This window comes from Alphaproteobacteria bacterium (assembly GCA_030739735.1).
Classification (GTDB): domain Bacteria; phylum Pseudomonadota; class Alphaproteobacteria; order UBA7887; family UBA7887; genus UBA7887.
The window spans coordinates 1-44,713 of record JASLYQ010000023.1 but is presented as its reverse complement, the minus strand read 5'-3'; the positions used below and the strand labels follow the sequence as shown (position 1 = coordinate 44,713).

Here is a 44,713-nt window from a genome sequence, read left to right as displayed (position 1 = left end):
AGGTGGTGGTTTGGAAATGCTCAACAATTTGTGCTGGTTTAATACCAAGCGCCTGTGATGGAAAATATATGGAATGGCACCCACGCGGTACCCGAAACGTTCCATATAGACGACGTTAGCCATAAGCTCTTGAAATAATGGGGCGAGTGAGCGGTCTCGAACCGCCGGCCTCCTGAGTCACAGTCAGGCGCTCTAACCAACTGAGCTACACTCGCCGTCGGGCCGGCTTGTAGGCGGTTCGTGGCCGAGCGTCAAGGGTGGCGGGAGGAGCCTGCCCTGCCTATTCGTTAGGCCAAATGATTAAAATCTAAGCAGCCTGAAAGCCGCTTTCCCCTGCGCCGCCGCACGATCCGCAAGGAATTACCGAATCTTATGCTTTGGCACGGTCCGTGCTTCTGGCACAATAGATTGCACTTCCGCAGTCGGCCCTGCAGGGTACCACACACGAACTAAACGGATCCAGCCAAGATGAAAAAAATAGAAGCCATCATAAAGCCCTTCAAGCTTGACGAGGTGAAGGAAGCGCTGCACGAGATGGGTCTGCAGGGCATCACCGTCACCGAAGCCAAGGGTTTCGGGCGCCAGAAGGGACATACTGAACTTTACCGCGGCGCCGAGTACGTGGTCGACTTCCTGCCCAAGATCAAGATCGAGATAGTCGCCGACGACGGTTTGATCGAGCGCGCTATCGAGGCCATTCAGAAAGCCGCCCATACTGGTCGCATTGGCGATGGCAAGATCTTCGTCAGCACCGTTGAGGAAGCTATTCGCATTCGCACCGGAGAGACTGGCACCGAAGCAATATAAGCACGCAAACGCACGCGGCGGCAGCACGCGCGACCGATCGCTCGCTCGCCCCGCGCTACGACCCCCGAGCCACGACATCACAGCAAGGCAGATATAGCTCATGTCCGACGTCAAAAAAATTCTCGAGATGATCAAGGAAAACGAGGTCGCCTACATCGACTGGCGCTTCACCGACCCCCGCGGCAAGTGGCAGCACACCTCACAGCCCACCTCCGCAGTCGATGAGGACCTGTTCGAGGACGGCATTATGTTCGACGGCTCCTCAATCGCCGGTTGGCGCGCGATTAACGAATCGGACATGATGCTGAAGCCCGATCCGGGATCTGCTGTACTCGACCCCTTCACCGCCCAGCCGACCATGATCGTCGTCTGCGACGTGCTGACGCCAACCACGGGCCAACCCTATGAACGCGACCCGCGCTCGACGGCCGCCAAGGCGGAAGCCTTCCTCAAGTCCTCAGGCATCGGCGATACCGCCTATTTTGGGCCGGAAGCCGAGTTCTTCGTTTTTGATGACGTGCGCTGGAAGGTCTCGCAGAACCACACCATGTACAGCGTCAACGAGGAGGAAGGCCCTTACAACACAGGATCCGACTTGGAAGGTGGCAATATGGGACACCGGCCCGCCGCCAAGGGTGGTTACTTCCCGGTACCGCCGGTCGACTCCATGCAAGATCTACGCTCCGAGATGGTCAGCGCCATGATGGAGATGGGCCTTGACATGGAGAAGCACCATCACGAGGTGGCGCCCAGCCAGAACGAACTCGGCATCAAGTTTGCGCCCTTAGTGCAATGCGCCGATGAACTGCAGATTTACAAGTACTGCGTTCATCAGGTCGCTCATGCCTACGGTAAGACCGCGACCTTCATGCCTAAGCCTGTGGTCGACGACAATGGCTCGGGCATGCACTGCCACCAGTCGATTTGGAAGGACGGCTCGCCCCTCTTTGCCGGCTCCGGCTATGCTGACCTCTCCGAGGCAGCGCTGCACTACATCGGCGGCATCGTCAAGCATGCCAAGGCACTCAACGCCTTCACCAACCCAACCACTAATAGCTACAAACGTCTGGTGCCGGGCTTCGAGGCGCCGGTGCTGCTAGCTTATTCGGCGCTTAACCGCTCAGCCGCTTGCCGCATCCCCTTCGCCACCAGCCCCAAGGGCAAACGTGTCGAGGTGCGCTTTCCGGACCCGGCAGCGAACCCCTATCTCGCGTTCGCGGCGATGCTGATGGCAGGCATTGACGGCATCCGCAACCGGATCGACCCGGGTGATGCTATGGACAAGGACCTCTACGACTTGCCGCCGGAAGAGTTGGAGGGGGTGCCGACGGTATGCGGCAGCCTGCGCGAGGCGCTCGATGTGCTCGAAGCGGATAACGAGTTTCTGACGGCCGGCGACGTTTTCAGCACCAGCCAGATCGAGGGCTACCTCGACCTCAAGCGCGAGGAGGTGCAGGCCTTCGAAATGTCGCCGCACCCAATCGAGTTCGACCTCTACTACTCGGTCTGACGCCGGCTGACGGCACAGCGACGCGGCCCGCCGCCTCAACCGGCGGTGCGGTGCGTTGTCATATGCTGGCGCGGCGAATGCTACTATTACTTCACCATGATCCGTGATCAGGGGTTGAGATAGCTATGCGTGTATGGACATGCGGTATCCATTTAATCGCGTTCTTGCCTCCCTTGATGTACTGCTTCGCTTTGCCACCTCGTTGATTGTAGAAAGCCACCACTCGCTCAGCGGGGCGGGACAGGTTGGTGACGACGAAGGCTGCTCTGGCTAGCCGGTCGGGCTTGGCGATGAGCAGGATCGCTTTTCGCCCCTTTCTTTGATGTTTTGCACCAGCGCCGTTGCATCATTTATCCCGGCAAGATGACTGCAGCGGGGACCTTTTGCATCGGCTGCATCGGCATACTGATTACTGCCGATATGGATGCCGCTATCCCGGCTGTGGCTCTCAGGTAAATCGGCATCTCAGTACCCTAATAAGACTGCTTTGTGACAGCCGTCACTCCTCCATCACGCCTTTTGGCATATCTGCTGGTTGGTCAAAACAACACGGCGCCGCACAGGGTGGTGTCGGAGCGTAGAGAGGAGCGTACCATGCCAATTGGATTTGGTGTTGGACATGTACGTCGCCGAAGGGTGCCGATCGTCGACATTCCCGGCATGTCTCGCGCCATCGCGTCCAACGCACCCGGCACCTCTGTGGCCAAGAACCAACCCAGGCACAACGCCGGCCGACGGAACAGCGACGCGGCGCACCTTCTCAACCGGCGGGGTGATGCATTATCATATGCCTGGCGCGGCGAATGCAACTATACTTCACCACGATTCGTGATCAGGGATTGAGATAGCTATGCGTGTATGGATATACAGCGCAGCAATGAGCGCGGTCTTTCTTGCCAGCGTGCTCGGAACGCCGGCATTGGCCCAAACCATCGGATCGGTGATCGAGCTCAACCGCGACGCCTACGGCACGCCGCCTGGCGGCCAGACCGCCCGTCTCGACCTTGGTGGCAGTGTCGTCTCCGACGAGCTGGTGCAGACACTGGCTGAGGCCTCGACGCGTATTCGCTTCCTTGACGAAAGCGATCTTCGGGTTGGCCAGAGCTCGATGATCGTGCTCGATCGTCTGATCTACGACCCCGACCAAGGCACGGGCGAGTTCGTGCTTGGCATCGCCGTTGGTACCATGCGTTTCATCAGCGGCGACCTGCCGCCGGAGCAGGTGCTGATCGAGACCCCGGTTGCCATGATAGGCATTCGCGGCACCGACTTCGTGGTAACCGTAACGGAGAGCGGGCGCACCGCCGTTGCTGTGTTTGAAGGCCAGGTGATCATTGCGCCATTTGGCGGCGAACCGGTGCTGGCAAGCCCCGGTCAGACGGCTGTGGTCGGCCCCACAAGCAGCGAGGCGGTTGTCCAGGCAGGCCTGGTCGTGCCGCTGGATCCTGGCCTCGGCAAGATCCCTGACGAAAGCGAGATAGCTGATGGCGTAGTGGTCGAGGGCGGCGACGGCCATTTGGCACGCGATACGGCCGTGCCGGTGATACCAACCCCGCGGCCGAGTGCCATCGTACTACCGCCACCGCCACCGCCACCGCCACCGGCACAAGCTCACGCACCACCGCCACCGCCAGCTCGCAGCTTTTCTAAATCTTACTAACGAATATGTACCGCCTTGGGGCGATTGCACTACATGTTGTTTTGAAACGTTCGCCGTGTACCATATGATTGGTGTCATCGGATACGCCTAAACGGGGCAGCGAGACCAGAATGCCAGATCTTTTCGACGCGGCGGGCAAAACCACGGGCGACTATACAGCCAGCGACATCGAGGTTCTCGAAGGGCTCGAGCCCGTCCGCCGTCGGCCCAGCATGTTTATCGGCGGCACCGACGAGGGTGCCATGCATCACCTTGTCGCGGAATTGCTCGACAATGCCATGGACGAGGCGGTGGCGGGTCAGGCAAGCACCATCGACCTTGAGCTTGCGGCCGACGGAACGGTCACGGTGCGCGATAACGGCCGCGGCATCCCGGTCGACGTGCACCCCAAGTTCAAAAAGAAGTCGGCATTGGAAGTGATCCTCACCACACTGCATTCGGGCGGCAAGTTTTCCGGCAAGTCCTATGAGACAGCGGGCGGGCTGCACGGCGTCGGACTATCGGTGGTCAACGCTCTCGCCGAGACCCTGACAATCGAGGTGGCGCGCGACCGCAACCTGTGGCGCCAGAGCTATTGTCGGGGCGAGCCGCAAGGCAAGCTGGAAAAGATCGGCGCGATTCAGAACCGACGCGGCACCAGCATCAGCTTCCGGCCCGACACCACCATTTTCACCGAGCAGGCCCGCTTTCGCCCTGCCAATCTATACCGCATGGCACGCTCCAAGGCCTACCTCTTCCGCGGCGTCAAGATGAGCTGGCGCTGCGCCCCCCAGCTTCTCGGCAGTGGCGACGACATTCCTGAAAAGACCGTACTGCATTTCCCAGGCGGCCTCGCGGACTATCTCGCCGGCACGCTCAACGGCGGCGCCACAGTAACTGCCCTGCCCTTCGTCGGTGAGGCCAAGCTCGCCGGCGGAAAGGGGCGCATCGAATGGGCCATCGCCTGGCCAAGCGACGGCGGTAGCGCCTTCCTCTCAAGTTACTGCAACACCGTACCGACGCCGTTGGGCGGCAGCCACGAGCAGAGCCTGCGGAGCGCCTTGGGCAAAGGCATGCGCGCTTATGGTGAGCTGGCGCGCAACCGCCGCGCAGCACAGATCACCGCCGACGACGTGATGGCCGAGGCTTGCGGGCTCTTGTCGCTGTTCATAGCTGCCCCTCAGTTCCAGGGACAGACAAAGGAAAAGCTGGCATCGCCGGAAGTGGCAAAGCTTTTGGAGACCACGCTCAAGGACCATTTCGAGCATTGGCTGGCGAGCGACCCAGAGGCCGCCAACGCCCTGCTCACCCATGTGCTGGCCAGGGTCGACGAGCGCCTCAAGCGACGCCAGGACAAGGAGGTCGCGCGGCAATCCGCCACCCGCAAGCTGCGCCTCCCAGGCAAGCTCTCCGACTGTACGCGCAGCGGTGCGGTGGGCACCGAGGTCTTCCTCGTTGAGGGCGATTCCGCCGGCGGCTCGGCCAAGCAGGCGCGCAATCGCGAGACCCAGGCAATCCTGGCCTTACGCGGCAAGATCCTCAATGTCGCCTCCGCCTCGGCCGATAAACTGCGCAGTAACAAGGAACTCAACGACCTGATCCAGGCACTCGGCTGTAGCACCGGCGATTCCTATCGCGAGGACCGCCTGCGCTACGAGCGCGTCATTATCATGACCGACGCCGATGTCGATGGAGCCCATATTGCCTCGCTGCTGATGACATTCTTTTTCCGCCTCATGCCGGATCTGGTGCGCGGCGGCCATCTGTTCCTTGCCCAGCCCCCGCTCTACCGCCTCACCCATGGCGCGCAGACGGTCTATGCCCACGACGACGCCGATCGCGAGCGGCTGCTGGCCAGCGAGTTCAAGGCGAACTCAAAGGTCGAGGTCAGTCGCTTCAAGGGCTTGGGCGAAATGCCGCCGGCACAGCTCAAGACCACCACCATGGCACCGGCCACCCGCACCCTGCTGCGCATCAACATCGACGAAGAGGAGGAACGACCAACGGCGCGCCGGGTCGACGAACTGATGGGCCGAAATCCAGAAAAGCGCATGCAATTCATTCAAGAGCACGCCGCCTTGGTGGACGATCGGGATCTGGACATTTGAGCGCACGCACAATCATCGTTCTGACCCTGACGGCGCTGCTGGCTAGCGCCTGTGCGCTCGGTGACAAACGCATCTACAACCACAAGGTCTTCCGCCCGAATGCGACGAGCTATCTCATCGCCGGCGGCACGGACAGCCGCGCCGTGCCCACCTTTATTGTCGGCAATCCCTTCGGCATCGCCCCGGCGACTCTGGCCAACGTAGTCTCATCCTCACTGCAAAGCGCCTTTCCGGGCCGCGACGTAACCTTCGCGACACGACGCACGACTGGCCTGCGCGACGACGTCTTCATGGTCGTCGCCTTCGATCCACCGAAGACTGCATCTGCGCAACGCATCTGCCGTAGCCGGGGACGCATTTCCTCCATCACGGTCGGTGAGAGTATTCGCACTCTGATGGCGTTCTGTCTTGCCGGCACGCCCCTTGTCAGTATCGAGAGCAAGGTCGCCCGCGGTAGTGGCACCGGCGACAAGACCTTCGTTCTGCTGCTGCGCGACATGGCCCGGCGCATGTTCTAGGCAAAAACGAGATTTGATTGCTGGGCACGGCTTACGCGCTCACCTACCGGTCCCCACCTAGGACCCAAGCCCGATTTTTCTGAGGGAATTATTTGCACCATCGATATGGTTCAAGAGATTGCCGAACGTGGCATTGGCGACCGCACTGATGGCTTAGACAATGGCGTCGCCGCTGGGATCTTCTGACAAGCTATCAACAAAAAGACTCATCGATCTTCAGCTGCTGCACCGAGAAGTACTTGAGGTGGTGAGGCAGAAAAACCGGTGCCGAAATTGCCAATGACCAACGCAACGCCAAGCGCGTACAGGCCTTCAAGAAATTCACTGGCGCTATCAATTTGATTCAGTTTCATGCTTTTGGTGATCTGAAGTTCGAGCAGGTGTCGCGCAAAGGCAAGCTTACCGCCTTTAACCAACAACTCGCTCAAGATGCTACCGGCACACCTGGGTCTCACCTCCGATAATCTTCCTGCCTTTGGTATTGAGGTATTATTGTTAGTCGGATAACAATTAACTCTTATCTTTGTTGGTCTGTAGTCCCTATTTCAACTGGCTCTGTCTCCTTACCGTCGCGTGCATCTCTACGTCGCAAGGCCATAGGGATCGTACCCTTCTGCCGTGACCTGATACAGGGCAGTGTCAATCTTACGGATCAGCCCATTGGTATGGTTGTCACCGCCAGGATAGATGCTGATAACGATGCGGATCGCGGTCTCATTACGGTGGCCATCGATGTCGAAGGACTGGACGATGCTTTATAGAATACAGCCCTCCAGAATACATACCGCGTCGATATTCTATACACTGGACATGACGACAGCGAACTTATCAGAGTTCAAGCGCGCCAGCATTTCGCTAGCGCGCAATAACGCCGGCAACCATGGCGACCATAGTGTCCGCCTTCAAAAAGTCTGTGATAGTGATGCCTAAAACTGATCTAAGTAGCGCAATCTGAACCGCCCAAACTGCAGCATGACAAAGCAAGCCAGAACATAGGATGATGTTCTGTTGATCGGAATTTATGTTGATTTTCCTGCGCTAAAACATGATATTCTAGCTTGGAATGTAAATAGCGTTCTAAACGCCCCGGACCAAGCGGTCCAACCGCTAGACAGAAAAGCATCAAACAGCGTACATGGATTTTAAATCCCTCGGCCTCGGCCAGGAAACATTGCGAGCCGTCGAAGACGCCGGCTACCAGCGCCCCACCCCAATACAAGAGAAAGCGATCCCGGTTATTTTGCAGGGTCGCGATGTTCTGGGGTGCGCACAAACCGGCACCGGAAAGACAGCATCTTTCACATTGCCAATGATCGATATTCTCAGCACTGTCCGAGCACGCACTCGCATGCCGCGCTCGCTAATCCTCACGCCAACGCGTGAGTTGGCGATCCAGATCTCAGAGAATTTCAATGTTTATGGCAAGTATCACAAGCTATCTATGGCCTTGCTGATCGGCGGCATATCGATGGGCGATCAGCAGCGTGCGCTCGAGCGTGGCGTCGATGTTCTGATCGCCACGCCCGGTAGATTAATCGACCTGTTCGAACGCGGTAACGTCCTGCTGACCGGCATCAAGGTATTGGTGATCGACGAAGCCGACCGCATGCTTGATATGGGCTTCATCCCGGATGTGGAGCGCATCGTTAGCCTGCTGCAGCCGATCCGTCAGACCTTGATGTTCTCGGCCACTATGCCGAAGGAAATCCGTCGTCTGGCGGATAAATTTCTAGTGTCGCCGAAGGAGATTACCGTCGCACCGCCCGCCTCGCCCCCGGACATGGTCGATCAGTTTCTAGTCATGAGTACGGTACGCGACAAACGCAAGGCATTGTGCTTACTGATAGAAAGGCAGCCGGTCGAGAATGCACTAATCTTCTGTAATCTAAAGAAGGAGGTGGACGAGCTTTCGCGCTCGCTCAAGCGGCACCGCCTGTCTGCGGCAGGTTTGCATGGCGACATGGCGCAAACATCGCGCATGGAGACTTTGGCGGCGTTCAAGGAGGGAGCCATCACCCTGCTGGTGGCGACCGATGTCGCGAGCCGCGGACTTGACATCGCCGGCCTCAGTCACGTCTTCAATTACGACGTGCCCATTCACCCGGAAGACTATGTTCATCGCATCGGTCGCACGGGACGGGCAGGCCGCACCGGACGTGCCTTTACAATCGGCACGCCGCGTGACGCCAAGTTTCTCAAGGCAATCACTGATCTAATTGGCCACGAAATCCCGCAAGGGACGCTCGAGGCTCCGGTCGCCCCCGCCGCCAAGCCACAGGTAGACGGTGAGGTGGAAGAGAAGACGAAGGCAAAATCGAAAACCGCAGTGGAACCTGAAGAGAAGACGAAGGAAAAGCCCGAAGTCGCAGTGGAAGCGCCGACGGCAACAGCTAAAGAACGTAGGCCCGGTCGCAGCAACCGGAGTAAGAGCAAGGCAGCGGTGAAGCCGAAGAAGGACGCCCCGGTCACCGGCATGGGCGATCACGTACCCGCGTTCATGCTGAGACCGGCGCGCACAGCTAGTTGAACGAAGATCCGCCATGCAGACTATTTTTATCAATATCAAGTGTGAACTCGGCAAGGCCTATGCGGTCGCCGATAGCCTCGTGCAGAATCTCGACGAGGTTTCCGAGGTCTATTCCACCTCGGGCCAGTACGACCTGCTGATCAAGGCCTACCTAGCAGATAACAGTGACATCGGGCACTTCATCAACGAGCGTATTCATAGCGTCAATGGCGTTTCGGATACCTTCACCACCATTACCTTCAAGGCTTTTACCTGACGTCGGGCTCGCCGCAGGGTAGACTGCGGCCATGGCACAACACTTCGATCTCGTCGTCCGCGGCGGCACGGTAGTCACCAACGTCAGTCACGGCCATGCCGATATCGGTATCGTCGGCAGCCGCATAGTAGAAATCAGCAATCTCGGCGACGCCAAGGCTGAGCACACAATCGACGCACGCGGGCTGCATGTGCTGCCCGGCATCATCGACAGCCAGGTCCATTTCCGCGAACCCGGCCTTGAGCATAAAGAGAACCTGGCCAGTGGCACCGCGGCAGCGGCGCTTGGCGGCGTCTGCACGATCTTCGAGATGCCCAACACCTTCCCGGCCACCACAACGGCTGAGACCTTGGCAGACAAGCTGGCTCGCGCCGACGGTAGATCGTGGACAGATTACGCTTTTTTCATCGGTGCTTGTAAGGAGAATATTGAAAAGTTACCTGAGCTAGAGAAGCTACCCGGATGCTGCGGCGTTAAGATCTTCATGGGCTCCTCCACCGGCAGCCTGCTAGTCGCCGACGACGAGACACTGGAGTGCGTCCTGCGCTCGGGTAGCCGTCGGGTTGCCGTCCACGCCGAGGATGAGACCCGGCTCAGAGAGCGCCGCACCCTTGCTGAAAGCGGTGACGATCCGGCCCTGCATCCGCAGTGGCGGGATGTCGAGACCGCGCGCCTGGCGACCGAGCGCTTGTTACGCCTGGCGGAAGAGACGCGCCGGCCCGTGCACGTGCTTCATGTCACCACAGCGGAGGAAATGGCGATGCTGCGCAGGCGTCCCGATTGGGTAAGTGTGGAGTGCACGCCGCAACACCTCACCCTTGAGGCTCCTACCTGCTACGCCGAACTCGGCAGCTTAGCCCAGATGAACCCGCCGATCCGCGAGGCGCGCCACCGCGAGGCTCTGTGGCAGGGTTTGGCAGACGGCGTCGTAAATGTGATCGGCTCTGACCACGCGCCCCATAGCCGCGAAGAGAAGGCAAAACCCTATCCCAAAAGCCCGTCAGGCATGCCGGGAGTGCAAACCATGCTGCCGCTCATGCTCGACCATGTTGCAGCCGGCCACCTTAGCCTTAACCGCTTGGTGGATCTGCTTTGCAGCGCTCCGGCCCGCCTTTATCGCACCCATGGCAAGGGCGCCATCCTTCCCGGCAACGACGCCGACCTGACCTTGGTCGACCTCAAGGCGCAGCGCCACATCGAAAACAACTGGTTGGCGAGCAAATGCGGCTGGAGCCCGTTCGAAGGCCGCGCACTGACCGGCTGGCCAATGGCAACGATCATCCGCGGCCGTGAGGTAATGCGCGACGGCGAGCTTTTGGGAGACCCGTCGGGTGCGGCGGTGCGTTTCGACGCTTGAAGGCACAGGCGGCGGTCGCTACTTGGAGGCTATGATGCGGCATATGTTCTGGCTTGCTCTGATTTTGTTCGCCGCCACACCTGCGGCAGGACAGACTTTCAAGATTCCCGAAGGCTTTCAGCACGAGGTCGTGCGAGAGACAGATGCGGCGGGCGAGCATATCGCTGTGCTGCGGGTCATGCCCGAGCCCGGTGCCTTCTCACAGCTCAGCAGTATTGAGATGCGCCCGCTCTCGGAGAATATTGCCTATCCAGCCGACTGGCTCGACGGGCGCATGACCGCGTTTCTTAACGATACGGAAGTGGCCGATGTAGAGAGCGTTCTCAATGCGCCGGACAGCCCCCTTGCGGATCCCGCCTTCGAACCCCTCACCGAGATTCTGCAGGCGGCGATGGACCATCTCCATCGCCTTGGTCAGGCGCCGCTCAAGTACTGCGACGTTCAACGCCGCGGCGAGAACGCGGTCGGTGTCTATGATGAGTTGGCATGCCGTTTTACGATCGGGCCGCTCGGGTGGTACTTAGTGCTTCGGCTCCAAGAGCTTGACGGCGTCTGGTACTACACGCGCATCGCCACGATGAATAAAAAGCGCCTACGCCATCTCGTCGCCATCGCCAACTCCTTTCACGTCGAGTAGGAAAGCTTCATGTCCAGCCAGCCGCAGCCCGAGCTCGCCGCCCGCCTCTCCGACCACGCGAGCAGCTTCGATTGGGCCGACCCCTTCCGCCTCGACGACCAGCTCGATGAGGATGAGCGCCTGATCCGCGAGACCGCACACAACTTCGCCCAAGATCGGCTGATGCCAGGGATTGTTGAGGCCAACCGCAGCGAGAGCTTCGACCGTCACATCATGGAGGAGATGGGTAAGCTAGGCTTGCTCGGCGCGACCATCGAGGGCTATAGCTGCGCCGGTGCCAGCACGGTCGCCTATGGCCTCATCGCGCGGGAGGTCGAGCGCGTCGACTCTGCGTATCGTAGCTGCCTCTCGGTGCAGTCGAGCCTGGTCATGTGGCCGATCTCTGCGTATGGCACCGAGGAACAAAAGCAGCGCTGGCTGCCGGGCATGGCTGCCGGCAAGCTGATCGGGTGCTTCGGGCTGACCGAGCCCGACCATGGCTCCGACCCGGGCGGCATGACCACCCGCGCACGCGCCGTTGACGGCGGCTTCCGTCTCACTGGCTCGAAGACCTGGATCAGCAACAGCTCGATCGCCGATGTGCTTCTGGTCTGGGCCAAGGATGAGAGCGGTAAGATCCGCGGCTTCGTCGTCGAGCGCGGTGCTGAAGGCCTCTCGACGCCGAAACTCGAAGGCAAGTTCTCGCTACGGGCCTCGCCGACCGGGATGATCTTGCTCGATGACGTGTTCGTGCCGGAGGAGAACATCTTCCCCGAGATCCGTGGCCTTGCCGGACCATTCGGCTGCCTCAACAATGCGCGCCTAGGGATCGCATGGGGCAGCATGGGCGCGGCAGAATTCTGCTGGCATGCGGCGCGCACCTACACTCTGGAGCGCACCCAGTTCGGCCGGCCGCTTGCAGCAACCCAGCTGGTGCAAAAAAAGCTTGCCGACATGCAAACCGAGATCGCGCTCGGTTTGCAGGCCGCGCTACGAGTTAGCCGCCTCAAGGACCAAGGCAAGGTGGCGCCGGAGATGATCTCAATCATCAAGCGCAACAATTGCGGCAAGGCCCTCGATATCGCCCGCGTCGCCCGCGACATGCACGGGGCCAACGGCATCGCTGACGAGTACCACGTCATCCGCCACGCCATGAACCTGGAGGCGGTCAACACCTACGAGGGCACGCACGATATCCACGCCCTCATTCTGGGGCGTGCGCAGACCGAAATTCAGGCCTTCAAGTAGAGCGTCAGCCGGCCATCGTCAGACCGCCGGAAACACTGAGCACCTGGCCAGTGACGAAACCAGCGTCGTCGCTGGCAAAGAAGCATATGGCGCCTGGCAAGTCGTTGGGCTGGCCTAACCGCCCCATGGGGATAGCGCGACGCAAGGCCTCTTGTAATTTCTCCGGGTTGCGCGAACCGGCGGCAACTTCGGCAAGCAGGTTGGTCTCCGTCGGTCCCGGGCAGACCACATTGACCGTTACCCCATGCCGGGCGTGCTCGCGCGCGAGTGTTTTGGACAACCCCAGCATGCCCGCCTTGCAGGCGGCATAGACGGCTTCTCCGGAGGAGCCGACGCGGGCCGCGTCTGAGGCCACAGAAACGATGCGTCCATAGCCGCGCTCTACCATGCCGGGTAGGGTCACATGGATCATGTTAAGCACGCCAACCAGATTGATCGCGATAAGTTTCTGCCAATCCTCCGGCTCTGTCGCCACGAACGGCTTGAAGAGATCCCAGCCGGCATTGTTCACGAGGACATCGACCGGGCCGAACTCAGCCTCGACCGCGGTCACGGACGCGGCGACACCATCATAGTCGGTGATATCGCAGGCGTAGGCCTTGCTGCCGGGAGCCGTGCCCGAGACTGTCGCCGCTGCGCCGCCTTCTCGGTCTAATACCGCAACCTTGGCACCTTCATCGGTAAAACGCCGCACCGTCGCACCACCGATACCACCACCGCCGCCCGTGACGATAACCACACGATCTTCGAGTCCGCGCATACTGTCCTCCCATAGCAATAGGGCTGAGACTATAGCCTCGGTCAATTCACAAGCCAGCGCAAAACCGCCCGGCTGAGACCGTCTATAGTCAACAAAAGCGAGATTATCGAAAAATTATGGTGCGAGTTGGCTGCGATATTCGTTTCGGCCAACAGCACAAGAGCGCAGCAGAGTGAGCGGCAGAAGAAAGCTCAAGGAGCGGGAGACCCGCTTAGTTTTGGTTGTGATTGATGTAGTCGGTCCAGAATTTTATCTGTCTTGGGTTGTCATACCGTTACCCTTCACTTTCCGGCAATCATTTTTATGATTGCGGAGTAGTCGAGGCCACCATTGCCGGCAGCGCTGAAGATACCGTAAAGGGCTGCTGCCTCGGCGCCCAATGACGTGGCAGTACCGCTGGCGTTAGCCGCCTGTTGGGCAAGCCGCAGATCCTTCAGCATCATGTCCGTTGCAAAACCCGGCACAAAATTCCTATTCGACGCGGCCGTCTCGACGATTCCAGCTACCGGCAGGTGGTTGAGCATAGCCCAACAACTCCCGGACGCATTCGACGAGATATCGAACAGGGTTTGTGCCTCTAGGCCAAGCGATTTAGCCAACGTGAAGGCCTCGCAGAGGGCTATCATGGAGATACCGAGGATCATGTTGTTACAAATCTTTGCCACCTGGCCGTTGCCGCTAGGACCGGCATGGACGATCGTGCGTCCCATCTTGGCCAATACCGGCTCGGCCTTTGTGAAAGCCTCCGCCGCGCCACCGACCATGAAGGTGAGTGCTGCCACCGAAGCGCCGGCAACGCCGCCGGAAACCGGCGCATCCAGCATGGAGAGACCGGCCGCATCAGCCGCCGCCGCGATCTCGCGCGCGCTCTCGACATCGATCGTCGAGCAATCGATTAGCACGGTACCCGGCGCCGCCGCAGCTATCACTCCACCATCGCCGCAATAGACCTCGCGCACTTGGGTGCCGGCCGGTAGCATGGTGATGACCATCTCGGCGCCCTCAACCGCAGCAGCCGGCGACTCGACAGCTACGGCACCATCGACGACGATTGCAGCGACCGCTTTGGACGCAACGTCGAAGACCATCACCGCATCGCCAGCATTGAGCAGGTTGCGCACCATAGGTCCACCCATGTTTCCCACACCGATAAAACCGATCTGCATGCGGTCCTCCCTTAGTCGAATGTCAGATCGCGCTCACCGAGCGGCGCGAAATAGGCATCTACAGTCTCATCACCGACAGCATCGAGGCTTGCCGGCCGCCACGCCGGCGCCTTGTCCTTGTCGATCAACACTGCACGCACGCCTTCGCAAAAGTCGTGGTCAGCCATGAAGCGCTGGCAGAGCCGGTATTCCATCACCATGTTGGCATCGAATTCCAGACCTGCAGCCTCTGTCAGCTGGCGATGAGCCACTTTGAGACTGAGCGGCGCGACATGGCGTAGCGTCGCTGCCGTCTTCTCGGCCCATTCGCCACCCTCAGCGTCGAGCGCCGCCAGGATAGCCTCCACGCTGCCACCGGCAAAGCAGCGATCGATCTGCGCCTGCCGTTCACGCATCGGTGGCGATCCTGGATCCTCGGCATAAGTATCGAGCAACGTCTCGATCGGTGCCGAGTTGATGGCGTCGACCAGTTTTGCCAAATTACCATCCGAGACATAATGCGTCGCAGCTCCGACATAAAGGCAGTCAGCAGCTCGCGCTCGGGCGCCGCTCAGCGCCATGTAAAGGCCAGATTTTCCCGGAAACCGTGCCAGAGCATAGCCGCCCCCGACATCGGGAAAAAAGCCAATAGCCATCTCGGGCATCGCCAGCACCGTGCGATCGGTGGCGATGCGGTAGCGACCATGGATCGAGAGCCCTACACCGCCGCCCATGGTGATGCCGTCGAGGATCGCCAGATAGGGCTTCGGATAGGTGCGGATAATACGGTTGAGGCGATATTCCTCGCGGAAGAAGTTGGCGCTCAAACCCGTGCCCACCTCGCCGGCCAGGATGCGCTTGGCGATACCGACAACGTCGCCACCAGCGCAGAAGGCGTGCTCGCCGGCGCCACTGATCACTACCTCGCGCACGGCATCGTCGCCCGCCCAGTCGTGCAGCCGGGCAGTGATCTCCAACACCATGGCGTGGTTCAGAGCGTTCAGCGCCTTGGGACGATTGAGGGTGATGCTAGCACGGTCACCTTTTACAGCGAACAGAACTTCTGGCTCACTCATGAGAGTGCATTTCCGCGCAGAAGCTCGCGAGCGATGATCACGCGCATGATCTCATTGGTTCCTTCCAATATCTGATGGACCCGCAGGTCGCGCAGGATGCGCTCGATCGGGTAATCCCGCAAATAGCCATAACCACCGTGTAACTGCAGCGCCGCATTGCAAACGTCGAAGCCAGCGTCCGTCGCGAAGCGCTTGGCCATGGCGCAATGCAACGTCGCGTCCGGCGCCGCGGCATCGAGCTTGGCCGCCGCCCGCCAGATCATCAGGCGCGCCGCCTCCAACTCGGTCGCCATGTCGGCAAGCTTGAATCGTAGGGCCTGGAACTCGGCCAGCTTCTGGCCGAACTGCTCGCGCATCTGCATATGATCGCGCGTCGCCTCAAGCGCCGCACGAGCGCCGCCGAGTGAGCATGCACCGATATTGATGCGACCGCCGTCGAGACCTTTCATGGCGATCTTGAAGCCGTCGCCTTCGATACCGATGCGGTTCGCAACGGGCACGCGGCAGCCCTCGAAGATCACCGCCGCGGTGGGCTGGGAATGCCAGCCTAGCTTCTTCTCCTGGGCGCCGAAGGAAAGCCCGGGCGTATCCTTCTCGACCACCAGACAGCTTATACCACCAGGACCTCCATCGCCCGTGCGCACCATGCAAACATAGATATCGGAAGCGCCGCTGCCGGAGATGAAGGCCTTGGCGCCGTCGAGCACGTAATCGCCCCCATCGCGGTGCGCGCGGGTGCGCAATGCGGCGGCATCGGAGCCCGCGCCAGGCTCGCTCAGGCAATAGCTCGCGAACAGGTCCATCGCGGTGAGCCCGGGCAGCCAGCGGGCGCGCTGGTCATCGTCGCCGAAGCTATCGATCATCCACGAGGCCATGTTGTGGATCGAGATATAGGCCGCGGTTGAGGGACAAGCAGAAGAGAGCTCTTCAAGCACCACAGCCGTATCAACGCGCCCGAGCCCCGTCCCACCATGCGCCGGATCGCAGTAAAGGCCGGCGAAGCCGAGCGCCGCGGCCTCGCGCAATACCGCGACCGGAAAGATATTATTTTCGTCCCAGGCCGCGGCCTCGGGCGCCATGCGCTCGACGGCAAAGCTACGTGCGGCCTCGCGAAACGCCGCCTGTTCCTCACTCAGATCGAAATCCACGTCGAGTCCTCCCGAATCCCTTATCTGGTGCGGGCGTGCGCCTGTCAACACAGGAGGATTTTCAGCGACGCGCGCGTGCATTACACTCTCGTCTCTACAAGGGAGCCTACCATGCCCGGACCCCGCCTACCCGCCTACCTTGGCCGCTACCCCAATACACGCCTGCGCCGCAACCGGCGCGACGATTGGAGTCGCCGGCTGGTCTCGCAGACCCGCCTCAGCATCGACGATCTGATCTGGCCGGTCTTCGTGCATGAACTGGACAGCCCGGCACCGGTGCCCTCGATGCCAGGTGTCGAGCGGCTATCCGTGGCCGGCCTAGTCGAAGCGGCTGGCGAGGCCGCTGCGATCGGCATTTCGGCATTGGCCATCTTTCCGGTGATCAACCTCGCGCTAAAGACCGACGAGGCGGAGGAGGCCTACAATCCGGACAATCTGATCTGCCGAGCGGTGCGCGCCGTGGCCAAGGCGGTACCAGATATCGGTATTGTCTGTGACGTGGCGCTCGACCCTTTCACCTCACATGGACAAGACGGTCTGGTGCGCGACGGCTATGTGGTCAACGATAAGAGCATTGAAGTGCTGGTCAAGCAGTCGTTGGCGCAGGCAGCAGCCGGCTGTAACGTCATCGCGCCGTCGGACATGATGGACGGACGTGTTGGCGCGATCCGGGCAGCGCTAGACGCGGCAGGCCACGACAACGTCCGCATTATGGCTTATGCGGCAAAATACGCTTCTGGCTTTTACGGCCCCTTCAGGGATGCCGTCGGCTCATCCACCAGTCTCGGCAAGGGCGATAAGCGCACCTATCAGCTCGACCCGGCCAACAGCGACGAGGCACTGCGCGAGGTCGCCCTCGATATCGCCGAGGGCGCGGACATGGTGATGGTCAAGCCCGGCATGCCTTATCTCGACATCGTACATCGTGTCAAAGAAGCCTTCAGCCTGCCCACCTACGCCTATCAGGTGTCAGGCGAATACGCGATGCTCGAAGGCGCCGGCATCCAGGGGTGGGTCGACGGCGAGCGCGTGATGATGGAAAGCCTCGTTGCTTTCAAGCGCGCTGGCGCTGACGGAATTCTCACCTATTTTGCCCTACGCGCAGCGAAGCAGCTCAAGGCAGGTTAGCCAGAAATAGTCCCACATAGCGATCGTCCCAGGTCACGGGCCTGCCGCCGCCGTGGAATTTCACATGCCGTCGGCGCTCAGCATGAACAGGTCATCCTCGACATGAACGACCAGCGTCGGCGAAGCCGTGGCGCAAGATGAAGAAGCCATCGTCGAAGGCGCACACACTTCAGGCATCGCACCACCGACCGCTATTCGCCGCTGAGCCGCACGCTCTCGCCCATCGCATCATGATGCTCCCGACACAGCCGAAAATAGCGCCTATGTGTCGGCAACGATTGACGGCGGCGAGCTAGCTGCGGAGAATGCTTAACGGCGACGCGAGACGCCATATAAAAATGGAGTGAGGACAATGATTCGCTTCGAGGCGTTTGACGGGCCGTTCGGCGTAGCGGTGTATGGAGTGGATGTGGCGGCGGGAATCGATGATGCGACCTTTCGCCAGCTAGCCGAGGCGCTCTACGAGAACCGCGTCATCGTGCTCAAGGGCCAGGACTGCGCCAAGGAGGCCTATCTCGCGTTCGGTCGCCAGTGGGGAACTCCGATCACACATGTGGTCAATACCGCGCGCATGCCGGACTATCCCGAGATGATGGCGCTCGGCAATACCGCGGACTGGGCCGCAGACGACATCAACCGCAATGCCGCCGCCTTCTGGCACACCGACCAATCCTACGACGCCAATATCGCCACCGCGACCATGCTTTATGCGCGCAAGGTGCCCGATGTCGGCGGTCAAACTCGCGTGGCCGACATGAAGGCAGCCTATGATGACCTCGACGCGGAGACGCGTGCGCGTATCGACGATCTTGTCGCCATGCATTTCTACGGCGCCACCTCAGGCCAGGATAGCGAGATCGGCATCGCTCGGTTAAACGAGCGCCAGGCAGAGAAAGTACCGCCGGTGCCGCACCACCTGGTGCGCAAGCATGCGGTGACCGGCGAGAAAGCGCTCTACGCGGTAGCCGGCACGGCCTACGCCATCGAGGGCATGGCGGACGATGAAGCGCTAGCGCTGATCAGCGAGTTGAAAGCGCATGTGTTGCAGGACAAGTACATCTATCAGCATGCCTACGAGGTTGGCGATATCGCCATGTGGGACACGCAGATGACGCTGCACTCGGCAACGCCCATCGGCCGGCCCGACGGCCCCGGCAGCGAGCGTCTGGTTTGGCGTATCAGCGTCTGCGGCAAGCCACCCGTCTTTCAATAGACGAAGACGACCCCGCTACCTGAGGAGAATGCCATGCGCGGCCTGATGATGGATACGCCGTTGATGATCTCGTCGCTGCTCCGCCACGCGGCGATCAATCACGCAGACCGTGAGGTTGTCAGCCGCCTGACCGACGGCACCATCCACCGTACCAATTACGACGAGATCTACGCCCGCACCCAGCGCCTAGCCAACGCCTTGCAGCGCCTGGGTGTGAAGACGGGTGACCGCGTCGCAACCATCGCCTGGAACACCCATCGCCACTTTGAGATCTATTTCGGCGTACCCGGCATCGGTGCCGTTTGCCACACCATCAACCCGCGACTTTTCGGCGAGCAGATCGTCTATATCGCCAACCATGCCGAAGACAGCGTGCTGTTCCTCGATTTGACCTTCGTGCCGCTGGTCGAGGGCATCGCGACTGAGTTCACCTCCATCAAGACTTTCATATTGATGTGCAACGAAGATGAGATGCCCGAGACGAGCCTGCCAGGCGCGCTCTGTTACGAGACCCTGTTGGCGGTCGAGGAGCCGGGCTTCGCCTGGCCCGACTTCGACGAGAACACGGCATCCTCGCTCTGCTACACCTCCGGCACCACGGGCAATCCGAAAGGCGTACTCTACAGTCACCGCTCGACTGTGCTGCATACGCTGTGTGCGCTCGGCGCCGAGACGCTGGCGATCCGGAATCGCGATTGCATGCTCGCCATCGTACCCATGTTCCATGCCAATTGCTGGGGCACACCCTATGCCTGCGCCGCAGCAGGAGCCAAGGTCGTCTATCCGGGTCCCTTCATGGATGGTGATAAGCTGCATGCGCTGATCGAGGCCGAAGGCGTCACTATCGCTCTTGGCGTGCCCACCGTCTGGCTCGGGCTAATCAACTACATGAAGGCAACAAATACACGTATCGATACAGTTCGGCGCACGGTGATCGGCGGCACCGCGATCCCGGAAAGCATGCTGCGCACCCTGGAGGAGGATTATGGTGTCGAGGTGCTGCACGCCTGGGGCATGACCGAGACCAGCCCGCTCGGCTCAGTCGGCAGCCTGCGCGCCGGCGAGGACGATCTGCCAGCAGCCGAGCGCCGCGCTATCAAGCTCAAGCAGGGCCGTGCTATCTACGGCGTCGAGATGCGCGTGGTCGACGAGGACGGCTTGGAGCTTGGGCGCGACGGTGAGACCTCGGGACAACTCATGGTGCGTGGCCCGTGGATCGCCAAGGGCTATCTCAAAGGCGAAGGCGGCGAGATGATGGATGACGACGGCTGGTTCCCGACCGGCGATATCGCCACCCTCGATGTGGTCGGGCGCATGCAAATCACCGACCGCGCCAAGGATGTCATCAAGTCGGGCGGCGAGTGGATCTCCTCGATCGAGCTAGAAAACGAGGCCATGGGCCACGAGGGCGTGGCCGAAGCCGCCGTCATCGGCCTGCCGCATCCCAAGTGGGACGAGCGCCCGCTGCTGGTAGTGGTACGCGCGGGCGGCTCGCCGGTCAGTGCGGAGGACCTGATGGGCTACCTCGCCGACAGGGTTGCCAAGTGGTGGCTGCCGGACGAGGTCGTCTTTGCCGACGAACTGCCCCACACGCCGACCGGCAAGGTGCTGAAAACGCGCCTGCGCGAGCTTTACGCTAACCACGTGCTGGCCAGCGTGCGCGAGAGTGCCTGAGGCTGTAGGCTTTACTTGTTCAGATGGTCGCCGGGTGCCTTATGGTTGGCCCAGGCGAGCGTCACGGCAAAAGCGCTGAAGGCGACGAGTATCAAGATGAGATAGAGAGCCTCGGTGGAATCCATGTTCTTCCCTCCTTGTCGCGAGTCACCTCGACACTGCAGGGGTAAGGATTTCGGTCCTTAACCTGGATTAATGCCATACACTCGTCCTGGGGAGCGGCTGTCGGTGAAATTGATCCCGAACCGCAATCGCGCGTATCACCTTGGGTCCTTTTCGCTCGAGCGCCTGGCGCGCGCCTCTTCCCGAGGCCGAGGATAAAGGGGTGAGGCCGCACCGGCGCATTATCACACAACACCTGCCGATGGCCCGCGCGGCACTGCCGTAGCGGCAGGATGCCCGGGCTTGGCCGGGCCGGATGATCGCGAATAAGCGAGCTCGGCACGGCACTGCCGGCGACAAACTCGGTGTTGGAGGGTTAAGCCGCGAGCTTGCTGTCGTCGTGGAAGCGGGCGCCTATCGCGGCCATATCGCGCAGTAGCTTGGGTGGGGTGAAGCGAGGGCCATGGGCTTGGGCGAGACGGTCACAGGCGGTGGCAAAATCGGCCACACCCATCATGTCGATCAGCGATAGCGTACCACCGGTATGGGCCGGAAAGCCCCAGCCTAGGATAGACCCAATATCACCGTCTGCAGCGTCGGTCAGCACACCCTCCTCGAGACAGCGCGCAGTCTCGATGGCCTGGACATAAAGCAGACGCTCCTTCACCTCCTCCACATCGGGCTGTTCGGCAGCGAGCGGGAACGCCTCGGCCAGACCGAACCAGAGGCGCTTACCGTCGTCTTTCTGGTACTCGTAAAAGCCGCCGCCCGCCTTCCGTCCCATGCGCACGTACCGGGAGACCATAACCTCCATAACCTCTTCGCCAACGGACGGTTTATAGGCGTCTCCCAAATCGGCTTTTGTTTGTACTGCAACCTTATACATAAGCTCGATAGAAACCTCGTCACTGACGGCAAGTGGACCGACCGGCATGCCGACCATGCGCCCTGCGTTCTCGATCAGGGTTGGGGATATACCTTCGGCTAACATTGCCATGCCTTCACGAGCATATGTGCCGAAGACGCGGCTTGTGTAGAAGCCGCGGCTGTCGTTGACCACGATGGGGGTCTTGCGGATGCGCTGCACATAGTCCATGGCGCGCGCCAGGGTCGCATCACTGGTCGCCTCACCGCGTATGATCTCGACTAGCGGCATCCTGTCCACTGGCGAGAAGAAATGCAGGCCAATAAAGTTGGCCGGGCGGGTGCTAGCCTCAGCAAGACCCGTGATCGGTAGCGTCGAGGTATTGGAGGCAAAGATGGCATCCTCGGCAATCACCGCCTCGGTTTTGGCCGTGACGTCGGCCTTGATGGCACGGTTTTCAAATACCGCTTCCACGACCAGGTCACAGCCGGCAAGGTCGGCAAAATCGGTGGCCGGATGGATACGCGCCAATACTGCATCGCGCGCGTCGGCGCTCATGCGCCCGCCCTCAACACGCTTGTCGAGCAGACCCTGGCTATAGCTCTTGCCGCGCGCGACAAGGTCCAAATCGGTGTCCAGCAGCACCACTTCCAACCCGGCCACGGCCGAGGTGTGGGCAATTCCAGCGCCCATCATGCCAGCTCCGAGTATGCCGACCCTGCTGTAGCTCTGTCTCTCAACATCTTGAGGCCGGTTGCGGAGCTTATTAGCATTGCCCATGGCAAAGAACAGTGAGCGGATCATATTCTTTGCGACCGGCCCGCAGACGAGCTTGGTGAACCAGCGCGCCTCGGCCTTCAGGCCCGTATCGATATCGACCAACAGGCCTTCGTAGACGCTAGACATGATGGCCTGCACAGCAGGAAAGTTGCCACGTGACTTGTCATGCGCCATGGCGCTACCAGCGACGAAAGTCTCCATGGCGCCGGGACCCCAGACGGCGCCGCCGGGAATACGATAGCCCTTGCGGTCCCACGGATTGATGGCCTCGGGCTCACTGTCTAACCAGGCACGGGCGGCGCTCATCAGTTCGTCCGCCGGCACCACGTCATCGAGAATGCCGGCCTTGAGCGCCGTTTCGGCATCGAGATTGCGGCCCTGCACCAGAAGCGGCATGGCCGCGCGGGCACCGATCAGGCGCGGCAGGCGCTGAGTGCCCCCGGCTCCCGGCAACAGCCCGACAGTCACTTCCGGCTGGCCGAACTTGGCCTTGGGATTTGCGGCAGCAATGCGACGATGGCAGGCAAGCGCAATCTCAAGCCCGCCCCCGACAGCGGTGCCAGGCAGAGCCGCGACGACCGGCTTACCGCCGGTCTCGAGCTTGCGCAGCAGTAGCTGGATGGCCCGCACGCGCTCAAACATCTCGGCCGCATCGTCGGCCTGTAACATCGAGCCGAGATCGGCACCGGCGAGAAAGTCGAGCTTGGCCGATGTGATGATGATACCCGTTACCGCCTCGTCGCCCAACGCGCGATCCACAGCCTCAGCAAAGGCCGCCAAGGATTTGTCGTTGATCACGTTCATGGTGCGTGCGCCCATGTTCCAGGAAATGACCGCAACGCCGTCGGCGCTCTCGTAGTCGATCATGTCAGATGCGCTGGATGATGGTTGCGGTACCCATGCCAGCGCCGACGCAAAGCGTGGCCAGCCCGGCTTCCTGGTCGCGCCGCTCGAGCTCGTCGAGCAAGGTGCCGAGGATCATGGCGCCGGTGGCGCCGAGCGGATGGCCCATGGCGATAGCACCACCGTTGACGTTCATCTTATCCTGTGGAACATCGAGCGTCTGCATGAAGCGCAGAACCACGGCGGCGAAGGCCTCGTTGAGCTCGTAGAGGTCGATGTCCTCCGGGGTCATACCAGCTCGCTTAAGCGCCTTCTCGGCCGCCGCGCTGGGCCCGGTGAGCATGATAGTCGGCTCCGAGCCAATCGAAGAGAAGGCGCGGATACGCGCGCGCGCTTTAAGGCCGAGCTTGTCACCGATCTCCTTGTTGCCGACGAGCACCGCCGCGGCGCCATCGACGATGCCGGACGAGTTGCCGGCGTGATGCACATGGGTAATACGCTCAACTTCCGGATAGCGCTGGATGGCAACGCCATCGAAGCCGTAATTCTCGCCTTGATCCTTGAACGAGGGATCGAGCGAAGCCAGGCTCTGCATCGTGGTCTGGGGCCGCATGTATTCGTCGTAATCGAGCACAGTGAGACCATTCTGATCGGTCACCGGCACCACACTGCCCTCGAAATAGCCTGCATCCCACGCAGCCTTGGCGCGTCTTTGGGATTCGACCGCATAGGCGTCGACGTCGTCGCGGCTGAAGCCGTACTTGGTGGCCACGAGGTCGGCCGAGACGCCTTGCGGCACAAAATAGGTCTTGAAGGCCACTTCCGGATCGGCCATCCAGGCACCGCCACCCGAGAACATAGGCACGCGCGACATGGATTCGACGCCGCCGCCAATGGAGAGATCGGATTGGCCGCTCATCACCTGGCCAGCCGCCATGTTGACGGCTTCGAGGCCCGAGGCGCAAAAGCGGTTTATCTGCACGCCCGAGACGCTTTCGTCGTAATCCGCATGCAGCGCAGCGACGCGAGCGATATCGGCCCCCTGCTCCCCCACCGGCTCGACCACGCCGAGCACGATGTCGTCGACCTCGGCCGTGTCGAGATCGTTGCGGTCGCGGATCCAGGTTAGCGCCTGGGCGGCGAGTCGGATCGGCGTCACCTCGTGCAGGCTGCCGTCCTTCTTGCCCTTGCCGCGCGGAGTGCGAACGGCGTCGTAGATATAGGCGTCGGTCATGTCGTGATCTCCCCTTGGGGCTTTACAGCGAGCGGCCGATAAGCTCGCGCATGATCTCGTTGGTGCCGCCGTAGATGCGGGCAATACGGGCGTCGGCCCAGGCACGGGCGATGGGATACTCCCACATATAGCCATAGCCGCCGTGCAATTGCAGGCAGATATCGAGCACGCGGTTCTCCATCTCCGTGGTCCACAGCTTGGCCATGGCCGCGGTGGTGGGGTCGAGCCCGCCGTTCATGTGCTTTTCCAGGCACTGTTCGACGAAGGCGCGGCCGATGGTCACCTCAGTCTTGACATCGGCGAGGCGGAAGCGCGTGTTCTGAAAATCGCCGATGGCCTTGCCGAAGGCCTTGCGGCCCTTGACGTATTCGATGGTCCAGTCGAGCCCGGCCTCAGCGTGAGCGACGGCGCCGAGCGCGATGATCAAACGCTCCTGCGGCAAGTCGGACATAAGATATTCGAAGCCCCTGCCCTCCTCGCCGAGTAGGTTGGTCTTGGGCACCCGCACATTGTCGAAGAAGAGCTCGGAGGTGTCCTGCGCCTTCAAGCCGATCTTCTCGAGATTGCGACCGCGGCTGAAGCCTTCGCGCTCGCGCTCGACCAGCACTAGACTAGTGCCGTGGGCGCCTTGGCTCGGATCGGTCTTGGCGACGACGATGATCACGTCCGCCTGCTGGCCGTTGGTGATGAAGGTCTTGGCGCCGTTAACCACGAGGTGGTTGCCATCTTCGATAGCGCTGGTGCGCACGCCCTGCAGGTCGGAGCCCGTCCCGGGCTCGGTCATGGCGATGGCACCGACGGCCTCACCGCTCACAAGCTTGGGCAACCACTCCTGTTTTTGTTCGTCGGAGCCATAGTGGAGAATGTATGGCGTGACGATATCCGAGTGCACACCGACGCCGGGCCCCGAGGCATTGGCCTTCGCCAGCTCCTCCAGCACCACGGCAGAATAGGAGAAATCAGCGCCGGGGCCACCATATTCCTCTGGCACGGCGCAGCAGAGCAACCCCGCCGCGCCCATCTTGTGCCACAAGTCGCGGTCGATCTCGCCAGCCTTCTCCCAGTTGTCGTGATACGGGGTGATCTCGCGCGCGATAAAGCGCTTCACCTGGTCGCGAAAGGCCTCGTGTTCGGCCGTGTATACGCCACCATCAGCCATCGCCTCACTCCACGCTAGGTCATCAGGGCCCTAACCTTGACTCACGCGCGCTGCGCGTCAAGGATTCCGGACCGCAAACGGAGGGCAACGACGATGGCGATCTACGAGCTGCGCACTTACACCCTGCAAGTCGGCAAGCTGGCCGAAGCAGTGGAAGTCTACCAGAGCCTCGGCTGGCCGGCTATCGAGCCCTATCAGGATAAGCTGGTGGGATACTTCACGGGCGATATCGGCGCGCTCAACCAGATCATCCACGTCTGGAAGTTCGACGACGATGCCGACCGCCGCGCTTTCTGGGCCAAGATCTACGACGACGAGGCCTTCATGACCTTCGCCCGCAGCTTTCGCCCCCTCATCCAAACCCAAGAGAACAAGCTCATGCTGGCGGCACCGTGGGGGCCGCATCCGTAGGGAGCTTTATCGCTGACGAGAAAGGGCGGTCGGCACCCTGAGTCGACGGTTGCCCTCAAAACGGATCCGCTACCGACTTCACCGTCATCAACTTCGCGCAAGTCGTGTAGCGCAAGTATGCGTGTTGATTGTCGTCCAATTCCGGGAAGAGAAACTTATTTAAGCAATGAGATTTTACGTAGACAGAGCGATCTTCCGAGAGGTCGCCAGCGACCAAGGCCCATATTATGTGGATGAGTGAATACATACTGGGAAGCCAGTAGCCGTTTACCGCAAGGCGAAGCGGCACGAGGTTCCGCTCGGTCAGGTCATTGCGATAGCCAAACGGCAAATTCTATCGATTGTATCGCCTCACCGTGATGCCACCAATCCTGGCCCCACTTTCGCATCGACAGCGCCGGCCCCGTTGGCTTAAGATTCCTCAGTTGGGCGCTCTCACAGAAAATGGGGCAGAGACATGTTCGAGAACCTTCAGTTCAATATGGCGGGCGGGCTGGATCTGCCGTTGCCGCGCATGGCGCGGGTGCGCCAGCTTTTTGACGATCACGCGCTGCCGGACGTGGCCGCGGCGGTCACGGCGGAACTTGACAAGCCGGGGGTGGGCGAGAGCATCAAGCCTGGCGCCAGCATAGCCGTCGGGGTTGGGAGCCGCGGGGTAAACAATATTCAGACCGCGGTGAAAGCGCTCGTTGCGGGCCTCAAGGCGCGCGGCGCCGAGCCCTTCATCTTCCCGGCCATGGGCAGCCACGGGGGCGGAACCCTCGAAGGCCAGCGCAGCGTTCTCGCTGGTTACGGCATTACCGAGGACGAGGTAGGCGCGCCGATACGCTGCACCATGGACACTGTCGTCCTCGGCACACTCAAGAACGGCACTGAAGTGCACATGGACCGCTACGCCAGCGAGGCCGACGGCGTTGTCGTGATCAATCGCATTAAGCCCCACACCAGCTATCGCGCCGCGATCGAGAGCGGCATCACCAAGATGCTCACCATCGGCATGGGCAAGATCAACGGCGCCACGGCGCTGCACGGCGGCAACAGCATGAGCGATTTCGGCACCGTGCTGCCGGCCGCGGCCCAAGTCATCATAGACAATAGACCCTTCCTCTTCGGCATCGGTATGGTCGAGGATGCCTATGACGCGACCGCCATCGTCGAGGGCCTGTCGGCAGTCTCCTTGTTCGACCGCGAGGCCGAGCTGCAAGCAAAGGCAAAGTCGCTGATGGGCCGCATCCAGATCGACGATATCGACGTGCTGGTCATCGACGAGATCGGCAAGGAGATTAGTGGCGCCGGCTTCGACCCCAATATCACCGGCCGCAACGCCCGTGGCATTGCAGGCTTTGAGCATCCGCGCGTGAAGAAGATCGTTCTGCTGGACCTCACCGACGCCACCAAGGGCAATGCTAGCGGCATTGGCTGCGCCGACGTGATCACCCAGCACCTGCTGAGCCGCATCGACTTCAACTACACTTACGCCAACGTCGTCACCTCGACCTATCTTGACGGCGCCTACATCCCCATCGCTATGAAGACCAACAGCGAGGCGGTGGCGCTGGCCGTGAAAACTTTAACCGGCGTTGCGCCACAAGACGCGCGCATTGTGCGCATCAAGAACACCTTGAAACTGGACGAGATCGCGGTCAGCGAGCCACTGCTCGACGAGGTGCGCACGCACGAGCGCATGGAGCTGATGAGCGAACCTGTCACGATGGATCTCGACGCGGCAGCATAGGGCACTGGGTCATGAAAGTTATCGCCATCGCGCAGCGCTCGACAGAGCATTCGGCGGAGGACTTTGCGCCGCATCTGGAGGCGGAGGCGCACCGTGCCCTGACCTTGTTTGCCGAGCAGAGCTTCCGCGAGCTCTATAGCCGCACCGACGGCAAGGGCGCTATTATTGTGCTTGAGGCCGCGAGCGAAGACGAGGCGCGCGAGAAGCTCGAAAGCCTGCCACTCGCAAAACTTGGCATGCTCAGCTTTGATATCTACGGCACCCAACCCTATCGCGGATTTATTGCCAATCTCTAAGACGGTGAGAGATATGGAAGAGCGCACCTGGTTTGTTTACCTCTCGGGCGAAATTCACAGCGACTGGCGTGAGCGAATCGCGAGAGGCGTCGCAGACGCCAGCCTGCCCGTGCGCATCGATGCGCCGGTCTGTGTCCACGAGGATTCGGACGACTGCGGCACGACCATTCTCGGGTCCGAGCCAGACGCCTTCTGGCACGACCGCAAGGGCGCCACGACTACAACACCATCCGCCCGCACTCGGCGCTCAAAGGAGACACGCCCGCAGAGGCGCGCCGAGCGCTTGAGCGACTTGATGGCCCCGCGCACGGCGCGCGTGCCAACCCTTCGACAATGCGTTATGCAGAACCAGGACTCTCCTTATGAGTGAGGGAGCCAAGGGGCCCAGGTCAGAGGCAATGGACTTCGAGAGACTGGTGCGCGATCGGCGCAGCATTCGCGGCTATAAGCCGGACCCGGTGCCGCGAGCAGTGATCGAAGAGATCATTGACATCGCCAAACGAGCACCGTCGTCGATGAACACCCAGCCCTGGCAATTTCATATTGTCACCGGCAAACCTCTGGAGAACATCCGCCGAGGCAATAGCGAACGCATGCTAGCCGGCGCCAAGGTACAGCGCGAGATCCCGGTGCGTGACGGCTATGAGGGCATTCACCGCCAACGCCAAATTGAGATTGCTGTGCAGCTCTTCGAGGCCATGGGCATCGCCCGTCACGACGCCGAGAAGCGCCAGGATTGGGTGATGCGCGGCTTCCGCCAGTTCGACGCTCCGATATCCGTCGTTATGACCTATAACAAGTGTCTGGAGCCCGCCACTATCAGCCATTTTGATCTCGGCGCCGTCACCTACGGCCTGGTGCTGGCCGCCTGGTCGAAGGGCCTCGGCACAGTGATCAACGGCCAAGGCATCATGCAATCGGCTGTGGTGCGCGAGCACGCACAAATCCCCGACGATCAGGTCATAATGATTTGCATCGCCATGGGCTACCCCAATGATGATTTCGCCGCCAACGACGTGGTCTCGCGGCGTGCACCTAATGACGATTTTGTGCGCTACGTCGGCTTCGACTAAGCCACACCCCAACGTTGCCGAGATCTCATACCCACAAAAATTATCGGGTTAATAAATTTCGACTTCAAGTGCCGCACGATGTGTAACTAGCGTTCCGCTAAGTCGTTGATCTATATTGAAATCGATAGATCGCGGCACGTGGACTTGGTCTATATCACCGGCCAGACCCGTGTGAGCTTCTAAGAGGCCTCCGCCAACTGGCCGAGATGGACCAACTTCTCGTGTCTAAAGGCGCCCCACAGCGCGGCGCCTATGGCGCCGGCATAGATCGAATCCGGGTTGCTTTCGATCGCCACGTCAACTTTCCGATCTGCGATTTCGTCGCGCATCGCCCCGATCAACCCATCGTCCAACGCCAAGCCACCGGTCACCAGCACCGTCTCGCCGGCCGGAACCTTGACCGCCTTTAAGAGCCTGGCTAGGCGTCCGGCCATAGAGACGTGGATGCCGCGCAGGATGTTGGGCGTCGTGATGCCGCGCGAGACCATGTTGATGACGTCTGTCTCGGCGAGCACGGCACATATACCGCTAACCTTTTCCGGGTCATTCGCCTGCAGTGACAGCTTCCCAATCTCATCGATCGCGACTCCAAGATAGCGCGCTATATTTTCCAGAAATTGCCCGGAGCCAGAGGCGCACTGGCTAGTCATCTTGTAGGACAGAACCTTGCCACGCTCGTCGATGCTGATGGCACGGCCATGCAGCGCGCCGACGTCCAGCACCGCGCGTACGCCGAGGTTGAGGTGAATGGCGCCACGAGCATGGGTGGTCATAGAATAGAAATGCCCAGTGCGGAAGGATATATTTTCACCCTCGCCCGTAGTCGCGACATAGGCCACCTCATCGCGCCCTAGACCAAGTTGCTTAAGAAGCGCCTGATAGCAGCTCTCAGCAAGGACCATCGGGTCTCGGCGACGCAAGCGGTCTACGCGCTTAGCAAGCCATCTATTCTGCTCTCCGTCGCAGTCGAAGATCACCACCTTGACGGCGCCCGTGCCGATGTCGATGCCTGCGGTGACGGTCATGTCATGCCTCTCCAGCACGGACAGCGAAGGTCGCCGCACCGAGCGCGCCGGTATAGATGGATTCGGGATTTATATTGATGGTGATCTCGCCATAGTTCTCCCTCACCAGCGCCTTGAGGGCATCCACCGCGGCCTGATTCTTGGCCACGCCGCCGGTGAAGGTGAACTCATCGCTGACGCCGCCTGAGCGCGACAAGGTCGACATTGCCCGCAAAATGATCGCCCGATGCAGACCCGCCAAAATGTTCTCACGCTTCTCACCAAGCGCTAGGCGGTCGCGCAGCTCGGCACCGGCAAAGACGGTGCAGGTGGAATTGATGCGCACCGGGCGCGTCGCCTCCATGGCGATCGGCCCGAGCTCGTGCAAGCCGACATTCATCTCGTCCGCGATGTAGCCGAGATAACGCCCGCAGCCGGCAGCGCAGCGGTCGTTCATCTGAAAGTTCTCGACGATACCATCGGCATCCACCTGTATCGCCTTGGTGTCCTGGCCGCCGATGTCGAGCACGGTGGCGGTATTCGGATACATGCGATGAGCACCGAGCCCGTGGCAGAGGATCTCGGAGCGGATGTGCTCCTTCGAAAACGGCAGGCGAGCACGCCCATAGCCGGTACCGACGGTGTAGGTCTCGTCGAGCGCGATATCGAGCACTCCCGTGACCGGTGCCCGGATGGCCTCTTCGGAGGCCGCCAGATCGGTCGCTTCGGTAAAGGCGCGGTCCAGCGCGCGCTTCAACTTGGCGCTCTCCGACTCATTTGAGATGCGGTTCTCCACGTCAATGATGGAGCGGTCGTAGACATTGAGTACGGCATCGAATTCCAGATCTGCCGCCGCCGCCACTTCTTCGCCCACGGCCTGGTAGCGCGAGCCAGCGATATCGCGGAAAAAATCTGACTTACGATCCACTCCCGGCGCGAACATAGCTGGAGCGTCGGCAAAAAGCCGGCCGAACAACGCGCGCAAGACCTCGCGTAGGGCATCGCTGCGCTCGCCAAAGCGTTGCTCTGTCACGTTGCCCTCGCAGGTGTCACGCAGATCGGCCAGCTGCTCGAGATACTGCTCCAGACGGAAACTGCGCTCGAGCAAATCGAGAAAAGCGTCCTGGCGTCCGCGCAACGACTCCACGTCGATCAGCGAGCGCCGGAAGAGGTTAAACCGGGTGTCAATCAATGCCTCCTGCTTGGCGATCTGCGCCGCGATGTCATAGTTCGACCGTGAATTTGTGATGCCGCGGCCGAGAACCTCGTCATTGGTGTCGAGCACTACGGCCTTTGTAGTAGTCGACCCGAGATCGATGCCGATGTAACAGTCCATGTCGCGTCTCTCTCCTCAGGCCGCCGAGCGAGCGCGTTTCTGAGTGAGCATCTGCAGATAGCTCTCGATGCGGTTCTTGACGTTGGCGGCCGAGAAATAGCGCGGATCGACCAGATCGGTCTCGATGAAGGCGCTTGGCTTGCCCGTACGCTCTTCGACTTCGCGCAGGATCAGCAGTTGGCCAGCAGAGAAGCTGTTGCAGCTCTTGATAGAGTTGATGAGTAAACCATCGGCCTCGTAGTCCTGAAGATACTTGCAGAGCATATCGATACGCGATGGCAGGTTGAGATTCGTGTAGCAACCAAGGCAATATTCAGCGAGGCTCTCCAGCGGGTTGTCTGGGTCGTGGCGAAAGCCGAAATCGTAGACGCCACCGACTTTAGTATAGGTGCTGGCGACGACCACAGCACCCTCATCGTAGAACATCTTCCAGAACTCACGGAAGTTGGTCCAGTTCGGCGGGCCCTCGACGACCAGGCGGAAGCGCTCATCGTCAAGCTCGCCCTCGGGCGTGATCGGACCCTTCCCGGCCGCCACACGCTCAGCGATCTCCTGGCGCAGGGTACGGTAATAGTCAGTGGCCTCTGGCGTGCCGCGGAAAGCCGTGAAGATCGGCCCAATGTAATAGACGCCACCAAAATAGGCGTCGATCGGCGAGGGCTTATTTTTGGCCGATTCGAGCACCCAAACCAGGTCCTCCTCGGCCTTAACAGATTCTTTAAGGTATTCCCGAAGCCGGTCGATATCGAACTTGATACCGCTGATTCGCTCGAGTACCGGGATCACGTCTTCCTTGAGTTGCTTGACCACATAGTCACGCATATTCTGCGTGATCACACCATCGCCCTGATAGGGAATGTGCAGCATGGTCGTCTCGCAACCATAGTGCTCACGGACCAGCTCGAACCACTTCATAAAGGTGAAGCAGCCCGTATAGGAAAGCATCAGCAGGTCGGGAGTGGGCATCGTCTCCCCGGTCGGACCGATGCCCTGCATCATCATGCCGATGTCGGCCTTGACGTACGTGCAGACGTCCTCGGAATGGTCGTTGCGCTCGGCGTCGAGCACCAGGCGCCCGCTCTGCTTGCGCAGCGCCGCCTGTAGCGCGTTGGTCTCAGGCAGGTTGCGCACGAAGTCGAAACACATCAGCAACTCGTTGAGGTTTCCCGGCACAAAAGTCGAGACGACCTTCCTATCTTCCTCATGCGCATTGGCGAGCGCCGTGTAATTGGCGTTAATCATCGCCTTCTGGCGCCACATCGAATCTTCTTTTTGCACCACCGGGTCCGCTGTCGCGTTCATCATGCACTCCATAGCTTGATCGAATCTGCGAAGGTTCCCGCCTGCTCGCGGATCGGCTGCATCTGGCCGGAGTTCTCGGCATATTTGAAGGCTGTGTAAGGAATGTTCTCCCCCGTCAGAACATGCTGCAGCATTGGTCTGTCGAGCAGCGCGGGATCGCAGAAGCTGGGTGAGGCGAAAACCACGCCTTCAGCCTGTGAGGTGCGCACAGCATCGACAAGATGGCGGCCCTTGGTTGCGCGGTCTGGCACATATTTCGCGGAGGTCTCCATAGAATGGTGCAGAAAGGCAGCCGACAGGCTGGACAGTGGGTCGCCGTTGCCCACCACCTCTTCGGTCAGCCAGCGGTTCACCAACATGAGGTCGTCATCGACGACATAGCAGCCGGCCATCTCGATGGACCGGATCATGCCAAGGGGAGGCTGCTCGCAGAAGGCGCCTGTCAGAACGACGCGGCAGTTGTCGCGCATTGGCCTGTCCTCAGCACGCACGGCGTCGAGATAGTCGCCGATCAGCACGGTATGCTCTTCGACTGGCAACACCATGCCCGCGCGGAGCAACAGATAGACTTCCGATGTCAGCGCCTGCCAGGGCTTCTCGGCGCGGTAATCGTAAAGCGCGCGCACCGCAGCACGGTTCTCGTTGTAGACGCCTATCGAGTTGTTCAGAGCCGCGTCTGTGATCTCACGTCCGGCGACGCCTGCGAGATCGTCGCGCAGAACCTCCAGTTCGTGGCGGTAATAGTTACCGCCGACCGCATCAGTGAAATTCTGGGGCACGTCGAAATATCGGACATATTTGTCCTCGAACAGCAGCTGCCACATGCCCGAGAGATTTCGGATCACATCGCATATGCTGGGAAACAGCATGCCATCGAGGTAATCGAGACGCCCGGTCAGGCCAAGCTCGATGGTCGAGCGTGGAATACGGCAAATGTAGCTCTGGTAATAGGCGTCGCCGTGGATCACCTCGAGATGATCACCACCACCGAGAATCCCCACGGGTAGCATACCGGCGGCGTGAATGATCTCCAGCGGCACGTAGATCGGCATGTAGCCGATCGCCTTGCGATCGGGCGCCGCTGCCTTCCATTCCCGCACTGCCGCAAAGGAGAGATCCTCGAATAGGGCCTCGCAGCGATCGACGATATCGGTTATCGACATGGCTGGCTGCACCTAGTGAGACTGAGATTTCCGACAGTAATAATGGTATTGTCGTACTATAATACGTTTTTAATCGCAATGACAACCACACGAGTACGGGAGGACGCGTTCATGACGCCAATCGAGCCCGACGGCTGGAGCAAGCCGATCGGCTATGCCAATGGCATCCTCACCCCCGCCGGACGACTCCTTTTCGTTGCCGGGCAAGTCGGCTGGAACGAGAGCCAGAAGTTCGAGAGCGCCGAGCTGATACCCCAATTCGCGCAGGCCGTGAAGAACGTCCTCGCCGTCGTGCGTAAGGCCGGCGGCAACGCCGAGCACATCTGCCGCATGACCTGCTTTTGCGTCGACAAGGACGCCTATCTCGCCGCCCGACCGCAGCTCGGGGGCATCTGGCGCGAGCTGATGGGCCGCTCCTACCCAGCCATGTCGATGCTCTTTGTGACTGACTTGCTCGATTCGCCGGGCATGATCGAGATCGAAGCCACCGCCGTGATCCCCGAGCCGCCGGAACATGGCGGTTCCTAGAGCCCGTCTCAGGAATTGGAGTCGGCGAGCCACCTTCTTGTCGGGATAGCACTGGGTGTTCGGATAAACGGGGACCTGGCGTGGCCGACGTCACCGAGGCTCTTGCCGCAGCACACCGTCCGGACCTCACAAAGCTACCACGCGGGGCCCAACGCGAGCCTTGCCATACCCTCCGACGCGTAGCACGAGACGCTGCTGTCTTTGCGCGGTGGCACCCCGCTGGGTGTTGACGAACTGGTGCGCCAGTGTCACTTAACAGCCGCCAAGGTCATGATCCTGGCACTGGAGCTGGAGCTGACGGGAGACGTGCACCGCGATAGTAGCAGAACGATTTTTCCGAAATAACAACGCCTTGCGAAATGAGCTAACGGACGTGAGCACACCCTATTTCGAGCCGGCACCATGAACGTCGTGATTGTTGAGTCGCCGGCAAAAGCCCGCACCATTGAAAAATATCTGGGTTCGGACTACCGCGTGCTCGCCACCTACGGGCATGTCTGCGATCTGCCATCAAAGGACGGCTCGGTCCGTCCGGATGAAGACTTCGCCATGGACTACGTGGCCGATCCGAAGTCGGCCAAGCGCCTTAAGAACATCACCGACGCAGTCAAGGAGTCGGACCGACTCGTGCTCGCCACCGACCCCGATCGCGAGGGCGAAGCCATCGCCTGGCACGTGCTCAATCACCTGGAGAAGAAGGGCGCCCTAACCCAGCCCCAGACCCAGCGCGTGGTCTTTCACGAGATCACCCGCGATGCTGTTCTCAACGCCGTGGCCAACCCGCGCAACATCGACATGGACCTAGTCAACGCCCAGCAGGCGCGACGCGCGCTCGACTACCTGGTCGGCTTTACGCTCTCGCCCGTGCTCTGGCGCAAAGTCCCGGGCAGCCGCTCGGCCGGACGCGTACAGTCGGTAGCACTGCGCCTCGTTGTCGATCGCGAGATGGAGATAGAGGTATTCAAGAGCCGCGAGTACTGGACCGTCGACGTAGCGCTAACAACACCTTCTGGCGCAGCGTTGAGCGCACGTCTCGTCACGCTCGACAGCAAGAAGCTGGACAAGTTCGCCCTGCCCGACAAGGCCGCGGCTGCCGACGCGGTGGAGCGCGTCAAAGCGGGCAACTTCAACGCCACCAAAGTCGAGCGCAAGCAGGTGCGGCGTAATCCGGCCCCGCCTTTTACCACATCGACCCTGCAGCAGGAGGCTGCACGCAAGCTCGGCTATTCTGCCCAGCACACCATGCGCGTCGCGCAAACGCTCTACGAGGGCGGCCTCATCACCTACATGCGTACCGATGCCGTGACATTGTCGAGCGAAGCCCTGGAGGCAACGCGGCTTGTCGTCGCCGGGCTCTACGGCAAAAATTATTTGCCGGAGCAGCCGCGGCGCTACAAGACGCGCTCGAAGAACGCCCAGGAGGCACATGAGGCAATCCGCCCGACCGATCCGGCGCGCGTTGCCGACGAGATGAGCCTGGCCCGCGATGAGGCGCGGCTCTACGAGCTGATTTGGAACCGCACCGTGGCTTGCCAGATGGCGTCGGCTGTGTTCGACCAGGTGCGCTTCGATATCGACGCTGCGGACGGTAGCGTCGGCCTGCGCGCAACGGGCTCCGTGGTCGCCTTCGACGGCTACCTCAAGCTCTACACCGAAGGCCGCGACGATCCCGCCAAGGACGACGACGAAGACCACCGCCTGCCCAATGTCGACAAGGGCCATGCTCTGGGCCTGACAGACGCCACACCGGAACAGCATTTCACCGAGCCACCACCGCGCTATAGCGAGGCCTCGCTGGTCAAGCGCATGGAGGAGCTCGGCATCGGCCGGCCCTCGACCTATGCCAGCATCATCTCGGTGCTGCAGGACCGCGACTATGTCACGTTGGTGAAGAAACGCTTTCAGCCGGAGGACCGCGGCCGACTGGTCACCGCCTTCCTGGAAAACTTCTTCCAGCATTATGTCGAATACGACTTCACGGCGCGTCTCGAAGATCAGCTCGACCAGATCTCCAACGGCGAGTTGGAGTGGAAAGGCGTGCTGCGCGAGTTCTGGTCGGCCTTCTCCCTGGCCGTGACCGAGATTAGCGACCTGCGCGTGCGCGAGATCCTCGACACCCTAAACCAGGTGCTGGGACCGCGTATCTTCCCGGAGAACAGCGATGGCAAAGACCCACGCGTCTGCCCGCGCTGCAACGAGGGCCAGCTCAGCCTCAAGCTCGGAAAGTTCGGCGCCTTCATCGGCTGCTCCGCCTATCCGGAATGCCGCTTCACGCGCCCCCTGGTCGGGGCCAATGGCGAGAATGCTACCGACGACGCCCTGGCCGAGAAACCGATGGTGCTTGGTAACGATTCTGATGGCACCGAGATAACCTTGCGCAAGGGTCCCTACGGCCTCTACGTGCAATGCGGCGAAGCCGCCGACGGTGAGAAGCCTAAGCGCTCGTCCCTGCCCACAGGCACGGGCCCGGATGACGTCGATCTTGACGTGGCCCTCGGCCTGCTCGCCCTGCCCCGCAACATCGGGCCACATCCCGAGAGCGGCGAGATGATCAGCGCCGGCATAGGCCGCTATGGGCCTTACGTGAAGCATGACAAGGCCTTCAAGTCGCTCATGGCCGACGACGACGTACTCACCATCGGCATCAACCGCGCCGTGGCCCTGCTCGCCGAGCCCTCGCGCGGACGCGGTGGTGCGAAGCCGCTCAAGGTGCTCGGCAAGCACCCGGACGACCACGGCGACGTAGCGCTGTTCAGCGGCCGCTACGGTCCCTACGTCAAGCACGGCCGCATCAATGCGACCCTGCCGAAAAGCGAGAACCCGGACAGCGTGACGCTGGAGACCGCGCTCACCCTGATCGCCGACAAGTCGGCCAAGAAAGGCAAAAACAAGCGGGCGCCAGTCAAGCGCAAGGCGAAGTCCAAGCGCAAACGCGCCGGTAGTGCCAAGTAATCGAAAACGCGACCTTCCGACCCGGGCGGAGATCCTCGAGTTTGTTGAGGGCGCCGACGGCAAGGTCGGCAAGCGTGAGATCGCACGCGCCTTCGGCGTATCGGGCCCCGAACGCGTAGCCCTCAAGTCCCTGCTGCGCGAGATGGCCGGCGACGGCCTGATCGCCGGCGATCGCCGCCGCCTCGGCAAGCCCGGCGAGCTGCCGTCCGTGGTCGTAGCCGAAGTGGACGTCATCGACAACGACGGCATGCCCACGGCCCGCCCCGCTACATGGGAGGCGAGCGGCCCGCCGCCACGCATCACCATTTCCACCCGCAGCGGCCACCAGGGGGCACCGGGCATCGGTGACAGAGTGCTGGTCAAGGTCAAGCGACGCGGCAAAGACCGCTATGACGGCAATGTCATCCGCGTGCTCGATGCGCAACCGAAGCGCGTTATCGGCGTCTACGCGCGCCTTCCCGGTGGCATCAGTGGGTGCGTGCGCCCCAGCGACCGGCGCCAGAAGAGCGAGATCTTCATTGCCGACAGCGACGCCATGACAGCGGCTGTTGGCGATCTCGTGGTCGTAGAGACCAAAGGTACCCGGCGCATGGGCCTGCCCCAGGGGCGTGTGGTCGAGAGCCTGGGGCCGTTCGGCGGGCCGCAGGGCATCTCGACCCTGGTCATTGCCAATCACAACTTGCCACACGACTTCCCCGCCGCCGCCATCGCCCAGGCCAACGACGCCAAGCCAGTAAGCCTCGGCACACGCGAGGACCTGCGCGCGCTGCCGCTGGTGACGATCGATGACGACGACGCGCGCGATTATGACGATGCTGTCTTCGCCAAGCCCGATCCCGACCCGGCCAACGTCGGCGGTTGGCGATTGGTCGTGGCGATCGCGGATGTTGCCCATTACGTCCGCCCGGACGATGCGCTCGACCGCGAGACGCGCAAGCGTGGCAACTCAGTCTATCTGCCCGACATGGTCGTGCCAATGCTGCCGCAGGCGCTGTCGAGCGACCTTTGCTCGTTACTGCCAAAGGCCCAGCGCGCCTGCATAGCTTGCCATATGACCGTGGATGCCGAAGGAAAGATGCTGAGCCATCGCTTCGCCCGCGGGCTCATGCGCTCGGCAGCGCGGCTGACTTATCGCGGCCTCCAAGAGGACGCTGACGGCGACGTCCTGGACGAGAGTGGCGCGGCGCTTTACGGCACCTTCCACGCCCTGCGCGCGGCGCGCAAGCAGCGCGGCAGCCTCGACTTCGACATGCCCGAGCGCCGTGTCTATCTCGACGACGACAGCAACGTGACGGCAATCAAGACGCGCCCACGCTACGACAGCCACCGACTGGTGGAAGAGTTCATGATCGCCGCCAATGTGGCCGCCGCGACGACGCTGATCGCACACCGCGCACCCTGCATGTTCCGCATCCACGACCAGCCACCGCACGACAAGCTGGAGACCTTGCGCGAATTTCTCAACGGCATCGGCTACAAGTTGCCGCGCGGCCGCCGGCTAGTGCCGAAGCAGTTCGGCAAGCTGCTCGAACAGGCCGCCGGAAAACCCGAGGCCGAGACCGTCACCATGGCCGTGCTGCGTAGCCAGAGCCAGGCTGAATATTCACCAGACAATATCGGCCATTTCGGCCTGCATCTGGAGCGTTACGCCCACTTCACCTCGCCGATCCGGCGCTACGCAGACCTGCTCGTACACCGCGCCCTGATCTCCGCCTTGGGCTTGGGCGCGGGTGGCCTGCCCAAGGGCGCCGCGTCCGAAATGGCGGAGATTGGCGAGGCCATCTCCAACACCGAGCGCCGCGCCACCGTGGCCGAGCGCGACGCCATCGACCGCTTCGCCACCCGCTTTCTTGCGGAACGCGTCGGCACGAGCTTTCCCGCCCGCGTCTCCGGCGTCACCCGCTTCGGCCTTTTCGTCGAGCTAGCCGACACCGGCGCCCAAGGCCTCATCCCCATGCGAGATTTCCCAGAATACATGGATCACGACGAGCCCCACCAACGCCTGGTCGGCAGTCGCAGTGGAAAGGCGATACAGCTAGGTGATACCTTGGAAGTGACGCTGGCAGAAGCCGACGCGTTAACGGGGAGCCTACGCTTCTCTCTGGATGGGGGGATAGAGGAGAGGCCGAAGCCAAAGAAAGGACCACAACGGCGGCGCAGAAAGAAATAGGCTGAGAACGGTGGTGAGAAAATCCCCCACCTAAGCCACGCTATGGCACGCAATGACAGAACCCAGCTGGTGGTGTATGAGCCAAAGAAACAGCCCTATAGCGCTGAAAATTTTGGCATCTTAGCATGCTATATAATTATCACAGCATATTTTCAACAAACTACAGTCCCACGACCTGCGCCGTTTTGGTCTGACCGAAGGCCGCAATGCGGGGGCCACAGATTAGTAATAACAGGACTACCAGCTGACAGAAGACACGCACCGTGATGTCTGGGCGCACTCAGCCAAACCTGAATCAGGCTGGCAAACTGGTCAGGAGATGTCTCGTTTTGAGAACAAAACGAGAGCAAAAATTTGGAAGCGACTAAAAAATTAGTTGGAAAAATATTATAGAGAATTTCTCAACATGCTGAATATATTTGGGAATTTGGAGCGGGCGATGGGGATCGAACCCACGACATTCAGCTTGGGAAGCTGACGTTCTACCACTGAACTACGCCCGCTCTATGGCAGGAATCGTAGCGGTTTGACCGATCTGGAGCAAGAGAGCACGTTGTTTCGCAGTGCTCCCTTTCTCTTCCCGAAACTGTGACTCGGCCCGAGCGCAGTTGACAAAGGCTGCTGTCATCACGACCCTCTACCTGTTGCGAAAGGGCCGTTTGTCGGCGAGCCCGTGAAAGGAAGTGCGAGAGCCTATGCCGTCTGCCCTGCCCCTACTCGATCCCGCGCTCGATCCCAAAAAATTCCAAAATTCCAGCCACACCGCCGAAGCGATTCCGCGCGCTCATGTGGCATTGGGCACCCTAGATACGCTTTGGTTCAACACGGGCACGCGGTGCAATCTCACTTGCAGGCATTGCTATATTGAGTCCGGCCCACGCAACGACCGCCTAGTCTACATCACGCTGGACGAAGTGCGGTCGTACCTCGACGAGATTTCGGCGCTGGGACTGCCGACGGGTGAGATCGGCTTTACGGGCGGTGAACCCTTCATGAACCCGGACCTGCTGGACAGTACCAAGCTATGCCTAGAGTCTGGCTTCCGGGTGCTGATTCTGACCAATGCCATGCGTCCCATGATGAAATATGTCGAGCACCTGCAGCCGCTCGGCACGCACTGGGATGAGCGTCTAGTGCTACGTGTTTCGCTTGATCATTTTGGTGCGACCCTGCACGAGCAGGAGCGCGGGCCCGGCACCTGGAAACTGACCCTCGACGGGCTGCAATGGCTAGCCCACAACGGCTTTACGATCGCCGTCGCCGGCCGCTTACGCTGGGGTGAGTCTGAGGCACGGATGCGCGACGGCTACCGGCGGCTGTTCGCCGACCTCGGCCTCGCTCTCGACGCTGGAGATCCCGCCGCGTTAATGCTGTTTCCCGAGATGGACGAGAGCGCGGACGTGCCCGAAATCAGCGTTAACTGCTGGGACCATCTCAGCCTCGGGCCGCACCAGATGATGTGCGCGCACTCACGTATGGTGGTGAAGCCGAAGGGGGGTACGCCGGAGGTTATGGCCTGCACGCTACTACCCTATGACCGCGACTTCGCCATGGGTGCGAGCCTGGCCGACGCGGCGGACAAGGTCATGTTGAATCATCCTTATTGCGCCCAGTTTTGTGTACTCGGCGGCGGCTCCTGTAGCACCGGCTGAGGTGACAGGACTGGACAAGCATACTCGCTTAGAACAGGCTATGTACGGTCTTGTGGAAACAGGCGATGATACATGATGAAGGCGACGGTAGTGCCTGCGGTCACATCCATTGAGGAGCCAGCCATACGATGAACAAACTCGAGATCGCACCGACGCCAACAGAACGGGAGCTCTTGAGTACGGCTCGCCCCAGCCAGGAAGAGGCCGAGGCCGCCGTTCGCACGCTGTTGCTGTGGGCTGGGGACGACCCTGACCGCGAAGGCCTGCAAGGCACACCGAAACGGGTGGTGCGCGCCTATCGCGAATACTTCGCCGGCTACGATACGGACCCGACGGAGCTGCTCGAGCGCACCTTTGAGGAGGTCGAGGGCTATGACGAGATGGTGGTTCTACGCGATATCGACTTCTCCTCCCACTGCGAGCACCACATGGCGCCGATCATCGGCGTCGCCCACGTCGCCTACCTGCCCGCCAACAGGGTCGTCGGCATCAGCAAGTTGGCGCGTTTGGTCGATGTCTATGCGCGACGCTTCCAGATCCAGGAAAAAATGACGGTACAGATCGCCGATGCCATCAGCGACGTTCTCAAGCCCAAGGGCGTGGCCGTGGTGATCGAGGGCGAGCATCAGTGCATGACGACGCGCGGGGTAAACAAACGCGGCGTGACCATGAAGACCAGCCGCATGCTCGGCGCCTTCCGCGACGACGCGACGACGCGACGAGAGTTTCTGGGCATGATTCACGGCAACCGCTAAACCGCGGCCAGCTGTTCGCGGCTGAGGCCGTGCTGGACTTTCGCCCTTTGCTGTTCGTGATCGGCATCTTGCTGATCATCCTGGCGTTGACCATGTCATTGCCGGCGCTGGCGGAGCTTGCCGCCGAGCAGCCTGATTGGCGGGTTTTTGCCACAGCGTCGGCTACTACGCTCTTCGTGGGCGTCGGGCTAGTGCTGGCATTCCGGCGTCCGAACTTCTCGATTAGCGTACAGCAGACCTTCGTACTAACCACCGCAAGCTGGGTGGTGCTGACCGCTTTTGCTAGCCTGCCGTTTCGTTTTTCCGGCCTCGACCTCTCCTATGCCGATGCCTATTTCGAGGCCATGTCGGGACTCACCACCACTGGCTCCACCGTAATCAGCGGGCTCGACGATGCGCCGCCCGGCATTTTACTTTGGCGCGCCCTGCTGCAATGGCTCGGCGGCATCGGCATCGTGGTCATGGCGGTGGCTATCCTGCCGATCCTGCGCATCGGCGGCATGCAGCTTTTTCGCACTGAGTCCTCCGACCAGTCGGCAAAGGCCCTGCCCCGGGCAGCCCAGGTGGCTGGTGGAATCGGCCTCGCTTATATGCTGCTGACCCTGCTCTGGGCCTTACTGCTTTGGCTTGCGGGTCTGGATCGCTTCGATGCTATCTGCCATGCCATGACCACCATTGCCACGGGCGGATATTCGACCGTCGACGGCTCCATAGGCCAGTTCGCCAACCCGCATGTCGACGTTATCATCACCGTCGGCATGATTCTCGGCTCTCTACCCTTCGTGCTCTATGTCGCAGCGCTGCGTGGAAACTTCCGCGATCTGTTGCGCGACAGCCAGGTGCGATGGTTCCTGGGCATCGCCGGATCCATGGTGGTCCTTATGACGATGTGGACCTTCTTCCGCCTGGAGATGCCACCATTGACCGCGCTGCGTCTTTCCGCATTCAACACCATATCGGTCATGACCGGCACGGGTTACAGCGCCTCAGATTACAGCCAATGGGGCTCACTGGCGCTCACTGTCATGTTCTTTCTCATGTTCGTCGGTGGTTGTACGGGAGGCACCACTGGCGGCATCAAGATCTTCCGCTTCCAGGTACTGCTCACAACAACGCGAATCCAAATTGCACAGATGCTGCGACCACACGGCGTGGTCAGCGCGCAGTATAACGGCAAGCCGATCACCGAGGCGGTCACCGGTGCAGTGCTTGGCTTTTACTTCCTGTTCTTCGCCGCCTTTGCCGTGGTGGCGCTGGGGCTCTCCCTACACGGCCACGACTTTCTCACTTCCATAAGCGGGGCCGCGACGGCGGTAGCGAATGTCGGGCCTGGGCTTGGCGAGGTAATCGGGCCGAGCGGCAATTTCTCGAGCCTATCCGATTCCGCCAAATGGTTGCTGGCCGCCGCCATGTTGCTAGGGCGGCTAGAGTTGTTCACCGTGCTGGTACTTTTCCTGCCCAGCTTCTGGCGGCGCTGAGGTCGACCAAACGGGTTCCCTCAGGACTGGAAAGGTTCTAAGGTAAAGAATAATTTCAATTCGCGGCCGAGCCGCGAAGGGACGCGAGTAGGAGAGACACTACATGAAAAATCCACTCGAATCGTTACCCATGACAATTGCCATGGGATTGGTCATCACAGTCGCCATGGTGTGTTTGGTTTGCGCCATTGCCGGCGGCGGCGCCTGAATCGGACAGGAGGGGAGCAATGGAATACGAATACTGGGCCTTCTTCTTTCGCTGGCTGCATGTGCTGAGCGGTATCATGTGGATCGGGCTGTTGTGGTACTTCAACTTCGTTCAGGCTCCGACCATGCCGAAGATCCCGGATGATCTGAAGCCAGCCGTGGGTAAGTACATCGCGCCAGAAGCTTTGTTCTGGTTCCGCTGGGCAGCGCTATCGACGGTGGCGACGGGCCTGATACTGGCGGCGCTCAACCGCTACATCGGCCAAGCGCTGGCGCTCGGTCTGACTGACAATGTCAGCAAGCATGCGACCATCGGCTTTGGCATGTGGATAGGCGTGATCATGGCCGCCAATGTTTGGTTCATCATCTGGCCAAAGCAACAGATCGCGCTCGGCCTCGTCGAGGCAGAGGCAGATGCCAAGCCCGCGGCCGCCCGCATGGCGATGCTAGCCTCGCGCACCAACACCATGTTGTCGATCCCCATGCTCTACGCCATGGTCTCGGCGCAGAACCTCTATTAGGGCAAGATGATACAAAAAGGGCTCCGGCAAGACGTGGCCGGAGCCCTTTTCATTGGGTGCAGGCAAATCTATGTCATTGCCCGATTCCGTCGCGATGGTACGCTAGGCGACCCTTCTCTACTTTGGAAACCATCGGTAAATCATTGCCACCGCAAGGCTCTGCGCGGGCTCTTCCCCCACCCCATCAGCGCCAATCTCTCAGTGCCCGGCGTGGAAAGCATGTTCGAGGAGTTCGGCGCCGAGCTAACCCACGGCCATAGCAGCAAGCTCTCCGTGCGCCTCGGAAGGCACAAGGAGAACTTCAGCGCCGCATACCACAAATTGCCCAAGGAAGAAGTGATACAGGTGCACAAATCTCTTGAGACCTAAGACATGGATCCAGAACGGATTTGTCCACTTTAAACCGTCCCCAACTTC

General features: G+C 60.8%; 37 protein-coding genes, 2 tRNA genes and 2 pseudogenes. 27 read left to right on the top strand and 14 right to left on the bottom strand.

The features are described 5' to 3' along the window. Nucleotides 1-138: 138 nt before the first annotated feature. Nucleotides 139-215, bottom strand: a tRNA-His gene (locus QF629_11170). Nucleotides 216-468: 253 nt separating this feature from the next. Here QF629_11170 and QF629_11165 point away from each other — a divergent pair. The 5 genes from QF629_11165 to QF629_11145 all read left to right on the top strand — a co-directional run bounded on the left by QF629_11165 (nt 469) and on the right by QF629_11145 (nt 6,582). After that, nucleotides 469-807, top strand: a complete 339-nt coding sequence (locus tag QF629_11165; protein MDP6014086.1) for a P-II family nitrogen regulator — start codon at nt 469-471, stop codon at nt 805-807. Nucleotides 808-907: 100 nt separating this feature from the next. Continuing rightward, nucleotides 908-2,317, top strand: a complete 1,410-nt coding sequence (gene glnA / locus QF629_11160; protein ID MDP6014085.1) for a type I glutamate--ammonia ligase — start codon at nt 908-910, stop codon at nt 2,315-2,317. A gap of 850 nt (nt 2,318-3,167) precedes the next feature. Beyond that, nucleotides 3,168-3,977, top strand: a complete 810-nt coding sequence (locus QF629_11155; GenBank protein MDP6014084.1) for a FecR family protein — start codon at nt 3,168-3,170, stop codon at nt 3,975-3,977. A 110-nt stretch (nt 3,978-4,087) separates the two neighbouring features. Further along, nucleotides 4,088-6,064: a DNA topoisomerase IV subunit B gene (gene parE / locus QF629_11150; protein ID MDP6014083.1), complete on the top strand. Its 1,977-nt coding sequence runs from the start codon at nt 4,088-4,090 to the stop codon at nt 6,062-6,064. Beyond that, the gene (locus QF629_11145) at nt 6,061-6,582 is read left to right on the top strand and encodes a hypothetical protein (GenBank protein ID MDP6014082.1); all 522 of its coding nucleotides are present in this window, start codon (nt 6,061-6,063) and stop codon (nt 6,580-6,582) included. Before parE ends, QF629_11145 begins: the two co-directional genes overlap by 4 nt. 206 nt (nt 6,583-6,788) lie before the next feature. Here QF629_11145 and QF629_11140 read toward each other — a convergent pair whose 3' ends face one another. Next, nucleotides 6,789-7,010 (bottom strand): hypothetical protein, encoded by a 222-nt coding sequence (locus QF629_11140; protein ID MDP6014081.1) that lies wholly within the window; start codon nt 7,008-7,010, stop codon nt 6,789-6,791. 707 nt (nt 7,011-7,717) lie between these two features. Between QF629_11140 and QF629_11135 the strand changes: the two genes are divergently transcribed. Genes QF629_11135 through QF629_11115 form a run of 5 tightly spaced genes read left to right on the top strand, consistent with a single transcriptional unit; the run spans nt 7,718 to nt 12,586 of the window. Next, on the top strand, nt 7,718-9,109 hold the full coding sequence (locus QF629_11135) for a DEAD/DEAH box helicase (GenBank protein MDP6014080.1): 1,392 nt from the start codon (nt 7,718-7,720) through the stop codon (nt 9,107-9,109). Between the two features lie 13 nt (nt 9,110-9,122). After that, nucleotides 9,123-9,365, top strand: a complete 243-nt coding sequence (locus QF629_11130; protein MDP6014079.1) for an Lrp/AsnC ligand binding domain-containing protein — start codon at nt 9,123-9,125, stop codon at nt 9,363-9,365. A gap of 31 nt (nt 9,366-9,396) precedes the next feature. Beyond that, nucleotides 9,397-10,722, top strand: coding sequence for a dihydroorotase (locus QF629_11125; protein MDP6014078.1), 1,326 nt, complete (start codon nt 9,397-9,399; stop codon nt 10,720-10,722). Nucleotides 10,723-10,753: 31 nt separating this feature from the next. After that, a complete protein-coding gene (locus tag QF629_11120) occupies nt 10,754-11,359 on the top strand; it encodes a hypothetical protein (GenBank protein MDP6014077.1) in 606 nt (201 codons plus the stop codon). A 9-nt stretch (nt 11,360-11,368) separates the two neighbouring features. Continuing rightward, nucleotides 11,369-12,586 carry an acyl-CoA dehydrogenase gene (locus tag QF629_11115; protein ID MDP6014076.1) on the top strand — a complete coding sequence of 406 codons (1,218 nt, stop codon included), beginning with the start codon at nt 11,369-11,371 and terminating at the stop codon, nt 12,584-12,586. A 4-nt stretch (nt 12,587-12,590) separates the two neighbouring features. Here the strand turns inward: QF629_11115 and QF629_11110 are convergent, their stop codons facing one another. From QF629_11110 to QF629_11095, 4 genes are all read right to left on the bottom strand, one after another. Beyond that, nucleotides 12,591-13,346, bottom strand: a complete 756-nt coding sequence (locus QF629_11110; GenBank protein MDP6014075.1) for an SDR family oxidoreductase — start codon at nt 13,344-13,346, stop codon at nt 12,591-12,593. A gap of 281 nt (nt 13,347-13,627) precedes the next feature. Continuing rightward, nucleotides 13,628-14,512, bottom strand: a complete 885-nt coding sequence (mmsB, locus tag QF629_11105; GenBank protein ID MDP6014074.1) for a 3-hydroxyisobutyrate dehydrogenase — start codon at nt 14,510-14,512, stop codon at nt 13,628-13,630. A gap of 11 nt (nt 14,513-14,523) precedes the next feature. Further along, the gene (locus tag QF629_11100; protein MDP6014073.1) at nt 14,524-15,567 is read right to left on the bottom strand and encodes an enoyl-CoA hydratase/isomerase family protein; all 1,044 of its coding nucleotides are present in this window, start codon (nt 15,565-15,567) and stop codon (nt 14,524-14,526) included. Beyond that, the gene (locus tag QF629_11095; protein ID MDP6014072.1) at nt 15,564-16,715 is read right to left on the bottom strand and encodes an acyl-CoA dehydrogenase family protein; all 1,152 of its coding nucleotides are present in this window, start codon (nt 16,713-16,715) and stop codon (nt 15,564-15,566) included. Before QF629_11095 ends, QF629_11100 begins: the two co-directional genes overlap by 4 nt. Nucleotides 16,716-16,826: 111 nt before the next feature. Between QF629_11095 and hemB the strand changes: the two genes are divergently transcribed. The 3 genes from hemB (at nt 16,827) to QF629_11080 (ending at nt 20,730) form a co-directional block, all read left to right on the top strand. Further along, complete coding sequence (gene hemB / locus QF629_11090; GenBank protein ID MDP6014071.1) at nt 16,827-17,843, top strand: porphobilinogen synthase; 1,017 nt, start codon at nt 16,827-16,829, stop codon at nt 17,841-17,843. Between the two features lie 352 nt (nt 17,844-18,195). After that, nucleotides 18,196-19,056: a TauD/TfdA family dioxygenase gene (locus QF629_11085; GenBank protein ID MDP6014070.1), complete on the top strand. Its 861-nt coding sequence runs from the start codon at nt 18,196-18,198 to the stop codon at nt 19,054-19,056. Nucleotides 19,057-19,089: 33 nt separating this feature from the next. Continuing rightward, entirely contained in the window at nt 19,090-20,730 is a 1,641-nt protein-coding gene (locus QF629_11080; protein ID MDP6014069.1) for a long-chain-fatty-acid--CoA ligase, read from the top strand. Between the two features lie 478 nt (nt 20,731-21,208). Here the strand turns inward: QF629_11080 and QF629_11075 are convergent, their stop codons facing one another. Genes QF629_11075 through QF629_11065 form a run of 3 tightly spaced genes read right to left on the bottom strand, consistent with a single transcriptional unit; the run spans nt 21,209 to nt 25,713 of the window. Continuing rightward, complete coding sequence (locus QF629_11075) at nt 21,209-23,344, bottom strand: 3-hydroxyacyl-CoA dehydrogenase NAD-binding domain-containing protein (protein MDP6014068.1); 2,136 nt, start codon at nt 23,342-23,344, stop codon at nt 21,209-21,211. A gap of 1 nt (nt 23,345) precedes the next feature. Continuing rightward, on the bottom strand, nt 23,346-24,554 hold the full coding sequence (locus QF629_11070) for an acetyl-CoA C-acetyltransferase (GenBank protein MDP6014067.1): 1,209 nt from the start codon (nt 24,552-24,554) through the stop codon (nt 23,346-23,348). A gap of 22 nt (nt 24,555-24,576) precedes the next feature. Continuing rightward, complete coding sequence (locus QF629_11065; GenBank protein ID MDP6014066.1) at nt 24,577-25,713, bottom strand: acyl-CoA dehydrogenase family protein; 1,137 nt, start codon at nt 25,711-25,713, stop codon at nt 24,577-24,579. 93 nt (nt 25,714-25,806) lie between these two features. Here QF629_11065 and QF629_11060 point away from each other — a divergent pair, with 93 nt between their 5' ends. From QF629_11060 to QF629_11035, 6 genes and pseudogenes are all read left to right on the top strand, one after another. Continuing rightward, nucleotides 25,807-26,124: an NIPSNAP family protein gene (locus tag QF629_11060; GenBank protein ID MDP6014065.1), complete on the top strand. Its 318-nt coding sequence runs from the start codon at nt 25,807-25,809 to the stop codon at nt 26,122-26,124. A gap of 457 nt (nt 26,125-26,581) precedes the next feature. Further along, nucleotides 26,582-27,859: a lactate racemase domain-containing protein gene (locus QF629_11055; GenBank protein MDP6014064.1), complete on the top strand. Its 1,278-nt coding sequence runs from the start codon at nt 26,582-26,584 to the stop codon at nt 27,857-27,859. 11 nt (nt 27,860-27,870) lie between these two features. Then, on the top strand, nt 27,871-28,155 hold the full coding sequence (locus QF629_11050) for a superoxide dismutase (protein ID MDP6014063.1): 285 nt from the start codon (nt 27,871-27,873) through the stop codon (nt 28,153-28,155). A 13-nt stretch (nt 28,156-28,168) separates the two neighbouring features. Next, nucleotides 28,169-28,369 (top strand): annotated as a pseudogene (locus tag QF629_11045) (YtoQ family protein). Beyond that, a pseudogene (locus QF629_11040) lies at nt 28,336-28,521 on the top strand (IS3 family transposase). The pseudogenes QF629_11045 and QF629_11040 overlap by 34 nt, the downstream one beginning before the upstream one ends. A gap of 32 nt (nt 28,522-28,553) precedes the next feature. Then, on the top strand, nt 28,554-29,228 hold the full coding sequence (locus tag QF629_11035; protein ID MDP6014062.1) for a nitroreductase: 675 nt from the start codon (nt 28,554-28,556) through the stop codon (nt 29,226-29,228). 179 nt (nt 29,229-29,407) lie between these two features. On the opposite strand, the gene bcrD is transcribed toward QF629_11035, so the two are convergent. Genes bcrD through bcrC form a run of 4 tightly spaced genes read right to left on the bottom strand, consistent with a single transcriptional unit; the run spans nt 29,408 to nt 34,033 of the window. Continuing rightward, nucleotides 29,408-30,253, bottom strand: a complete 846-nt coding sequence (gene bcrD / locus QF629_11030) for a benzoyl-CoA reductase subunit D (protein ID MDP6014061.1) — start codon at nt 30,251-30,253, stop codon at nt 29,408-29,410. Between the two features lies 1 nt (nt 30,254). Next, a complete protein-coding gene (gene bcrA, locus QF629_11025) occupies nt 30,255-31,568 on the bottom strand; it encodes a benzoyl-CoA reductase subunit A (protein MDP6014060.1) in 1,314 nt (437 codons plus the stop codon). Between the two features lie 15 nt (nt 31,569-31,583). Continuing rightward, nucleotides 31,584-32,870 (bottom strand): benzoyl-CoA reductase subunit B, encoded by a 1,287-nt coding sequence (gene bcrB, locus QF629_11020; protein ID MDP6014059.1) that lies wholly within the window; start codon nt 32,868-32,870, stop codon nt 31,584-31,586. After that, a complete protein-coding gene (gene bcrC / locus QF629_11015; protein MDP6014058.1) occupies nt 32,870-34,033 on the bottom strand; it encodes a benzoyl-CoA reductase subunit C in 1,164 nt (387 codons plus the stop codon). The genes bcrB and bcrC overlap by 1 nt, the downstream gene beginning before the upstream one ends. A gap of 111 nt (nt 34,034-34,144) precedes the next feature. Here bcrC and QF629_11010 point away from each other — a divergent pair, with 111 nt between their 5' ends. The 3 genes from QF629_11010 (at nt 34,145) to rnr (ending at nt 39,683) form a co-directional block, all read left to right on the top strand. Further along, nucleotides 34,145-34,561 carry a RidA family protein gene (locus tag QF629_11010; GenBank protein ID MDP6014057.1) on the top strand — a complete coding sequence of 139 codons (417 nt, stop codon included), beginning with the start codon at nt 34,145-34,147 and terminating at the stop codon, nt 34,559-34,561. A 402-nt stretch (nt 34,562-34,963) separates the two neighbouring features. Next, complete coding sequence (topA, locus tag QF629_11005; protein ID MDP6014056.1) at nt 34,964-37,513, top strand: type I DNA topoisomerase; 2,550 nt, start codon at nt 34,964-34,966, stop codon at nt 37,511-37,513. Then, nucleotides 37,503-39,683, top strand: a complete 2,181-nt coding sequence (rnr, locus tag QF629_11000) for a ribonuclease R (protein MDP6014055.1) — start codon at nt 37,503-37,505, stop codon at nt 39,681-39,683. The genes topA and rnr overlap by 11 nt, the downstream gene beginning before the upstream one ends. A 428-nt stretch (nt 39,684-40,111) precedes the next feature. Here the strand turns inward: rnr and QF629_10995 are convergent. Next, nucleotides 40,112-40,186, bottom strand: a tRNA-Gly gene (locus QF629_10995). Nucleotides 40,187-40,378: 192 nt separating this feature from the next. Between QF629_10995 and QF629_10990 the strand changes: the two genes are divergently transcribed. The 5 genes from QF629_10990 (at nt 40,379) to QF629_10970 (ending at nt 44,665) form a co-directional block, all read left to right on the top strand. After that, the gene (locus QF629_10990; protein MDP6014054.1) at nt 40,379-41,335 is read left to right on the top strand and encodes a radical SAM protein; all 957 of its coding nucleotides are present in this window, start codon (nt 40,379-40,381) and stop codon (nt 41,333-41,335) included. Nucleotides 41,336-41,463: 128 nt separating this feature from the next. Beyond that, on the top strand, nt 41,464-42,090 hold the full coding sequence (folE, locus tag QF629_10985) for a GTP cyclohydrolase I FolE (protein ID MDP6014053.1): 627 nt from the start codon (nt 41,464-41,466) through the stop codon (nt 42,088-42,090). A gap of 29 nt (nt 42,091-42,119) precedes the next feature. Beyond that, nucleotides 42,120-43,568 (top strand): TrkH family potassium uptake protein, encoded by a 1,449-nt coding sequence (locus tag QF629_10980; protein ID MDP6014052.1) that lies wholly within the window; start codon nt 42,120-42,122, stop codon nt 43,566-43,568. 227 nt (nt 43,569-43,795) lie between these two features. Next, nucleotides 43,796-44,296: a urate hydroxylase PuuD gene (locus QF629_10975; GenBank protein ID MDP6014051.1), complete on the top strand. Its 501-nt coding sequence runs from the start codon at nt 43,796-43,798 to the stop codon at nt 44,294-44,296. 219 nt (nt 44,297-44,515) lie between these two features. Then, entirely contained in the window at nt 44,516-44,665 is a 150-nt protein-coding gene (locus tag QF629_10970) for a hypothetical protein (protein ID MDP6014050.1), read from the top strand. Nucleotides 44,666-44,713: the final 48 nt, after the last annotated feature.

What these genes read in the sequence shown, in the direction of transcription:
- QF629_11115 (MDP6014076.1), top strand. Translation starts at nt 11,369, where the DNA reads ATGTCCAGCCAGCCGCAGCCCGAGCTCGCCGCCCGCCTCTCCGACCAC.
- QF629_11125 (MDP6014078.1), top strand. Translation starts at nt 9,397, where the DNA reads ATGGCACAACACTTCGATCTCGTCGTCCGCGGCGGCACGGTAGTCACC.
- hemB (MDP6014071.1), top strand. Translation starts at nt 16,827, where the DNA reads ATGCCCGGACCCCGCCTACCCGCCTACCTTGGCCGCTACCCCAATACA.
- QF629_11100 (MDP6014073.1), bottom strand. Translation starts at nt 15,567, where the DNA reads ATGAGTGAGCCAGAAGTTCTGTTCGCTGTAAAAGGTGACCGTGCTAGC.
- QF629_11075 (MDP6014068.1), bottom strand. Translation starts at nt 23,344, where the DNA reads ATGATCGACTACGAGAGCGCCGACGGCGTTGCGGTCATTTCCTGGAAC.
- QF629_11055 (MDP6014064.1), top strand. Translation starts at nt 26,582, where the DNA reads ATGTTCGAGAACCTTCAGTTCAATATGGCGGGCGGGCTGGATCTGCCG.
- QF629_11080 (MDP6014069.1), top strand. Translation starts at nt 19,090, where the DNA reads ATGCGCGGCCTGATGATGGATACGCCGTTGATGATCTCGTCGCTGCTC.
- folE (MDP6014053.1), top strand. Translation starts at nt 41,464, where the DNA reads ATGAACAAACTCGAGATCGCACCGACGCCAACAGAACGGGAGCTCTTG.
- glnA (MDP6014085.1), top strand. Translation starts at nt 908, where the DNA reads ATGTCCGACGTCAAAAAAATTCTCGAGATGATCAAGGAAAACGAGGTC.
- QF629_11060 (MDP6014065.1), top strand. Translation starts at nt 25,807, where the DNA reads ATGGCGATCTACGAGCTGCGCACTTACACCCTGCAAGTCGGCAAGCTG.
- QF629_11120 (MDP6014077.1), top strand. Translation starts at nt 10,754, where the DNA reads ATGATGCGGCATATGTTCTGGCTTGCTCTGATTTTGTTCGCCGCCACA.
- QF629_11165 (MDP6014086.1), top strand. Translation starts at nt 469, where the DNA reads ATGAAAAAAATAGAAGCCATCATAAAGCCCTTCAAGCTTGACGAGGTG.
- QF629_11070 (MDP6014067.1), bottom strand. Translation starts at nt 24,554, where the DNA reads ATGACCGACGCCTATATCTACGACGCCGTTCGCACTCCGCGCGGCAAG.
- bcrD (MDP6014061.1), bottom strand. Translation starts at nt 30,253, where the DNA reads ATGACCGTCACCGCAGGCATCGACATCGGCACGGGCGCCGTCAAGGTG.
- QF629_11130 (MDP6014079.1), top strand. Translation starts at nt 9,123, where the DNA reads ATGCAGACTATTTTTATCAATATCAAGTGTGAACTCGGCAAGGCCTAT.
- bcrB (MDP6014059.1), bottom strand. Translation starts at nt 32,870, where the DNA reads ATGAACGCGACAGCGGACCCGGTGGTGCAAAAAGAAGATTCGATGTGG.
- topA (MDP6014056.1), top strand. Translation starts at nt 34,964, where the DNA reads ATGAACGTCGTGATTGTTGAGTCGCCGGCAAAAGCCCGCACCATTGAA.
- QF629_11010 (MDP6014057.1), top strand. Translation starts at nt 34,145, where the DNA reads ATGACGCCAATCGAGCCCGACGGCTGGAGCAAGCCGATCGGCTATGCC.
- QF629_11050 (MDP6014063.1), top strand. Translation starts at nt 27,871, where the DNA reads ATGAAAGTTATCGCCATCGCGCAGCGCTCGACAGAGCATTCGGCGGAG.
- QF629_11110 (MDP6014075.1), bottom strand. Translation starts at nt 13,346, where the DNA reads ATGCGCGGACTCGAAGATCGTGTGGTTATCGTCACGGGCGGCGGTGGT.
- bcrC (MDP6014058.1), bottom strand. Translation starts at nt 34,033, where the DNA reads ATGTCGATAACCGATATCGTCGATCGCTGCGAGGCCCTATTCGAGGAT.
- bcrA (MDP6014060.1), bottom strand. Translation starts at nt 31,568, where the DNA reads ATGGACTGTTACATCGGCATCGATCTCGGGTCGACTACTACAAAGGCC.
- mmsB (MDP6014074.1), bottom strand. Translation starts at nt 14,512, where the DNA reads ATGCAGATCGGTTTTATCGGTGTGGGAAACATGGGTGGACCTATGGTG.
- QF629_11035 (MDP6014062.1), top strand. Translation starts at nt 28,554, where the DNA reads ATGGACTTCGAGAGACTGGTGCGCGATCGGCGCAGCATTCGCGGCTAT.
- QF629_10970 (MDP6014050.1), top strand. Translation starts at nt 44,516, where the DNA reads ATGTTCGAGGAGTTCGGCGCCGAGCTAACCCACGGCCATAGCAGCAAG.
- QF629_11065 (MDP6014066.1), bottom strand. Translation starts at nt 25,713, where the DNA reads ATGGCTGATGGTGGCGTATACACGGCCGAACACGAGGCCTTTCGCGAC.
- QF629_11155 (MDP6014084.1), top strand. Translation starts at nt 3,168, where the DNA reads ATGCGTGTATGGATATACAGCGCAGCAATGAGCGCGGTCTTTCTTGCC.
- QF629_11135 (MDP6014080.1), top strand. Translation starts at nt 7,718, where the DNA reads ATGGATTTTAAATCCCTCGGCCTCGGCCAGGAAACATTGCGAGCCGTC.
- QF629_10975 (MDP6014051.1), top strand. Translation starts at nt 43,796, where the DNA reads ATGGAATACGAATACTGGGCCTTCTTCTTTCGCTGGCTGCATGTGCTG.
- QF629_11085 (MDP6014070.1), top strand. Translation starts at nt 18,196, where the DNA reads ATGATTCGCTTCGAGGCGTTTGACGGGCCGTTCGGCGTAGCGGTGTAT.
- QF629_10990 (MDP6014054.1), top strand. Translation starts at nt 40,379, where the DNA reads ATGCCGTCTGCCCTGCCCCTACTCGATCCCGCGCTCGATCCCAAAAAA.
- parE (MDP6014083.1), top strand. Translation starts at nt 4,088, where the DNA reads ATGCCAGATCTTTTCGACGCGGCGGGCAAAACCACGGGCGACTATACA.